The 55,408-nt window shown below is 66.7% G+C and carries 54 protein-coding genes and 2 pseudogenes; 26 read left to right on the top strand and 30 right to left on the bottom strand.

The window, feature by feature from the left end:
* Window positions 1-528 precede the first annotated feature (528 nt).
* The 4 genes from CAURIS_RS11510 to CAURIS_RS11495 form a co-directional block, all read right to left on the bottom strand.
* A complete protein-coding gene (locus tag CAURIS_RS11510; RefSeq protein ID WP_019193577.1) occupies window positions 529-726 on the bottom strand; it encodes an integrase core domain-containing protein in 198 nt (65 codons plus the stop codon).
* A gap of 158 nt (window positions 727-884) precedes the next feature.
* Window positions 885-1,652, bottom strand: coding sequence for an ATP-binding protein (locus tag CAURIS_RS11505; protein WP_290342197.1), 768 nt, complete (start codon window positions 1,650-1,652; stop codon window positions 885-887).
* Window positions 1,653-1,657: 5 nt separating this feature from the next.
* Complete coding sequence (istA, locus tag CAURIS_RS11500; protein WP_290342196.1) at window positions 1,658-3,292, bottom strand: IS21 family transposase; 1,635 nt, start codon at window positions 3,290-3,292, stop codon at window positions 1,658-1,660.
* 98 nt (window positions 3,293-3,390) lie between these two features.
* Entirely contained in the window at window positions 3,391-3,951 is a 561-nt protein-coding gene (locus CAURIS_RS11495) for an IS3 family transposase (protein ID WP_290343395.1), read from the bottom strand.
* 147 nt (window positions 3,952-4,098) lie between these two features.
* Between CAURIS_RS11495 and CAURIS_RS11490 the strand changes: the two genes are divergently transcribed.
* A complete protein-coding gene (locus CAURIS_RS11490) occupies window positions 4,099-5,448 on the top strand; it encodes an IS256 family transposase (protein ID WP_290342195.1) in 1,350 nt (449 codons plus the stop codon).
* An 86-nt stretch (window positions 5,449-5,534) separates the two neighbouring features.
* Here CAURIS_RS11490 and CAURIS_RS11485 read toward each other — a convergent pair whose 3' ends face one another.
* Complete coding sequence (locus tag CAURIS_RS11485; RefSeq protein ID WP_081582861.1) at window positions 5,535-5,846, bottom strand: transposase; 312 nt, start codon at window positions 5,844-5,846, stop codon at window positions 5,535-5,537.
* Here CAURIS_RS11485 and CAURIS_RS11480 point away from each other — a divergent pair.
* On the top strand, window positions 5,845-6,420 hold the full coding sequence (locus tag CAURIS_RS11480; protein WP_231286574.1) for an ATP-binding protein: 576 nt from the start codon (window positions 5,845-5,847) through the stop codon (window positions 6,418-6,420). The two genes, CAURIS_RS11485 and CAURIS_RS11480, sit on opposite strands and share 2 nt — an antisense overlap.
* Before the next feature lie 79 nt (window positions 6,421-6,499).
* Here CAURIS_RS11480 and CAURIS_RS11475 read toward each other — a convergent pair whose 3' ends face one another.
* The gene (locus CAURIS_RS11475; protein ID WP_231908945.1) at window positions 6,500-7,360 is read right to left on the bottom strand and encodes an IS256 family transposase; all 861 of its coding nucleotides are present in this window, start codon (window positions 7,358-7,360) and stop codon (window positions 6,500-6,502) included.
* A gap of 103 nt (window positions 7,361-7,463) precedes the next feature.
* A pseudogene (locus CAURIS_RS11470) lies at window positions 7,464-7,544 on the bottom strand (hypothetical protein); the annotation flags it as partial.
* A 220-nt stretch (window positions 7,545-7,764) separates the two neighbouring features.
* On the opposite strand from CAURIS_RS11470, the pseudogene CAURIS_RS11465 reads away from it, so the two are divergent.
* The 8 genes and pseudogenes from CAURIS_RS11465 to CAURIS_RS11435 form a co-directional block, all read left to right on the top strand.
* A pseudogene (locus CAURIS_RS11465) lies at window positions 7,765-8,100 on the top strand (transposase); the annotation flags it as partial.
* A 346-nt stretch (window positions 8,101-8,446) separates the two neighbouring features.
* On the top strand, window positions 8,447-9,535 hold the full coding sequence (locus CAURIS_RS11460; RefSeq protein ID WP_155860792.1) for a phosphotransferase family protein: 1,089 nt from the start codon (window positions 8,447-8,449) through the stop codon (window positions 9,533-9,535).
* 24 nt (window positions 9,536-9,559) lie between these two features.
* Window positions 9,560-10,372, top strand: a complete 813-nt coding sequence (locus CAURIS_RS11455; protein WP_155860791.1) for a T3SS effector HopA1 family protein — start codon at window positions 9,560-9,562, stop codon at window positions 10,370-10,372.
* Between the two features lie 40 nt (window positions 10,373-10,412).
* Window positions 10,413-10,952, top strand: coding sequence for a flavoprotein (locus tag CAURIS_RS11675; RefSeq protein ID WP_353959240.1), 540 nt, complete (start codon window positions 10,413-10,415; stop codon window positions 10,950-10,952).
* 79 nt (window positions 10,953-11,031) lie between these two features.
* A complete protein-coding gene (locus CAURIS_RS11450) occupies window positions 11,032-11,814 on the top strand; it encodes a hypothetical protein (protein WP_290342194.1) in 783 nt (260 codons plus the stop codon).
* 238 nt (window positions 11,815-12,052) lie between these two features.
* Window positions 12,053-12,709, top strand: a complete 657-nt coding sequence (gene rsmG / locus CAURIS_RS11445) for a 16S rRNA (guanine(527)-N(7))-methyltransferase RsmG (RefSeq protein WP_019193573.1) — start codon at window positions 12,053-12,055, stop codon at window positions 12,707-12,709.
* Between the two features lie 60 nt (window positions 12,710-12,769).
* Window positions 12,770-13,735 carry a ParA family protein gene (locus tag CAURIS_RS11440; protein ID WP_019193572.1) on the top strand — a complete coding sequence of 322 codons (966 nt, stop codon included), beginning with the start codon at window positions 12,770-12,772 and terminating at the stop codon, window positions 13,733-13,735.
* Window positions 13,736-13,737: 2 nt separating this feature from the next.
* Window positions 13,738-14,778, top strand: coding sequence for a ParB/RepB/Spo0J family partition protein (locus tag CAURIS_RS11435; protein WP_290342192.1), 1,041 nt, complete (start codon window positions 13,738-13,740; stop codon window positions 14,776-14,778).
* 106 nt (window positions 14,779-14,884) lie between these two features.
* On the opposite strand, the gene CAURIS_RS11430 is transcribed toward CAURIS_RS11435, so the two are convergent.
* Window positions 14,885-15,049 (bottom strand): hypothetical protein, encoded by a 165-nt coding sequence (locus CAURIS_RS11430; RefSeq protein ID WP_290342191.1) that lies wholly within the window; start codon window positions 15,047-15,049, stop codon window positions 14,885-14,887.
* A gap of 89 nt (window positions 15,050-15,138) precedes the next feature.
* Here CAURIS_RS11430 and CAURIS_RS11425 point away from each other — a divergent pair, with 89 nt between their 5' ends.
* Window positions 15,139-15,414, top strand: a complete 276-nt coding sequence (locus tag CAURIS_RS11425) for a hypothetical protein (RefSeq protein ID WP_290342189.1) — start codon at window positions 15,139-15,141, stop codon at window positions 15,412-15,414.
* A gap of 7 nt (window positions 15,415-15,421) precedes the next feature.
* On the opposite strand, the gene CAURIS_RS11420 is transcribed toward CAURIS_RS11425, so the two are convergent.
* From CAURIS_RS11420 to CAURIS_RS11390, 7 genes are all read right to left on the bottom strand, one after another.
* On the bottom strand, window positions 15,422-16,612 hold the full coding sequence (locus CAURIS_RS11420) for an N-acetylmuramoyl-L-alanine amidase (RefSeq protein ID WP_290342188.1): 1,191 nt from the start codon (window positions 16,610-16,612) through the stop codon (window positions 15,422-15,424).
* Between the two features lie 78 nt (window positions 16,613-16,690).
* Window positions 16,691-17,014, bottom strand: coding sequence for a thioredoxin (trxA, locus tag CAURIS_RS11415; protein WP_290342187.1), 324 nt, complete (start codon window positions 17,012-17,014; stop codon window positions 16,691-16,693).
* Window positions 17,015-17,101: 87 nt separating this feature from the next.
* The gene (gene trxB / locus CAURIS_RS11410; RefSeq protein WP_435384049.1) at window positions 17,102-18,025 is read right to left on the bottom strand and encodes a thioredoxin-disulfide reductase; all 924 of its coding nucleotides are present in this window, start codon (window positions 18,023-18,025) and stop codon (window positions 17,102-17,104) included.
* Between the two features lie 231 nt (window positions 18,026-18,256).
* Window positions 18,257-18,868, bottom strand: a complete 612-nt coding sequence (locus CAURIS_RS11405) for a sigma-70 family RNA polymerase sigma factor (RefSeq protein ID WP_290342185.1) — start codon at window positions 18,866-18,868, stop codon at window positions 18,257-18,259.
* A gap of 94 nt (window positions 18,869-18,962) precedes the next feature.
* Window positions 18,963-22,361, bottom strand: coding sequence for a murein biosynthesis integral membrane protein MurJ (locus CAURIS_RS11400; protein ID WP_290342184.1), 3,399 nt, complete (start codon window positions 22,359-22,361; stop codon window positions 18,963-18,965).
* Between the two features lie 13 nt (window positions 22,362-22,374).
* Window positions 22,375-24,912, bottom strand: coding sequence for a hypothetical protein (locus CAURIS_RS11395; protein WP_290342182.1), 2,538 nt, complete (start codon window positions 24,910-24,912; stop codon window positions 22,375-22,377).
* Window positions 24,909-25,700, bottom strand: a complete 792-nt coding sequence (locus CAURIS_RS11390; RefSeq protein ID WP_290342181.1) for an NUDIX hydrolase — start codon at window positions 25,698-25,700, stop codon at window positions 24,909-24,911. Before CAURIS_RS11390 ends, CAURIS_RS11395 begins: the two co-directional genes overlap by 4 nt.
* Before the next feature lie 121 nt (window positions 25,701-25,821).
* Here CAURIS_RS11390 and CAURIS_RS11385 point away from each other — a divergent pair, with 121 nt between their 5' ends.
* From CAURIS_RS11385 to CAURIS_RS11370, 4 genes are read left to right on the top strand one after another with little or no spacing between them, the layout of a single operon-like run.
* Complete coding sequence (locus CAURIS_RS11385) at window positions 25,822-27,288, top strand: CCA tRNA nucleotidyltransferase (RefSeq protein ID WP_290343394.1); 1,467 nt, start codon at window positions 25,822-25,824, stop codon at window positions 27,286-27,288.
* A complete protein-coding gene (locus CAURIS_RS11380) occupies window positions 27,281-27,889 on the top strand; it encodes a YqgE/AlgH family protein (protein ID WP_290342180.1) in 609 nt (202 codons plus the stop codon). The genes CAURIS_RS11385 and CAURIS_RS11380 overlap by 8 nt, the downstream gene beginning before the upstream one ends.
* 10 nt (window positions 27,890-27,899) lie before the next feature.
* Window positions 27,900-28,613: an AzlC family ABC transporter permease gene (locus tag CAURIS_RS11375; protein ID WP_290342179.1), complete on the top strand. Its 714-nt coding sequence runs from the start codon at window positions 27,900-27,902 to the stop codon at window positions 28,611-28,613.
* Window positions 28,614-28,952 carry a branched-chain amino acid transporter permease gene (locus CAURIS_RS11370; RefSeq protein ID WP_290342178.1) on the top strand — a complete coding sequence of 113 codons (339 nt, stop codon included), beginning with the start codon at window positions 28,614-28,616 and terminating at the stop codon, window positions 28,950-28,952.
* Window positions 28,953-28,955: 3 nt separating this feature from the next.
* On the opposite strand, the gene CAURIS_RS11365 is transcribed toward CAURIS_RS11370, so the two are convergent.
* The 10 genes from CAURIS_RS11365 to CAURIS_RS11320 form a co-directional block, all read right to left on the bottom strand.
* A complete protein-coding gene (locus CAURIS_RS11365) occupies window positions 28,956-29,273 on the bottom strand; it encodes a hypothetical protein (protein ID WP_290342177.1) in 318 nt (105 codons plus the stop codon).
* Window positions 29,274-29,292: 19 nt separating this feature from the next.
* Complete coding sequence (locus CAURIS_RS11360; protein ID WP_290342176.1) at window positions 29,293-30,255, bottom strand: bile acid:sodium symporter family protein; 963 nt, start codon at window positions 30,253-30,255, stop codon at window positions 29,293-29,295.
* A gap of 30 nt (window positions 30,256-30,285) precedes the next feature.
* Window positions 30,286-30,660, bottom strand: coding sequence for a Rieske (2Fe-2S) protein (locus CAURIS_RS11355; RefSeq protein WP_290342175.1), 375 nt, complete (start codon window positions 30,658-30,660; stop codon window positions 30,286-30,288).
* 19 nt (window positions 30,661-30,679) lie between these two features.
* Window positions 30,680-31,495 (bottom strand): tryptophan synthase subunit alpha, encoded by an 816-nt coding sequence (gene trpA / locus CAURIS_RS11350; protein ID WP_290342174.1) that lies wholly within the window; start codon window positions 31,493-31,495, stop codon window positions 30,680-30,682.
* A gap of 2 nt (window positions 31,496-31,497) precedes the next feature.
* Window positions 31,498-32,748, bottom strand: a complete 1,251-nt coding sequence (gene trpB, locus CAURIS_RS11345) for a tryptophan synthase subunit beta (protein ID WP_290342173.1) — start codon at window positions 32,746-32,748, stop codon at window positions 31,498-31,500.
* Between the two features lie 12 nt (window positions 32,749-32,760).
* Window positions 32,761-34,167 carry a bifunctional indole-3-glycerol-phosphate synthase TrpC/phosphoribosylanthranilate isomerase TrpF gene (trpCF, locus tag CAURIS_RS11340; protein ID WP_290343393.1) on the bottom strand — a complete coding sequence of 469 codons (1,407 nt, stop codon included), beginning with the start codon at window positions 34,165-34,167 and terminating at the stop codon, window positions 32,761-32,763.
* Complete coding sequence (gene trpD, locus CAURIS_RS11335) at window positions 34,154-35,182, bottom strand: anthranilate phosphoribosyltransferase (protein ID WP_290342172.1); 1,029 nt, start codon at window positions 35,180-35,182, stop codon at window positions 34,154-34,156. The genes trpCF and trpD overlap by 14 nt, the downstream gene beginning before the upstream one ends.
* Window positions 35,182-35,805: a glutamine amidotransferase-related protein gene (locus CAURIS_RS11330; protein ID WP_290342171.1), complete on the bottom strand. Its 624-nt coding sequence runs from the start codon at window positions 35,803-35,805 to the stop codon at window positions 35,182-35,184. Before CAURIS_RS11330 ends, trpD begins: the two co-directional genes overlap by 1 nt.
* Entirely contained in the window at window positions 35,802-37,346 is a 1,545-nt protein-coding gene (locus tag CAURIS_RS11325) for an anthranilate synthase component 1 (protein ID WP_290342170.1), read from the bottom strand. Before CAURIS_RS11325 ends, CAURIS_RS11330 begins: the two co-directional genes overlap by 4 nt.
* 258 nt (window positions 37,347-37,604) lie before the next feature.
* The gene (locus tag CAURIS_RS11320; RefSeq protein WP_290342169.1) at window positions 37,605-38,027 is read right to left on the bottom strand and encodes an SdpI family protein; all 423 of its coding nucleotides are present in this window, start codon (window positions 38,025-38,027) and stop codon (window positions 37,605-37,607) included.
* A gap of 114 nt (window positions 38,028-38,141) precedes the next feature.
* Here CAURIS_RS11320 and CAURIS_RS11315 point away from each other — a divergent pair, with 114 nt between their 5' ends.
* Window positions 38,142-39,377 (top strand): dicarboxylate/amino acid:cation symporter, encoded by a 1,236-nt coding sequence (locus tag CAURIS_RS11315; protein ID WP_290342168.1) that lies wholly within the window; start codon window positions 38,142-38,144, stop codon window positions 39,375-39,377.
* 63 nt (window positions 39,378-39,440) lie between these two features.
* Here the strand turns inward: CAURIS_RS11315 and CAURIS_RS11310 are convergent, their stop codons facing one another.
* On the bottom strand, window positions 39,441-40,529 hold the full coding sequence (locus tag CAURIS_RS11310) for an ABC transporter ATP-binding protein (protein WP_290342167.1): 1,089 nt from the start codon (window positions 40,527-40,529) through the stop codon (window positions 39,441-39,443).
* 61 nt (window positions 40,530-40,590) lie between these two features.
* On the opposite strand from CAURIS_RS11310, the gene CAURIS_RS11305 reads away from it, so the two are divergent.
* The 8 genes from CAURIS_RS11305 to CAURIS_RS11270 all read left to right on the top strand — a co-directional run bounded on the left by CAURIS_RS11305 (window position 40,591) and on the right by CAURIS_RS11270 (window position 51,168).
* Entirely contained in the window at window positions 40,591-41,304 is a 714-nt protein-coding gene (locus CAURIS_RS11305) for a hypothetical protein (RefSeq protein ID WP_290342166.1), read from the top strand.
* Window positions 41,305-41,323: 19 nt separating this feature from the next.
* Window positions 41,324-42,754, top strand: coding sequence for a DUF5129 domain-containing protein (locus CAURIS_RS11300; RefSeq protein ID WP_290342165.1), 1,431 nt, complete (start codon window positions 41,324-41,326; stop codon window positions 42,752-42,754).
* Window positions 42,755-42,846: 92 nt separating this feature from the next.
* Window positions 42,847-44,061 carry a CaiB/BaiF CoA transferase family protein gene (locus tag CAURIS_RS11295; protein WP_290342163.1) on the top strand — a complete coding sequence of 405 codons (1,215 nt, stop codon included), beginning with the start codon at window positions 42,847-42,849 and terminating at the stop codon, window positions 44,059-44,061.
* A 79-nt stretch (window positions 44,062-44,140) separates the two neighbouring features.
* A complete protein-coding gene (locus tag CAURIS_RS11290; protein ID WP_290342162.1) occupies window positions 44,141-45,316 on the top strand; it encodes a TAXI family TRAP transporter solute-binding subunit in 1,176 nt (391 codons plus the stop codon).
* Window positions 45,317-45,327: 11 nt separating this feature from the next.
* A complete protein-coding gene (locus tag CAURIS_RS11285; protein WP_290342161.1) occupies window positions 45,328-47,304 on the top strand; it encodes a TRAP transporter fused permease subunit in 1,977 nt (658 codons plus the stop codon).
* Window positions 47,305-47,343: 39 nt separating this feature from the next.
* Complete coding sequence (locus CAURIS_RS11280) at window positions 47,344-48,807, top strand: 3-oxoacid CoA-transferase (RefSeq protein WP_290342160.1); 1,464 nt, start codon at window positions 47,344-47,346, stop codon at window positions 48,805-48,807.
* A gap of 28 nt (window positions 48,808-48,835) precedes the next feature.
* Window positions 48,836-50,047 carry an acyl-CoA dehydrogenase family protein gene (locus CAURIS_RS11275; RefSeq protein WP_290342159.1) on the top strand — a complete coding sequence of 404 codons (1,212 nt, stop codon included), beginning with the start codon at window positions 48,836-48,838 and terminating at the stop codon, window positions 50,045-50,047.
* Window positions 50,048-50,061: 14 nt separating this feature from the next.
* Entirely contained in the window at window positions 50,062-51,168 is a 1,107-nt protein-coding gene (locus tag CAURIS_RS11270) for an MFS transporter (protein WP_290342158.1), read from the top strand.
* 26 nt (window positions 51,169-51,194) lie between these two features.
* On the opposite strand, the gene CAURIS_RS11265 is transcribed toward CAURIS_RS11270, so the two are convergent.
* Together CAURIS_RS11265 and arsB are read right to left on the bottom strand one after the other, a co-directional pair.
* The gene (locus tag CAURIS_RS11265; protein ID WP_290342157.1) at window positions 51,195-51,599 is read right to left on the bottom strand and encodes an arsenate-mycothiol transferase ArsC; all 405 of its coding nucleotides are present in this window, start codon (window positions 51,597-51,599) and stop codon (window positions 51,195-51,197) included.
* A gap of 19 nt (window positions 51,600-51,618) precedes the next feature.
* Entirely contained in the window at window positions 51,619-52,665 is a 1,047-nt protein-coding gene (gene arsB / locus CAURIS_RS11260; RefSeq protein WP_290342156.1) for an ACR3 family arsenite efflux transporter, read from the bottom strand.
* Between the two features lie 37 nt (window positions 52,666-52,702).
* On the opposite strand from arsB, the gene CAURIS_RS11255 reads away from it, so the two are divergent.
* On the top strand, window positions 52,703-53,029 hold the full coding sequence (locus CAURIS_RS11255) for an ArsR/SmtB family transcription factor (protein WP_290342155.1): 327 nt from the start codon (window positions 52,703-52,705) through the stop codon (window positions 53,027-53,029).
* Window positions 53,022-54,005 (top strand): NAD(P)-binding domain-containing protein, encoded by a 984-nt coding sequence (locus CAURIS_RS11250; RefSeq protein ID WP_290342154.1) that lies wholly within the window; start codon window positions 53,022-53,024, stop codon window positions 54,003-54,005. Before CAURIS_RS11255 ends, CAURIS_RS11250 begins: the two co-directional genes overlap by 8 nt.
* Window positions 54,006-54,021: 16 nt before the next feature.
* Here the strand turns inward: CAURIS_RS11250 and CAURIS_RS11245 are convergent, their stop codons facing one another.
* Together CAURIS_RS11245 and CAURIS_RS11240 are read right to left on the bottom strand one after the other, a co-directional pair.
* Entirely contained in the window at window positions 54,022-54,957 is a 936-nt protein-coding gene (locus CAURIS_RS11245) for a hypothetical protein (RefSeq protein WP_290342153.1), read from the bottom strand.
* Window positions 54,958-55,073: 116 nt separating this feature from the next.
* Window positions 55,074-55,400: a hypothetical protein gene (locus tag CAURIS_RS11240; protein ID WP_290342152.1), complete on the bottom strand. Its 327-nt coding sequence runs from the start codon at window positions 55,398-55,400 to the stop codon at window positions 55,074-55,076.
* Window positions 55,401-55,408: the final 8 nt, after the last annotated feature.

Raw genomic sequence — 55,408 nt, 5'->3', positions numbered from 1 at the left:
CTGCTAGATCGTATTATAGGACAATTTTTCTGAGGTTAATGGAGGATAAATACTCTGAATGGCACCTACAGCTGCCTTCGAAGTACGCTCTCAAGCTAGGTCAGCGTGTTGTTGAATTGGTAGAGTGTGTCCTCGCTGAATCGGACGCCTCAGGTGCTGCGATTGCCTGAGTCGGTGGCGAGATAGAGGTCAGCTAAGTAACACACCGCGTTATGTGTACGAAGCCCAAGGCAGTCGGGAGTGTAAACCCCAGCTGAGTCGATGCACGCTGCGGTACGAAACCGTAGGGTGCTGGCCGGGCACAGGAAAGCGAAACGGGGCATTGAAATATTCGGAGAGGAAGTCGTCTTTCTAGCAGCGGAACCTGAGGATCATCGAAGCAGCTCTTTGCTTTACCGGCCGCGGCAGCCGTGACAAGTTCCGAGCCAGGCCGATTGCTTGCGAGCAAGGTATAACCACTCCGAGAGCCGTCACCCAGCGTCATTTATGTCAAGCCCCGAGTTTTGTAGAGGGTCCTATTGTTGTCGATTAGGCCGCTTGGGTGTTCGCGGCGGTGTATTCCTGATGGGCCTGGCGGGGCGGGCGGTATCCCAGCGCCGAGTGCAAGCGGCGGTTGTTGTACCAGCCGACCCATGTCGAGGTCGCGACGAGAACATCTCGCAGTGCCGGCCAGGTCCTTCGGTCGATGAGTTCAGCTTTGAATACGGAGTTCAGCGCTTCTGCCATTGCGTTGTCGTAGGAGTCTCCCCGCGAGCCAACCGAGGCGATAACCTGCGACTGAGCCAAGGTTGTTCAGAAGACCGAAATGGTAGCGGTGTGGTGAGTATCTGGTAGCGCCTGAGTGGGTACCCGGTAGCGGTATCTCACTCAGGCGTTGCCGGTTGTTATGCGTTGGTGGTCAGGCGCATGTTTGGTCCTTCGAGTGTGATGATTTCGGCGCCGGAGAYGAGTCGGTTGAGGATTGACTCGGAGATCACGGCGTCGGGGATGGACTTGTACCACTCGTGTGGGGTGAACTGTGAGGTCACAATGGTTGAGACTTTGCGTTCCCGCCCGGCGAGGATATTGAGTAGTTGGTGCGCGGTCGCGGCGTCAACAGGTGTGGTGAGAAAGTCATCCAGGACCAGGACGTCGACGTCGTGGAGTTGCTGGATGAACTTCAGCCGTGTGGGGTTATCGGGTTGGAGGACTGCCAGTTCGGCGGCGAGCATGTCGGTGCGGTAGAACCGTGCGGAGTAGTCGTTGCGGCATGCGGCGGTGATGAGTGCTTGGGCGAGGTAGGTTTTACCAACTGAGGATTTGCCCAGGATGACGATGTTTTGGCCCAGGTGGCACCATTGTCCGTGAGCGAGTCTGCTGACTTGCTCGGGGTTGATGTTGCGGTCAGGCGTGCACACCACGTTTTCAAGGCAAGCATCATGGTTTGGCGATCGGGATGCTTTAAGCAGTTTGCTGATGCGTCGTTCACGCCTGGCTGCGACTTCTTTATCGAGTGCGTARAGCACCTTTTGGGAAAACGTCCACGTGTCGAAGGCGGGATCGTTGGCGATATCGATGACGCTTCTGCCGAAGGCAGTCATCCGCAGTGCGGTGAAGTCGGCCAGGACGGATTCGTCAAGGAAGCGATCTGTTGGCGGGGTTGGTGAGGACATGGGTTTTAGTTTCCTTTCTTAGCGAGGTTGTCCATGCTGAACTGGTCTGCACCGCCAAGGAACGCGCCGGTGGTGTCCCGGTCAGCGGCTACAGGTCGGGCGGGTTGGTTGGTTGTGGTGCTGCGCGGGGGCTGGTCAAACCCGCGTGGTCGGGTTGCGTGTTCCTTGCGGACAGCGGCCATCATGTTTTTGACTGCGGTATATGACACTGCCCGTCGGCTGCCGTCGTTGGCTATCAGGCGTTGGCATGCTTCTTCCAGGATTGGTTTGTTGGCATGTTTGCCCATTGACAGCACGTTTCGGCAGGACTGGTATGCCTGGGCCGGGATGGCTTTCGCCGTGATGAGTTCTTCGATGACCTTGCGTGTTGCCGGGCCAACTTTGCTGGCTTCGCGATAAAAGTAGTCGCTTGTCCACAGTCCACGGGTGGAGTCCATTCCAGATGGAATGTGCTCGTAGTCAGTGACATAGGCCCCACGCTTATGTGAAACCCGGTGGGTTGCCACGGTTGCCCCTTGGTCAAAGACGGTCAACATCTGGCCGGTGATGCGCACATCGACAGTGCGGCCAACAAGCTGGTGCGGAACGGAGTAACGCACTGTTGCAACCGTGACATGGAAATCCGGGGCCACTTTTGCCCGTTTCCACTCGGTGTGTTGCCACGGGGTTGCCGGCAGATCCGCAAGCAGATGCTGTTCGTGCTCTTCAAAGAGATCCCTCCGGCTTGACTGCTGGCTGCGAAACGGCACGGACGTGTTGATTGCGTCGACGAAGCCCACAATCTTTTCGTTGAGCTCGTCAAGGTCAACACACTGGTGGCCATTAAGCGCGTGGATGACTTTGTGTGTGACGATCTTTACCGCAGCTTCCACATTTGCTTTATCCTTCGGACGACGCGCGCGTGTGGGAAGTGCTGCTGTGTTGTAGTGCTCCAAGAACTGCTGGTAGGTGTCGTTGACCTTCCGATTCCTATCGGCAGTGCTGATCGCATTCGACGCCGTCGACGCGTTATCTGGGACAACAACCTGGCAGACCCCACCGAAGTAGTCAAACGCTTGACGGTGAGCATCAAGCCAGGACTGTTGCCGCTGGTCAGCACACGCACATGCAAAGAGCATCCCTGAATATGGCAGCGAGGCGACGAAAACACTGACTTTCGCACCCGGTGTGCCCGCCGGGTCGTACAGGCGCATCTTGGTCCCAGCCCAGTCCACCTGCATCGTATGCCCTGGTGCATGGGTGATCCGGGCGGTAAGCCCGGCCGCGTCGACATGGGAGGCAACCAGTTGGCGGAACCGGTCATAGCTGTAGTGACGCTGGCCCAGCTGGGCCGGCGTTGTGGTGTAGCGAGCCCACAATACTTGCAGTGTTAGCTTCACCCGTCCTGTGCGTGCTTTGACGACCGCGTCAAAGTCAATCGGGACGAACTCGCCTTGCCCGCTACTGCGTCTATCTACGAATATCTCGTCCAACTCGTCATCCGTCAACGCCGCGACCTGTTCAACAGTGGTCAGACCAAGGCTTCGCAGTGCTTGGTTCGCTCGTGAAATCGCGCGGTGCGAGCATCCGAGCTGGTGTTCAATCTGGCGGTAAGAACGCTGCCGAATCAGCAGCGTCATCACCGCACGGTAATCCGTCATAAGCGGACTCCTTCCAGTACGAGCCGCACCCGAGTGGTGCGGCTACCGGAAGTATCACCTTGAGCGCTGTGAGCTGCTACCGGATACTCACTGAAGCGCTACCGGAAAGTCACGACGCTGCTACCAAATAGCCGGTCGCAACAAAGGTCTCTCCGTAGACAACCGACCTGTACTGCACGCCCCTGTCTAAAGTGATGGATCAGACCGGAGACATCTTCACCGGCGCGCAAGCGCGCTGACAAGGCCATGTCGAGTGCGTCTTTAGCCAGTGACGTGCGCATGTGGTTGGTGATCTGCCAGCCAACAATCTCCCGGGTATACGCGTCGAGGACGAACGAGGCGTACACCCACCCGACACGCGTGGGGATGTATGTGATATCCGCGACCCACAGGCGGTTCGGCGCATCGACACAAAAGTCGCGCTCGACCAAGTCGACTGGGCAGTTATCGGGGGCAGCGCTGCGGGTGGAGGGCTTTTTCTTCCTGCGCCGGATACCACGGATGCCTTCGAGTGCCATGAGGCGCTCGACGGTGCACCGGGCGACGTGACCGACATCGCCTCGGCGGTTGATCTCGGCCCATAGTTTGCGCGCTCCATAGCAGGAGTAGTTGTCGTCGTAGATGGCACGCAACGCTTTGCGTAGTTGTCGGTCGCGGATAGATCGGGATGATTCAGGCCGGGATTTGTGGGCGTAGTAGGTGTTCAGGGCGATTTTCGCGTTGGTTGCTGAAAGGGCGCGAATAATCGGCGAGGGTGTCAGGTGTTTTGTGTGTGAGGCTCTGATCCAGAAGGAGTTTCACTGATAATGACTACTGTGTCACCGAAGAAAGGCCATGACCCGAGCAGGGTCAATGAGATCAGCGCGAAGCTGATGGAAAACCCGGAAATCGCCGCACTGATCGGCGAGCTGTCGACCTCCGTCGACGATGCCAGCGACCTGGTCAAAGGTCTTTTGCAGGCGTCGATCAACGCGGGTCTGCAGGCGGAGATGGACGCCCATTTGGGGTACGGGCACTCAGATCGCGCGGCGAAAGCCCAGGTAAGTCCCTCAAACGGTGGCAATCACCGTAACGGGTCGTACACCAAAACTGTGGGCACCGGCTACGGCCCGGTGGATATCACAGTGCCTCGGGATAGGGCGGGCACGTTTCACCCGGTCATGGTGCCGAAAGGGGCACGCCGGCTGACAGAGCTCGATGACATGATCGTCTCGCTCTACGCCGGCGGAATGACGGTACGCGATATCCAGCACCACCTGGCATCGACCCTGGGGGTGGACATCAGCCCGGATACCATCAGTACCATCACCGATGCGGTCCTCGATGAGGTGATGGTGTGGCAAAACCGTCAGCTCGACGAGTTCTACCCGGTCATTTTCCTCGACGCGCTGCGGGTGAAAATCCGCGACGGCCACCGTGTGGTCAATAAAGCCTGCTACATGGCTGTCGGCATCGACATCGACGGGACCAAACACATCCTGGGACTATGGATCGCCGACAACGAGGGTGCCGCATTCTGGGCATCCGTGTGCGCGGACCTGGCGAACCGTGGAGTCAATGACGTGTTCATCGTCTGCTGCGACGGGCTGAAAGGCCTGCCTGAGGCCGTGGAAGCGACCTGGCCGAACTCGATGGTACAAACCTGCATCGTGCACCTGATCCGGGCTGCCAACAGGTGGGTGTCCTATAAGGACCGCAAATCTGTATCCAGCGCACTGCGCAAGGTCTACACCGCACCGAATCAGGACGCCGCTTGCGCCGCCCTCGATGCCTTCGAAGCCTCGGAACTGGGGCGGAAGTACCCCCAGTCGGTGAAGGTCTGGCGTGACGCGTGGGAGAGGTTTATACCGTTTCTGCAGTTCCCGCCTGCAGCTCGCCGGGTGCTCTATACCACCAATGCCATCGAGTCGCTTAACGCTGAGCTGCGGAAAGCGACCCGCAACCGTGGCCAATTCCCCACGGATGCTGCGGCGTTGAAGACGCTGTGGTTGATGGTCTGCAACATCGAGGACAAGCGCGCCGCCCAACGGGCGAAGAAAGCGAAGCGGGCAATCGACTGCAACGGCTATATTGAAGGGGCGAAAACCTCAGGGTGGAAACAAGCCATCAACCAACTATCCGTGGCCTACCCAGACCGGTTCGCCAACTACTTGTAAACCAAGCCCCCGCACACAAACAAACGGACACTCTCTAATCGGCTCGACCCCGAATTCCTCCCGGTTGTCGTCGATGAACCGGACGACTACCTGTGTGGGCGCTCGCACTCCGCCGCGAAAAAAGCCGACGCTCTTTTCACAATCTCGTTAGCGCGCTTCGCTTCAATCAGTTCAGCTCGCAGTCTGCGGTTTTTTGCTGCAAGATCCACCGATTCAGCCGGGGTTGCCGCGCCGGATTGTTTATGAGCGCGGACCCAGCCGCGCAGAGTTTCCTTGCTCATTCCGAGCTCGACAGCGATGCGGGATATCGCACCACGAGACGTGTCAGGGTCAGCTTGCGCGTGCAGCACCAGTTCGATGGCACGCTGCCTCAACTCAGGCGTGTACTTCGAGGGCATGTGTAGGGCTCCTTTTCCAAATTCCTACCCTCCATTAAACCCGGGGCGAACCACTTGTATCGAAGACATCACTTACACGCCCGGCCGCACCATCAACAAAGAGCAAATCACCCGACTCGCTCACTGCCGATGGTGCCAAAGCGCACAAAACATTGTCATCCTGGGCAAATCCTCCGTCGGCAAGACCTACCTCGCCCAAGCACTGCTCGCCGCGGCGTGCCGAAACGACTACTCCGCACGCTTCTTCCGCACCGACACGCTCTCCAACCACCTCGCCGTGCTCAAACACGACGACCCAGCCCGCATCACATTCCTCGAAGACCTCCACCACACAGACGTGTTAGTCCTCGACGACTTCCTGACCACCCCAATCGATGCCGCTACCGCACACCAACTGCAAAACATCCTCGCAGAGCGCGAACCCCGTGGATCCACCATCGTGACATCCCAGTTCACACCCGACGAGTGGTACAAATCCATCCCGGATGCCGTCATCGCCGAATCCATCCTCAACCGACTCGTCGCCGGCGCCGAAATCATCACACTCGACGGCACCAACATGCGACTGGCCTAATAACCCCACCGAAACCCCAAAACGCCCGGGTGTTACTCGATACTCACCCGGGCGTTACCCGATACTCACCACACCGTTACTAAACACGTGGTCCTAACACGAGTACCGCCCCGACCAGACGCACGACGGCGTCGCGGTTGGGGAAGATCCCCACGACGTCGGTGCGACGTCTGATCTCCCGGTTGAGCCTTTCGGTGGGGTTGTGTGACCACACCTTCGTCCACACCGCTTTCGGGGCGTTCGTAAACGCCAACAGGTCGTCTAAGGATTCCTCCAGGTGAATGCGCCACATGGGGGAATGTCTGCTGGCAAAACTCGACAACGTCTCGGGCTTGGTCCCACACGGTGTGGGCGTCGGGTTGTTGGAAGATCGTGTGAAACATCGCCGATAGGGTGGGCCACTTATGTTTTCGGCACCATCGATGATGAGGTTCTTCGCGAAATGGGTGCGGCACCGCTGCCAGGACGCGTTGGGCAGGCAGTCCCCCACAGCGGTGTGGATGCCTAGGTGGGCGTCGCTGGTGACCAGGTACACCTGATCCAGGCCCCGGGCTTTCAGGTCGCGGAAGAACCCGGTCCACGACGCGACCGATTCGGCGGTGGCGACCTGCATACCACACAACTCCCGGTACCCGTCGGCGTTAACCCCGGTGGCCAGCAGCACGCTGGTTTTCACGACGCGCCCACCTTCACGCACCTTCATCGTCAGCGCGTCGCAGGAAACATAGAGGTAGGGGCCGGTGCCCAACGGGCGGGTGCGGAAGTCTTCGACCATCACGTCGAGTTCTTTGGCCATGTCAGACACCTGCGATGTCGATAGGTTGGTGATCCCGAGGGTGGCGACCAGGTCGTTCATTTGGTGGGTGGAGACCCCCTTGAGGTAGCAGGTGGCTACGACGGTGGCCAGGGCGCGTTCTGCTCTTAAGCGGCGCGGGGGCAACCAGTCGGGGAAGAATGATCCGTGGCGAAGTTTCGGGACTTTTCACGCAGGTGGTGCCCACACGAAGGTCCAGGTCGCGGTGGCGGTAGCCGTTTCGATGGTTGGTGCGGGTGTCGCTGACTGTGGCGTAGTCAGCCCCGCAGATGCTGTCTGCCTGGGTGGATAAGGATCTGGTTGATGACATCCTGCAGCATCTGACGCATCAGATCCGGGGATGTGTGGGCGAGCAGCTCATCAAGGTAGGCGGTCGGGTCGACATGATTGGGCCCAGCGCCCACTCGCGTTGGTTCCTTTCGAGGAGATGTTGGAGTTGATTCGAAAGGTACTGCGGTGGCCGCCTCACACATTCATGAGGCCCCTCACCGACAGTCACAGATACACCACGCTAACGGACGCAACCGCTCTGGCGTGATGCGTGGGAGAGGTTTATACCGTTTCTGCAGTTCCCGCCTGCTGCTCGCCGGGTGCTCTATACCACCAATGCCATCGAGTCGCTTAACGCTGAGCTGCGGAAAGCGACCCGCAACCGCGGCCAATTCCCCACGGATGCTGCGGCGTTGAAGACGCTGTGGTTGATGGTCTGCAACATCGAGGACAAACGCGCCTCCCAACGCGCGAAAAAAGCGAAGCGGGCAATCGACTGCAACGGCTATATTGAAGGGGCGAAAACCTCAGGGTGGAAACAAGCCATCAACCAACTATCCGTGGCCTACCCAGACCGGTTCGCCAACTATTTGTAAACCAAGCCTCCGCACACAAACAAACGGACACTCTCGTAGGGGTCGCCCAGGCGCCGGCACCGGGGCGAACTCTTTGGATTATCGCCCGCCGACAATTTGGAAAAAAATTCCCAGAAGGATTTACAAGGTGCCGAGCATCCTGTAGCATCAATCAAGACAACCTCAATACCCACTGGGAAAGGCAAGCCATGGCTGATATCAACCGATACACATCGACCAAATCAATCGCGGAAGACGCTCGCCAAGCGGATGATGGACGCACCACCCCGACGACTGTATCTTCCTGGATCTGCACCGAAGCAGCTTCGTACACCGTAACGATTACGGCTTCCTTGGGCTGCTGACGATGGCGGTGTCTCCCCTAGAAGACAATAGATCTGAAGCTCGAAACTGGACAACGGCGACACGGCGAGATCTAAAAGTTACTCTGGGGGAGTTTTCTAATTTCGAGGTTGGTGATTTCACCGGCCGTGGGGAATATTTTGTCGTCGAACTGAAGGAAAGCGGCAAAAAGTTTATCAAGACTATTTTACGTAAAGATTTCCTTGATGACAGTTCACGGCGCGCCGAAGGAGAGCTTCTGGCAAGCATGGCGGAAATTCCTAGTACTAGTCGGATAGCCCCTCTGACGCCAACTCAGGTGTTGCAATCTACCCAGTTTTCAGGCGACTTCTACGCCGTATCGACGTTCAAGGAGCACACGCGAAATCTTTACGCAGATAGGAAGCTCCTAGACCCGGGTCTCCTAATGGATCTAGGTGAGTTCACTTATCGGCTAGGTTCGACGGCGGTGCCGAGGAACTTTGAAACCCGGCGAGCTAGTGACTCCATACTGTCGCTGCTGCATCTTTCAGAGTCTCGGGCCTCGGCGGAATGGTCCCAAAGTTCCAGGGGCGCTCACCAAGCTATCTCAATCGTCCAGAGTGAGTCTCCAAAGATCAAGGCATTAATCGAAGAACTCAATTCTTTTCCGGATCCACCGGTGTTCTCTCACGGCGACCTAAAGCTTGCTCAATTCATCGAACCGTTAGGTGAGGATAAGATCCTATTGTGTGACTGGGAGGAGTGTGGCGTTTCTTCCCATCTAGCCGATTTGTGTTTTCTTTGTTCGGACGTTTTCTATAGCCAAGTCAGAAGCCAAACCGACGACGATATGGCTGGGGAAAGCGATCCTGCGCTCATTCAAGAATCGTACGATTCCGCAGTTGCTAACGCCTCGACACAGGTCTCTCGTGTTTTGACAGGCTACTTAAATGCGCGGCGTAAGCCGTTTTCGGATGGCGAGCGGCGCGCGATTGAGATCCGCATTGGGTTGTCCGGTTTGTATCGGCTTTTTACCGTGGGCGTCAAAGGGTCTGATCTTCGACCGCGCGAGTTGGCACTAGCATCCATAGGTATGCAGATAGCCCTAGGGGATATCCCTGAGCTTTTTTGAAATCAATAAGGAGGTTCTTGCCGGATGGGTTTTCAGCGCGAGATCGGGGAAATCTTAGAGCATTTCAAGCTCTTAGACCCGAGGACGATCGAACTACCTCCAGTTTACGGCGACTTAGGAACGGTGTCAGTTGACATTCAAGCACCAGATGCTCACTCACTCCTGAGCGAATTAATTTATAATAAATTTCACGCGCGAACGCGCGAAGTCGTAGCGGATACCACCAAAGTAGACATCGTGCGTTTCCTGCGTAGTCATTCGATGTTTCAAAAAGCGCAGTCGGGCGCCGGATATGAGAAGCCCTTTCCAAGGCTTTCATTTGATCGCTCTCCGGGTTTTGCTCACGTCTTTGGAAGGCAAGGGTGGAGCGACCAGATAACGGGAGTTGGTCGCGTGTATATTACCGCTCCGGGTGCGGTCGCTAGAACCAACCTGTTCATAAAAGTCCTTGAATCGTTCGAGAGTTTTGCCTATCCGCTTCAAGCAAAGATGAGCTGGAACCCCTCAGCGTTACGTTCGGACGACATCGTACTTTACTTCGATGCGAGTCATGGTTTTAGTGAGGGCTGTGATTTAGCGTCCTTCGTTTTGAACGAGGTCGTCGACCCGCATTTTCGGGGTGCGAAATCGGTGTTTACAAAGACTTTGACAAGCTGCGCAAGTATTGCGACAGAGGTTCGCACACCAAGGAATGAAGGTATGAGCTTCGGAATAGAACGGTCAGCGATTTGCGCAGACCTAGTATTGGCAATTTTACGGGGAAAGGGTGACGAGATACAGTCTATTGCGGAAGGTTGGGGGATCGACTTATCAGCGCTTTTCCCGGGGGTGAATTGAGTTGAAAGTATCTTGGCTCATAACTGGATCTTTACCTGCAATGGCTATTCCGGGTATCTTGTTCAGCCTAAGGTCTCACTATCCTGCTATCAGTGTCTCACCATTCGTAACTGAGAGTGCCTCAAGGATGGTTACCAGAACAGTGCTTGATCACTTCGCGGGTGCGGCTTCTCATTTAGATATATGGGAGGAAGTAGGCTCGCCAGCTTCGAACTCGGTTCCTTCTAAGCACATTGATCTGGAGGCTAGTTTTGACGCATTTGTTGTCGCTCCTGCTTCTCTGGATTTCATGGTGAGATTTGTCCACTACGATTGTTCAAGCCCGTTTAGACTTGCGCTCCAGTGCACGCGTAAGCCAGTCGTTTTGGCCCCTTGCTTGCCACCTGGCGGCATCGATTCCGTCGCATACCTCGATGTTGTTGACAAACTCGCAAGGTGGGATAATGTCTCGTTACTTCCGCCGGTTCCCACACTGAGTGTTGCTCTTTCGGATCGATCGTCCGCTGGTTTTGGAGATCCGACTCGATTGATGGATTTCGTCCTGCAATCGTTGGAGGTGACCGATGGAGGTGATCTTTGAAAACTCTCTACGGAGAGTATGGAGGCAGTCGTCGACCACCGAGCCAACGGTTTGGACGGAGGTACGTGAATATTCTGAAATGACACCGGCCCTTTTGTCGCGCTCGGAGAGGAGGCTGCGTGATGACAGTCCCATTTATTGGGGTGAAGCCGAAGGCCATACCTTTCGTATCGGGTCGGTAGAAGCGGAACCATTTTGGGAATATTTTAGACGGCAGGCATCGTGCTTCTCCGACGTTAGTAACGAATTGCGTCTCATTCGACATGTCGACCTTGCTCTTGAGGCTTCTTCCGCCTTTTCTGAGGAGGCAGAAATAAGATATTCGGCACTAAGGAGCGAGTGTTTAGGTCATTTACCACGCGATTTTTGGGAGCTCCGATTGCTCCTCGGAGATCCGCTTGTTGTTTCCACGTTTTCCGATTCTGGTCTCAATGTTTCTAGTGTGCAAGAAATTCTGTCACTCGTATTGGAATACCTGTCGGGGTGCAGCAAAATGGTGCACGGTTGTTTTCGGCTCAGAAATATAATTTTCACCCCGCGGGAACGGCTTGCCGTTATTGCGGGCGACGATGTTGTTTATGGATCTAACGTAGTACCTATCGCGGCGATTTTGTCCGACCTGTTTGAACTGGTTTCGTCGGGTGCGTTTTTCCTGGAACGCCCCCTCATTTCGCTGTATCGTAGGCTCGAAAATAGTGTGGAGGATCAGAAAGTTCTTGAAATGTTGGTCTTCCTTTATGCGGTCGCTCACAGTGCACAATATATTCATACATATAAAGTGAGGGGGAGGGTTAGTACCGTTCGTGCCAGTGCCATTTTGGCTGATAGGGGTCTGTTAGCTGCTGTACGATCGGCCAGTTAAATGCGGTTACTCGGCGGGATTGCTATTTGACTGTCTGCACTCTGACACCTCAGGCTTCCCAAGTCAACTGTGGCTTTTCTTACTGCTGAGCTGTCGGCTTCGGTTTTGCGGTTTCGTGGCTTTGGGTCCGCAGGTGATGACTCCTCCCCCATCTGAGGCCGCGGACTGGCGGGCAATCGGCTGCACGTCGGTGCTGGCTACTAGAGTCGGGAAAGCATACGCCACCCGCCGAAGGAGAATGGAGAACACAGCCGTGTCACGCGCCCTGCCTGCCCCCGAACCCGCGCCCGCGGCCGCCGAGGCCTTCTTCGGCGAGCGCTTCGCCCTGGCGCAGGCCTACCACCGCTCGCTCACGGAGGTCGCCTCGGAGCGCGGCTTCATCGGCCCGAAGGAGGTCGAGCGGCTCTGGTCGCGCCACCTGCTCAACTGCGCGGTCGTCTCGGATGCGCTGCCGGAGGGTGTGAGGGTAGCGGACGTCGGCTCGGGCGCGGGCCTGCCGGGCATCCCGCTGGCGATCGCTCGCCCCGACCTGCCCGTCACCCTCATCGAGCCGCTGCTGAAGCGCTCCACTTACCTCTCGGACGTCACGCAGCAGCTGGGCCTGGACAACGTCACCGTGGTGCGCGGGCGGGCGGAGGAGTACACGGGCTCGCTTTTCGACGTCGTCACGTCCCGCGCCGTCGCCCCCCTGGGCAAGCTGGCCGGCTGGTGTCTCCCCCTCGTCACTGTCGGCGGGGTGATGCTGGCGATGAAGGGCGCGAGCGTCGGCGAGGAGCTCGAACGCGACGCCCGGGACATCGTCCGGGCTGGCGGTGGCGACGCGGAGATCCTGACCGCCGGCGAGGGCGTCCTGGAGCAGCCGACGACGCTGATCCGCATCCCGCGGCGGCGCTGACCCGTGGGGACATCACGCGATCGCGATAAGGTGAGAGGCGACGAGGAGAAAGAGGGCGCGGTGGACGACAAGAGCCAATGGGACGACACCCCAATCGCAGCGGCGGCGCAGCGCGCCGCGCGCTTGAGCATGGGCATGGAGAAGCTGCCGCGTCCCGAGACGACGCGCGTGTTCACCATCGCCAACCAGAAGGGCGGGGTGGGCAAGACGACGACCGCGGTGAACCTCGCCTCCGCGTTGTCCCGGCAGGGAATGAAGGTCCTCGTCATCGACCTCGACCCGCAGGGTAACGCGTCGACGGCGCTCGGTGCCGAGCACCGGGCGGGCACGACCTCGAGCTACGAGCTGCTCATCGGCGAGGCAGAGGCCGCCGACGCGATGCAGCCCAGCCCGGGCAACGACAACCTCTTCTGCATCCCGGCCACCATCGATCTGGCGGGCGCGGAGATTGAGCTGGTCAGCCTCGTGCGCCGCGAGTACCGCCTGCACGACGCGCTGCGCCGCGGCTTCATCGCGGAGCAGGGATTCGACTACGTGTTCATCGACTGCCCGCCGTCTCTCGGCCTGCTCACCATCAACGCGATGACCGCGGTGGACGAGGTGCTCATCCCCATCCAGTGCGAGTACTACGCTCTCGAGGGCGTGGGCCAGCTGCTGGGCAACATCGGCATGATCCGCGAACACCTCAACCACAACCTGCACATCTCGGCGATCCTGTTGACCATGTTCGACGCGCGCACGAAGCTCGCGGAGGACGTCGCCGCGGAGGTGCGCAGCCAGTTCGGCGAGGTGGTGCTGCGCAACGTCATCCCGCGCTCGGTGAAGGTGTCGGAGGCGCCGGGGTACGGCCAGTCCGTCGTGGACTACGACCCCGGCTCGCGCGGGGCGCTGGCCTACGTGGACGCCGCGCGCGAGATCGCCCACCGCGGCGACTATCAACCCCACGAGACGACCGGACCCATCGGGGTGAGCCCGGAGGTCGCGCGCCAGCTCGACGGGCAGGAACACCAGGAAGGCAGAGAGTAACTATGGCACAGGAACGCAAGGGCGGGCTCGGCCGCGGGCTCGCGGCGCTCATCCCGTCGAGCCCGGAGTCAACCGACACGACCGGCAAGACCGGCAGGCTTGGCGACGGCGCCGCTGACGTCATCCTCGGCCGCTCCCAGCCCTCCCGTGGGACGTCCCCGGCCGGCCCGGTCCCGGGCGCCCCGACCGTCCACGCGTCGCCCGATTCCGCGAAGCAGCCGGCGCCCGTCGGGGCGCGGTACCAGGAGATCGCGCTCGGCGAGATCCAGCCGAACCCGAAGCAGCCGCGCCAGTCCTTCGACGAGGAGGAGCTCGCCGAGCTGGTCCACTCGATCCGCGAGTTCGGGCTGCTGCAGCCCATCGTCGTGCGCGAGACGCGCGGGGGCTACGAGCTCATCATGGGCGAGCGCCGTTGGCGCGCCGCCTCGAAGGCGGGCCTGAAGCTGATTCCGGCGATCGTGCGCGAGACCAGCGACTCGGAGATGTTGCGTGACGCGCTGCTGGAGAACATCCACCGCGTCCAGCTCAACCCGCTCGAGGAGGCGGCGGCCTACCAGCAGCTGCTCGAGGAGTTCGGCGTGACCCAGGAGCAGCTGGCCGACAGGCTGGGGCGTTCCCGCCCGGTGATTACCAATGCGATCCGCCTGCTCAACCTGCCGGTGAGCGTCCAGCGCCGCGTCGCCGCCGGGGTGCTGTCGGCCGGCCACGCCCGGGCGCTGCTCGGCGTGAAGCTTGGCGACGACACGGCGACCGCGGACGCCCAGGCGCAGCTCGCCGACCGCGTCGTCGCGGAGGGCCTGAGCGTGCGCGCGACGGAGGAGGCCGTGACACTGCTGAACAAGAACGGCCCCGCCCCCGCCCGCCCGAAACGCGAACCGGCCCCGCAGCCCGAGTACCTGATCCGCGCCGCCGAGCGGCTCTCGGACGTCTGGGACACCCGCGTGCAGGTGACCATGGGCAAGCGCAAGGGGAAGATCGTCGTCGAGTTCGGCGACAAGGACGACTTCGAGCGCATCATGTCCCTGATGCGGGGAACGGACTAGGTCGGCCCGCGGTGGAGCTCGTGCCGCTCGGGCCGGACAGCCTGGCTAGGATTCACCGCTTCGCCGCGCGCTCGACGTTCTGGGAGGTCGACCCTCTCGGCGAGGCCTATTGCTCCCCGACCTCGGAGGTAGACAAGGCCGTGTGGCTCGCCGCCCGCGCCGAGGCGCAGGGCACCGTCGGCGTCAGCGTCGCCGAGCGCTCGACCACCACGGGGGCCTGCGCCACCATCCTTTTCTGCCCCGCATCCGAGGCGCCGGGGGCGGTGCGCATGCCCACGGCGCCCGCGACGCGCGGCGTGGCTGCTCACGAGCCTGCACATCGACCCGCCTGCCCGGCACCAAGGCTGGGAACTGCTCCTCGTGGAGGCGGCGACCGCCGCGGCCGCGTGCGCGGGGGCAGAGACGCTGGAAGCCTTCGGCGTGCGGGGCGAGGGGTCGGCGGGGGCATCGGCCGACGCGCTGCGCCGCGACGCGGCGCGCATCGGGCTCATCGACGCCGAAACGCTCGCCGCGGCCGGGTTCCGCGTGCTCCGCGAGCACGGGGCCATTCCGCTGATGCGGCTCGACCTTCCGCCCGAGCGCGAACTGAGCAGCCTCGCCGCAGCCGAAGCAGAGGGCCTGCTGGCCCGCGCGTAAAGCCCGGCTAGCTGCTGGCTTGCTTCTCCTCCTGCAGAAGCTCCTTGAACGTGTACGTGCCGGTCGGCATGTCGTCTTCCTCGAGCAGGTAGAGGCGCTTGATGGCCACGACAATGGCCTCGGCGATGGCGTCGCGCTGGCGCGGGTTGGTCAGGATGGCCACGTCGCCCGGGTTGGTCAGGTAGCCCAGCACCACCTCGACGGTGGGCATCTTGGTCATCCGCAGGATCTCCCACGTGCGCCCGTGGTTGTAGCAGTTCTGCAGGTCGGTGCGGGCGACGATCTCGCGCTGGATGAACCCGGAGAGCGTCTCCCCCGTCATGGAGGATGCGCCCGCCTCGGAGCCGAAGTAGAAGGTGGCTACGCCGTTGGCCTTGCTGTTCGGGTACCGGTCCAGCGACAGAGAGATGACGACGTCCGCGTTGACGCCGTTGGCCAAGTCGGCTCGAGCCTTCGCGCTCGGGTTATCGCCCCGGGGCCGGGACAAGATGGCCTCGACCCCCGCCGCGATCATGCGGCCTTCGACGCGCTGCGCGAGGTCCCAGAGGATCTCCTCCTCCGTGATGTCGCCGTAGGGCCCCGCCACCGTGGCGCCCGGGGAGCTTTTGCCCAGGCCCGGGTCGATGACGACGCGCTTGCCAGCCAGGCGCGGGCCGGCCTCGCGCACGTTTTCGCGCTCGCGGATAGCCTGGGCCGACCCGCCCGTGATGCGGCGCCCCAGCAGGCTCAGGGCGTGCAGCGTGTCGGGCCCGCAGACGCCATCGCCGCTGAGCCCGTAGTTCAGCTGATAGGTGGCCACGGCCTCGTGGGTGCTCGGGCCGAAGTGGCCGTCGACGCGGTGGGCGTAGAAGCCGAGCTCCTGCAGCTGGTCCTGCAGTTGGCGGACATCGTCGCCCACGAGCACCTGGTTCGGCTGGTAGGACAGCACGCGCGCCCCGAGCGTGTAGGACGCCTCGCGGAGTTCGCGCAGCGTGACGGTGTCGATCTGCCCGGTCGGGACGATTCCGCGGGACTGCTGGAAAGCTTTGAGGGCTTCGGCGAGTGTGTCGTCGAAAAGCGCGTCCTGCGGCGAGAACTGGCGCTCGTTCCAGTCGCCGACCTGGCCTTCGAAGTGGTCCATCATGCCCAGCCGCGCGAGGGTCGAGCGGACCTCGGCAACGCGAGCGCTCTTGTCACCGACGCGGAGGATCTCTGTCACTGGGCACCTTTCTGGGCTGGGGGCGGAGCCGGTTTCCGACTCCAATGAACAATTCTTTATCCTACCCGGGCGGAAGCGTCAGAGCAGGTTCTCCACCCGCGCGAGGATCTGCTCCTTCGGCTGCACGCCGGCGAACTGGTCCACCATCTTCCCCTTGTGGAAGATGAGCACGGTCGGGATGGACATGACCTGGAACATTGCGCTCAGCCCGCGCTCGGCGTCGACGTCGACCTTGGCAACCTTGACCGCGCCGTCGAGCTCCTCGGCGACCTCGTCGAGGATCGGGGACAGCTTCTTGCAGGGGCCGCACCACTGCGCCCAGAAGTCGACGATGACCGGGGTGTCGGACTCGACGACCTCGGCTTTGAACGTGGCCTGGGTGACGTTGACGGGGGTGCTCATGATTTCTCCTCTGCTCTCGGGACTCTGCTCCCGGGACTCTGCGCGCGGAATGTTGCCCTTGGAATGTTGCCCTAGAATAGCGGCGCCCTACGCGCCGAGCGCTTCGAGGTAGTGGGAGGCGTCGATCGCGGCGCGGCACCCCGAACCGGCGGCCGTGATCGCCTGGCGGTAGGTGGTGTCCACGAGGTCGCCACAGGCGAAAACGCCCGGGATGGTGGTGCGGGTGGACGGCTCCTCGACCACGACGTAACCCTGCGGGTCGGTGGCCACCTGCCCGCCGAGGAAGCCCGAGCGCGGGTCATGGCCGATCGCGACGAACATGGCGGTGGCGTCGAGCACGGACTCCGTGTTCTCGCGCACGTTGCGCACCTTCAGGCCGGTGACCTTGCCGCCTTCCTCCAGCACCTCCTCGACGATGGTGTGGGTGAGGAACTCGATCTTCTCGTTCGCGCGGGCGCGCTCGAGCATCACCTTCGAGGCGCGGAACTTCTCCGAGCGGTGGATGAGGGTGACCTTGGAGCCGAACTTGGTCAAGAAGATCGCCTCCTCCATCGCGGAGTCCCCGCCGCCGACCACGGCGATGTGATGGTCCTTGAAGAAGAATCCGTCGCAGGTTGCGCACGTGGACACGCCGCGGCCGGTCAGCTCGGTTTCCCCGGGGATGCCGAGGTGGCGGGGGGCGGCGCCGGTAGCGAGGATGACGGCCCGCGCGGAGTACTCCGTGCCCGCCACGGTGACCTTCTTCAGCTCGCCGCTGAAGTCGACGCCGTCGACCAGCTCGGGGCGCAGCTCGGCGCCGAACCTCTCCGCCTGGGCGCGCATCTGCGCCATCAGGTCCGGGCCCATGATGCCGTTTTCGAAGCCGGGGTAGTTTTCCACCTCCGTGGTGTTCATCAGCTCGCCGCCGAACTCGTAGCCCTCGAAAACCAGCGGGTTGAGCTCCGCGCGAGCGGCGTAGAGCGCCGCGGTGTAACCGGAGGGGCCGGAGCCGACGATGATGAGGTCGCGCACCTGCTCAGCCGCACGCGGCGCGTCAGCCTGGCGCGCTGTGTCCTGGTCCTGGTCCTGGTCCTGGTCCTGTTTCAGAGTCACAAAATTGAAACCGGGGTTGGTCATTGCGGTAGTACATCTCCCAGGTCGGCGGTAGAACAAATCGGCTGGCGGCGGGTGTGGCGCCGCCCGGCCAGTCTACTCTAGAAAAACGCCCGCCCCGGTTTTGCGCGAGGGCGCTGATTCCGGGGCCTACTTCGGGTCCCGCGGCAGGGCGAGTTCTTCCCCCGCGAGCTCAGCGGCCTGCGCCAGCGCCGCGCGCGCCCGGGCGCGGCGCGACTTCACCGTCCCCGGCTGCACCCCCATCCTGGCGGCGGCGGTGTCGATGCTCAAGCCCATGACGTCGATAAGCAGGAGGGCCTCGCGCTGCGTCGCGGGAAGGGCGGCAAGCGCCTGGCGCACCAGGATGGTGCGGTCGAGGTGCCTCATTGGGTCGTGCGCGAGGGCGGGGTTTGCCTCGGCGTTGAACTCCCCCTCGTCGTCCAGGCTGATGTCGCGGCTGCGCTTGCCCGTGGCGCGGACGTGGTCGAAGCCGGTGTTCATCACCAGGCGGTGCAGCCACGTCGACAGCGTGGACTCGGCCCGGTAGGTATGCATGCTTCGCGACGCCTTGAACAACGCCTCCTGGAGGATATCCTCGACGTCGTTGTCGTTGCGCGAGTAACGCCGCGCGATGTATGTCAAGCGCGCCTTGTGCCGCTGGACGATGGCGGCGAAGGCGCGCGGATCGCCGCCCATGTACGCCTCCACCAGCTGCTGGTCAGACTGGTGTGCGGGAACGGGCCCCGCGATCTTTGCCGACATGTGATCCCCCCGGAAGAACAAAAACTGTGTGACCCCATCAGCATGCACGCGCGGCGCGCCCCCGTGCAGGCCGCACGTGCACACTTCAGTGCGCTTATTCGGGGAACGTGTGCCCGATGAGGGTCACCTCGCGCACCGTGACGTTCTGGGGCAGCCACAGCACGACCCCGTCGAGGCGGGCACCTTCCTCTATGTCCACGCCCTGCTGCCCGCCGCGCAGCGCGCTTCGGCCCAGCTCAGGAAGCCCGTCGAAATCGCTCTGGTCCGCGGCGCCCTCCGGCAGGGCGAACAGGGCGAAGTAGTCGCCGCCGGCGACGGTGTCCACGATCACCTGCTCGAGCGTGAAGGGCCCCTCGTAGCGCAGCTCCAGCCCCGTGCCCGTGTCGGTGGTCCACGTCGTGGCACGGTCGCCGTCGACGACCTCGTCGACCTCCTCCCCCGAGGGGTCGTTCCACACAGTCGCGGCGAGCGGGGCGACGATGACCGCGGGGCCGCCGGCGGCGGCGTCTTCTACCTGGTCCTCGACCTGGTCTTCTGCCTGTTCGACCGACTCGGTGCTCACCGGCGAGCCGGGGTTGGAACCGCCGATCACCCCGATGAGGTAGGCCGTCAGCGCCGCGACGACGACGACGGCGCCGATGACGAGCGCGAGGATGAGCAGCAGCGAAGCGGGCCGGTAGGCCTCGCGCCCGAAGCCCCCGGAGAGAGCCTCCGGGTCGGGCTCCGGCTCGCCCTGCTCCGCCTCGACGGCCTCGCTCAGATCGTGCACGCCGGGCTCCGGGGCGGGCCGCTCCCCGTCCTCCTCGGCCTCGCCCGCCGTACCGGAGCCGATCGCCTCCAGGGTCGCGGCGATCGAGCGGAAGTCTTCCGGGGCGGCGGAGGGGGCTTCGGCGAGTTCGCGCGTTGCGGCGCTGACCTCGTCAAGCTCGGTGGAGCTGACGTCGCTGGTGAGCAGGGCCAGCGCGGAGGCGAGAGCGCCGGCGTCCTCCTCGGCGGAGGCGTCGGGCAACACGGCGGGGAAGGCGAGGCGCACGACGCCGTCGGTGGACACGCGAAGGCGGTTGCGGTTGTCCAGGCCGAAGGGCACCTTGTCCTCGTGGGCGGCCCCGATGGCGTCGGCAAGCGGGGCGAGGGCGTGCGCGACGGCCTCGGGGTGGAGGGTCTGGCCGGATTCCGCGACGTCCTTCAACGTCGCCCCGGGGATCCAGTCGGCGACGACGAGCGCGCCCGAACGGTAGGACAGGATCTGGATGTTCTCGGCGAGCGCCGGGTGCTCAAGCTCCGCGAGCTTGCGGGTGCGGCGGGCCACGCCGGCGGCGTCGATCGCCGCCTGGCGGGGCGTGGCCGGGGCGAGCGGGGCGGTGCCCGTGGTGTCCACGAAGGTCAGCGCGACCATGCGGTCGGTGGCCACCTCGCGGGCCTGCCAGAAGCGCGCCCCCGTCGTGGCGCCGTGGTCGCGGATGAGGCGGAAGCGCCCGTCGGAGACGGAGGCGCCGGGCACCAGGCGGGGTCCGCGGACTACGCCGGCGGACATCGGCGGCGGCACCGGGGAGGCGTTGAAGGTATCGCCGGCGAGGAACTGGTTGGACAGGTCGCGCGGGTCGACCTCGCCGACCTCGATGGCCTTGTCCTCGTCGTAGCGGATGAGTCGGCTCAGGCCCGGGATGCGGGCCAGGGCGCGGCCGAGGTTTTGCACCTCGGGCAGGCGCGAGCGCGACAGCACCAGGCCCGTGATGATGAGGAAGGTCAGGCCCAGCACGGCGATTTCGACGAGGAAGCCGATGGAGGGAGCGCCGATGAGGTTGCCGAAGCCGACGGCGAGGTCGAGCCCGGCGACGTCGCGCACGAGGAAGCGCAGCACGAACGTCGCGGCGATGCCGACGGCGGAGGAGCCTGCCGCCCACCCCGTCGTGCGCAGCACCGCCGGCGCCTCCAGGGTGCCCAGCTTGCGCTTGAGCAGGAAGGCGCCGATGACGGCGCCGGCGATGAAGCCGAAGCCATTGGCCGTACCGAGCAGCACCACCACGTTCTGCGGCGACTGCGCCACGAAGGGGGCCAGGTAGCTCAGGACGACCTTGGTGGCGGTGATGCCGGCGATGATGAACGTGGGGGTCCAGGCCTCTTCGCGGGCGTAGAACACGCGCAGGTGGAGCATGACCAGCGCGTAGGGGATGAGAGTGAACGCGGAGAAGCTCACCGTCAGGCCGAGGGTGCGGGCCTGATCCGCGTCGAAGTTGCCGTAGGCGAACAGGGCGTGGCCGATGTCGGGGCCGAGCGCCGTCATGAACACGATCATTGGGATGAGCGCGATGAACGTCAGCTGCGTGCCCAGGGTCAGGTCGCGCACCACGGCCTGGTGGTCGCCGTCGGCGGCGTTGCGCGACAGGCGCGGCATGATCGCCGTGAGCAGTGTGACCCCGATGACGCCGTAGGGCACCTGCAAGAGCATCCAGTGCTGCTGGTAGATGAAGGGGGCGTTGCCGTCGGCGACGGAGGCGATGCGGGTGGTCACCACGTAGCCGAGCTGGCTGATGGCCACGTAGGTGATGATCGCCAGGGCCATCGTGCCGAAGGCCTTGAGGCGGTCATCGATCCCCCACAGCGGGCGCAGGTCCACGCCGAGGCGGCGCAGGGCGGGCAGCATGATCAGGCACTGCACCACGACGCCGAGCGTGGTGCCCAGGCCGAGGAGCAGCACGTGCGGGTTGTTCACCGCCGCGGGCGCCGCCGGGTTGAGCTGGCCGGGCACGAGCATGTACAGCAGGAGCACCGCGATGGAGACGACGTTGTTGGCCACCGGCGCCCACGCGCCGGGGCGGAAGTGGGACTTCGTGTTCAGGATGGCCATGAACAGCGAGAACATGCCGTAGAAGAAGATCTGCGGCAGCAGCAGGTAGGCAAACGAGGTGGCCTGGACGACGTTGACGCGGCCGTCGTCGTCAAGCATGATGCGCGTGAGCACGGGCGCGGCGGCGACGGCGATGAGCGTGGCCACCGTCATCAGCGTCAGCGTCAGCGTGAAGAGGCGGCGGATGAAGGCGACGCCGTGGTCGGCGTCCTCCTTCTCCGCGCGCACCAGCACCGGCACCACGAGGGCGGTGAGCACGGAGCCCAGCACGATCTCGGTGATGAGGTTGGGAAGGTTGTTCGCGGTGTTGAACGCCGAGGCCACCGGCCCGCCGAGGGCAGCGCCGATGAGGACGGTGCGGATGAAGCCGGTGATACGCGAGATGAGCGTCGCCACGGCCATCGAGCCGGTGGAGCGCACCACATCGGCGTTAGTCGTCTCCTGCCCCGCCGCCGTGTCGGCGTCGGGAGGGGTCACGAGCGTTTCGCCGGAGGGGCTGACGGTCAGCGCGGAGCGGTCCTCCCCCGCGGCCTCCTCCGGGGTCGGCTTCTTCTCGCGCGGGGCGGGCACGGGTGCCGGAGGCGCGGGGGTGACGATGCGGCTCCGGAGGCCGGCCCGGGGCTCGTGCGGTTCCTGGGGGGTCACGGTGGGGCTTCTCCTAAGGTGTCTCCGGGCCACGCGGTGGCGCCGGCGGTTCGCGGGTGTTGTGCCTGATGTCTGGCTCAGTGTGGCGGCCGTTGCCGGGAGGCGGCAGCGAGGTCGGCCCGCGCGCGCGGCGCCTGCGGCCCACGGTGAACAGCAGGAGCATGGCCAACGCCACTGCCAGCGCGCCGAGGATGACCCGGCCGCGGGTCTCGATGCCGACGGTGCGCACCGAAATGTCGACGGGCTGGGAGATGGGCACGCTGTTCGGCGAAGCGAGGAAGAGCTGCAGGTTGGTGGGCGCGTCATCGGGCAGGTCGGCCGTCATCTGCACCGTGTACGAGCCGCGGGCGGGAATGCGCAGTGTCTGCGGCACGTGCAGCCGCGCCCCTTCGGGGCCCGTGTAGAGGATCTGGGTGTCCACCGGCAGCGGCAGCCCGTTTTGGGCCACGATGACCAGCGGGGAGGACGAGGACGCGCGGGTGTAGACGTTGCCGGGCGGGATGAGGGTCACGGAGGAGCGCAGCGTGTTCAGCATGTCCCGGCTGCCCGCCAGGCGCTCCCGCGTCGCCCTTTCTGCCGCCGGGTAGAACTCGCGCGAGCGCCGCCCCGTGGCGCCGAGCGCGACGAGCAGGTCGCGGCGCAGCGGGAGCGTCGCCTCGTAGCGGGTCAGGGTGATCGCGGGGTCGTCGACGAGGAGGGCCGACAGGTCGTTGATAAAGCTGGCCTGCTGGCCGGCCGCGAGGATCTCGGAGTCCGCGTAGACGGTCGGGTCGGGGTGCGGGCTGCCGGACGACGTGGCCGCCGGAACCTGGGCTGGCGCGGCCAGGTAATCGCTTAGGGTCATGGGCCAGGCGGTGGTGGCCACCAGGTTACGCACCGCCTCCATGATCGTCGCGGCCGAAGCCGGGTCCCAGGAGGCCGGGGGGTTGACCAGGACGGGCTCCGGCGCGCCCTCCCCCGCCGCGAAGCGGGAGGCGCGCACGGCCAGGCGCACGCCGGAAGCGGCGTTGATGGCCCGGGCGGCCGGCGAGTCGTCCTCGAGGGTGGAGCGCAGCCACGGGCGTGAGTAGCCGGTGGTCTCCGGGTGCGGCCCGACCTCCGCCAGCGTGGAGGCGAGAGCGTCCTGGTACTCCACGGCCAGCACGCCCGGGGCGAGCCACGCGAAGCGGTCCTCCTCGGCGCCGCCGACGGTGCCGGAGGCGACGAGCGCCCGCACCGGTTGTTGCGGTTCGGGCGCCGCTACCCCGCCCGCGCCGGGCAGGTCCTGGCGGTCGAGGGTGGTGCGCTGCTCGCCCTCGACGCGCCGGCTCGCCCCGGTCCCCGCCTGCGCCTGGCCCGCGTCCCACGCCCCGCTCATGCCGCCGGTGGGGACGGTCGAACGCATGTGATCGGCCCAGCCCACACCGGGCGCGGCCTCCGCGTCGACGTAGCCGGCCGCGGGGAGCACGACGTTGAGCAGACCGGTGGCGTCGAGGACGCGGCCTAAGGTGAAGGGCCCGCGCTCGACGGCTTCGCGCATGAGCCACACGTCGCCGGTGCGCGCCACGGCGTTGAGGTCAGCATTCGCCCAGGGTAAAGCGAGGATGCAGCGCTCGGCGGCGATGGCGGCAAGCCGCTCCAGCCAGGCTTGAGCGTCCGCGCTGCCGCGGCCCGCCTCCCCGTCCGGGGTCGCGGTGTCGCTGCCCCAGCTGTCGCGCAGGCGCTGGGGTTCCTGCGCGATGTCGGGGCGCGTCGGGGCGACGGTGTAGCCGCGCGACATCCGCTCGGCGGTGTCCACGAGCGCCGGGTCGATGGCGAGGCAGGTCGCGGAGGCGACGGCGGGGTCGGAGGTGGCGTGGTCGTAGACGTCGAGTAGCGAGCTCAGCCGCCCGCCCTCGGCGAGTTCGCCGGCGAGGCTCTCCGAGGCGAGGACCAGCGGCGGGGTCTCCGGGGCCTGGCCCGTTTCGCCGGGCACGATGTCGATGGGGGCGGACAGCGGGAACAGCGCGGTGAGCCCGGGCGCGGGCCCGGCGTCTTCGCCGTGCACGTCGAGGTGGAAGCGCTCCGTGTCCAGCACCTCCGCCTCATCGGCCAGGGCGAACATGAGCGGGTAGGTGGCCAGGCCCGGCAGCGGCAGCTCGTCCTCGAGGATTTCCAGGTCCAGCTCCGTGCTCTCGCCCGGGGCCAGTTGCTTATCGACGTCCCTCGGGCGCCCCACCACCGAGTACTCGCCGATATCGGCGATCGCCGCGGCCCGCTGATCCTCGGGCGAGCCGGTGGCGGGCCCGCGCCGGGGGGTCACGCTCAGGCCGGTCAGCGTGTCGTTGGAGGTGTTGGTGACCCGCAGCGTGACGTTCACTGGGTCGTGGGCGGCGATGGATTCGGGCCCGGCGACGAGTTCGACGGTGGCGCGCTCGCCCTCCCCCGGCCGGATGTTGGGGTTGACCCACAGCTCCGCCACCGCGGGGTTGTCCGGGTTGGTGGGGATGGCGATGCCCCCGGCGGCGGGGACGAGGGCAAAGGTGAGGGCGCCTGCCAGGGCGGCGGCGCACACCCGGGGCGCGCGCCTCATCGGGGGGTCGCCCTTCCGGCTTTGGCTTCCTTTCTGGCCAGCGCGGGCATGCGGTCGTGCGCGATGCGGGCGAGCTTGCGCTCGTCGGCGTACGCGAGGTGCTCGATGAGCCCGCTCATCGGCACCCAGGCCACCTCGGTGACCTCCGGGTCTTCGTCGTTGAGCACCCCGTCGACGTAGCGCAGCAGGTTGTGGTGCACCGTCTTGTGGATGCGCACCCCCTCGGAGACGAACCAGTAGTCGATCACGCCGAGGGTTTCGAAGGCCTCCCCGGAGATCCCGGTTTCCTCCCATACCTCCCGCTCGGCGGTGGTCCACTGGTGCTCCCCCGCCTCGACGTGGCCCTTCGGCATGGACCACAGCAGGCGCCCGCGCTTGTCCAGCCGGCCGATCAGCGCGACGTAGATGCGCGAGAGGTCGACCTTCCCGCCGGGCCCGACCGCTTCGGCCATGCCGGAGACAACGAGCCCGCCTGCCGACGTCTCGTCGCGCGTTTCCATCGCGGAGTCCGCGCGCTGGGGCCGACGCTGCACGGAGCGCGGGGAGCGCCCGCGGGGCGAGTCGCTCCTTTTCCTCTTCCCTTTCCTGGCGTTTTTCCCGGCCTGTGACCTTCCGGACTGTGCCTTCCCAGACTGTGCCTTCCCAGACTGTGCCTTTCCGGACTGTGCCTTTCCGGATTGGGCTTTTCCGGCAGGACGAGACCCGCGGCGGCGCCGTCCGCGCCTGCGGGGACCCTCGCCCTTCGGGCTGCCGGAGTCGCCCGAGCTGGGCCTCGTTGTCTCACTCATTCGCTACATCGTATCCCCCCACGTGCTTTTGTGGTATTTAACAGGGCTGTCGGGAGGGGCGTTTTGGCCGGGTAAGGTGGTGGGGGTGACAACGCCAGACAACCGAGATAACTACGCACCCGTGTTTGACCTGCCCGATCCGGCTGACCCGTTTGCGCGCGAGGCGTTGCTGGCGCGGGCGCAGCGGGCCGTCGAGAAGCTCGCAGGCGTGCTCGAGCCCCTGGCGGCGCGGTTCGCGGAGAAGGGCGAGTCTCTCTACCTCGTCGGGGGGCCGGTGCGCGACGCGATGCTGGGCCGCCTCGGCAACGACCTCGACTTCACCACCTCCGCCCGGCCCGGGGTGATCCGCGAGGTGCTCGAGGCGTGGGGCGAGAAGGTGTGGGACACCGGCATCGAGTTTGGCACGGTCTCGGCGGTGCTGCGGGGCCAGCAGGTGGAGATCACGACGTTTCGCTCCGACCTGTACGACGGCGTGACCCGCAACCCGGAGGTCACCTTCGGCGACTCGCTCGAAGGCGACCTGGTGCGCCGCGACTTCGCCTGCAACGCGATGGCCATCGAGCTTTCGCTTGACGACGGCACACTGGCGCCGCGCTTCCACGACCCAGTCGGCGGCATCGACGACGTCCTGCACCGCCGCCTGGATACGCCGCAGGCGCCCGAGGTGTCCTTCCGCGACGACCCGCTGCGCATGCTGCGCGCCGCCCGTTTCGTCTCCCAGCTCGATTTCGCGGTGGCCGACCGCGTGCGCGAGGCGATGGAGGCGATGGCGCCCGAGATCGGGCGGATTACCGCCGAGCGCGTCCAGGCGGAACTGGACAAGCTCATGCTGGGCGCGCGCCCCTGGGCGGGCATGGACCTGCTGGTGGAGACGGGCCTCGCCGAGGTCGTGCTGCCCGAGGTACCGGCCCTGCGCCTGGAGATGGATGAGCACATGCAGCACAAGGACGTCTACCGCCACTCGCTGACGGTGCTGCGCCAGGCCACCGAGCTCGAGGAGGAGGGCCCCGACCTGAAGCTGCGGTGGGCGGCGCTCTTGCACGACATCGGCAAGCCCGACACCCGCGCGGTGAAGGAAGGAGGCGGGGTGAGCTTCCACCACCACGAGGTCGTGGGCGCCAAGATGGCGCGCAAGCGGATGCGCAAGCTGAAGTACCCCAAGCACGTCGTGGAGGACGTGGGCCAGCTGGTGTATCTGCACATGCGCTTCCACGGCTTCGGCGAGGGCCAGTGGACGGACTCGGCGGTGCGCCGCTACGTCACCGACGCCGGCGAGCTGCTGCCGCGGCTGAACAAGCTGGTGCGCGCGGACTGCACCACGCGAAACCCGAAGAAGGCGCGCCGCCTCCAGCGCTCCTACGACCACCTCGAGGAGCGCATCGCGGAGCTCGCCGCCAAGGAGGATCTCGCGCGGGTGCGCCCCGACCTCGACGGCAACGAGATCATGGAGATCCTCGGGCTGGAGCCGGGGCCTGCGGTGGGCCGGGCCTGGTCGCACATGAAGGAGCTGCGCCTCGAGCGCGGCGAGCTGGACCACGAGGAGGCCGTGGCCGAGCTGAAGAAGTGGTGGGAGGCCGAAAATGCCTGAGTTCTTCTACGCCGATCGACTGTTCAACGCGCTGGAGCGCAGCGAGCCCGAGGCCGGCTCGCTTCTCGTCGCGGCGCCCGGGATGGGCTCCGATGAGTTCGCGCGCACCGTCGTGCTCGTCCTTGGGCACTCCGCCGCCGGGACGCTGGGGGTGGTGCTCAACCGGCGCACCGACGTGGCGGTGCAGAACGTGCTGCCCGAGTGGGAGGCGCTCGTGGCCGCGCCGCGCGCGCTCTACCTCGGCGGGCCGGTGCGCCCCCAGGCCGGCGTGGCGGTGGGCGTGACCAAAAACGGCGTGGCCATCGAGGAGTACTCGCAGTTCACCCGGCTGGCCAACCGCCTGGTTCACCTGGACCTGCACGCCCACCCGCTCGAGGTGGGCGACGCGCTTGAGGGGGTGCGTATCTTCGTGGGCACCGCGCAGTGGGAGCCGGGGCAGCTCGACGGGGAGATCGAGCGCGGCGATTGGTTCGTCGCCCCCGCGCTGCCCTCGGACGTGGTGGCGCCCGCCGCGGCGGATCTGTGGGGCGACGTGATGCGTCGCCAAGCAATGCCCCTGCCTCTTTTTTCCACGTTTCCCGCCGACATCCAGGACAGCTAGGGAGCCCGCCATGAACACTTCCGCCGGGGCTTCCCGCGGCGGCGAGATCCGCGCCGGCGTTAGGGACGCCTGGCCCGTCGCCTTCGGCCTGATCCCGCTGGGTCTCGCGCTCGGCCTGCTGATCACGCAGTCGGGTTTCGCGTGGTGGTGGGCCCCGATCTTCTCCATCGTCATTTACGCCGGTTCGATGGAGTTTCTCGCGCTCAACATGATCTTGAGCGGCGTCGGCCCCCTGTCAGCGCTGGTGACGGGTTTTATGGTGAACTTCCGCCACATTTTTTACGGCCTGACCTATCCGCGCCACCTGATTTCCTCGCCGCTGGGCAAGGCGTACTCCACCTACGCGCTGATCGACGAAGCCTACGCCATCGCCTCCGTGCGCCCCGTCCGCTCCGGGACGTGGCTTTTGACCACCCAGATCATGTGCCAGGCGATCTGGGTGGCCTCGAGTACCCTCGGCGCGGTCTCGGGGCGCGCCCTGCCGGAGGACCTGGAGGGCCTGGGCTTCGCCCTCACCGCCCTGTTCGTCGTTCTGGCCTACGAGGCGTTTGTGTCCTCACGGGACATCTCCGCGGTGCTGATCGCCGGGGGGATCGGGGCGCTGTGCGCCCTGCTCACCCCCGCCAACGTGCTCATGGTGGCGCTGAGCGCGTACTTCGTGCTCCTGCTCGTGCGCTTCTGGGTGCCGCGCGTGGACAACGCCTTGCGCTGGGAGGTGCGGTAAATGGGTCTGCCTGATGGGGTCTCTTTGGCCGCGGTCGCGGCTGTGCTCATCCCCGTCGGCCTGGTCACGCTCGCCCTGCGTGCGCTCCCCTTCCCCTTCCTGCGCCTGTTCAAGGGCAGCCCGCTGACCGAGTTCCTCGGCGCGTACATGCCCGTCGGGGTGATGACGGTGCTCGTCGTCTACACGCTTCTCGACGCCCAAGTCCTGCCCGGGGGCATCGCCGCCGCCCTCATCGCGGTGGCCTTCACGTTGGCGGTGCACGCCTGGCGGCGCTCGGCCGCCCTATCCGTGTTCACCGGGACGCTGTTCTATATGGCGCTGGTGAACCTCGTGTTTTAGCCGCTACAGCGAGGGGAACTTCGCCCGCGCGTCGGCCCAGAGTCCCTCGAACTCTTCGGCGCTGAGCTCGGTCGCGGTGATCCCGTCGAAGGCGGCGTAGGAGTCCGGGTGAGGCACGACCTCGGCCGGCTCGTTCGCCTGGCCGTGAACGCGCCCCTTAGCGTAGGCCCCGGTGATGGTCTCGGCGGGGTCGAGCTCAATCATCCGCACCATGGTGCACTGCGCGGGCGAGATCTCCTCCAGCTCGGCGACGTTGAGCAGCTGGGCCCCGAGGTCGGGCACCTCGTAGAGGATGCGGACGTAGTGTTTCACGTGAAACATCTCCTTATCGCTGGCGTGCTTACTCCTGACGAGCGTAGCGCGCCGCCTTCGCCGAGCAGACGATGAGCTGGACCAGGTGGTAGATCATGAGCGGCACGATGAGGATGCCGAGCGACGCCCCGCCGAAGATGACGCTGGCCATCGGCAGGCCGGCGGCCAGCGACTTCTGCGTCCCGCACATCTGGATGGCCACGCGGTCCCGGTAGGAGAAGCTCAGGGCGTTCGCGGTGACCTTGGTGAGGCCGAGCATGACGTAGACGAGCAGGAAGGCGAGGACAACGAGGAGGACGATCTCCCAGACCTGCACCTCGCCCCAGACCCCCGAGACGACGCCCTGCGAGAAGGCGGCGTAGACAACCATCCAGATCGACCCGCGGTCGACGATCTTCGTGGCCCTCGCTCCGGCGATCTCTCCGGCCCGCGGGACGAGGTTGTGCGCGACTTGGCCGAGCACGAAGGGCAGTAGCAGCTGCAACCCGATGTTGAGGAAGACGGTGGCGTCGACATGAATGCCCTCCCCCGCGCCCATGAGCAGCATGACAAGCAGCGGAGTGACAAGGACGCCCACCATGCTCGACAGGCTCGCGGCGACGACCGCGCCGGAGACGTTGCCGCGCGCGATGCCCGTCAGCGCCACGGAGGACTGCACCGTGGAGGGCACGAGCATGGCGTAGAGGATGCCCTGGTAGAGCTGGTCGGAAATGAACGCCGTCGTCGGGCGCAGCGCCAGGCCAATAAGCGGGTAGACGAGGAAGGTGAAGCCGAGGATGACCAGGTGCAGCTTCCAGTGGGTCAGCCCGCGCAGGGCTTCGCGCGTGGACAGGCGCGCGCCGTAGAGGAAGAACAGCAGGGCGATGGCCACCTTGGTGGCGATGTCGAACACCTCGGCAAAGGTGCCGCGGGCGGGCAGCAGCACCGCCAGCACGATGGCGACGAGGATCCCCTGGACGAGGAGGTCTTTGAGGAAGGAAGGTACGGGCATGGGATTAGTGTACGAACCCCGCGCCCGCGGCTACGCCTCCGTGTCTGTGGCCACGAGGCGCTCGCCCTCCTCGCGCAGGCTGATCTCGCGCATCCCCCGCATCGCGGGCCCGCCGAGGACCTCGCCGTCGGCGATGCTGAAGATCGAGCCGTGGGCCGTGCAGCGCACCGTGTCGCCCTGCACCTGGGTAATCTTCTGGAACTGGTGGGGGCAGCTGGCGGAGTAGGCGATGAACTCGCCCTCGTTCGGCTGCGCGATGATCACGCGGTCGAGGATGACTGCGCTGCCGACGGGGACCTCCGTCTTGGCCACCTCCTCCGAGGGGTCTCTCCCGCAGGCCGCGAGGAAGGCGCCTGCGAAGGTGGAAGCGGTACCGATGAGGAAAAGACGACGTGAGCAGGTCATGGCCATTGATACTAGTGCGCTAGCGGGTGGCGTTCTTCATCTCGGAGACAAATGTGCGCAACGCCTCTTTCAGCGCCTCCATGTCCGCGCCCTCGGATGTGTGGCGCTCGATGATGGAGGCGATCGCCGAGCCCGTGATCGCGCCGGCCGCGCCCGCCTGGATCGCCGCCCGCACGTGCTCCGGCCGGGAAATGCCGAAGCCGAGCAGCACCGGCGCGCCGCCGTAGCGCGCCACGTTGTCGACCACCTCGCGCAGCCCCTCGACGGAAGAGGCGCGCTCGGTGCCGGTCACGCCGTCGCGGGAGATGGCGTAGATGTAGCCGCGCGAGCGCGCCGCCACCCCCTCGAGCGTGGCTGCGGAGGCTTTGGCCGGGGCGATGTAGATGGGGTCGATGCCGTGTTTTCCGGCCGCGGCGCTGAAGGGCCCGCCCTCGCGCACGGGGACGTCGGGAAGCAGAATGCTGTCCGCCCCGGCCTCTGCGAACTCGCGGTAGAAGGAGTCGAGGCCGCGCACGTAGGCCACGTTGGCGTAGATGAGCATGCCGATGGGCAGGTCGGGGAACTCCGCGCGGATGGCGCGCACCTGCTCAAGGGCCGCGTCGACGGTGCAGCCGCTCTCGAGGGCGCGGATGTGCGCCTTCTGGATGCTGGGGCCGTCCGCGACGGGGTCCGAGAAGGGCACGCCGAGCTCGAGGGCGTCGGCGCCCGCCTCCACGACGGCGCGGACGACTTCGAGGGCGTCGTCCGGGTTCGGGTCGCCGAGCATGAGGAAGGGCACGAAGGCGCCCTCCCCCTTGTCTTTGAGCGCGGCGAATGTTTCCTTGTAGCGCGACATGTCTAGTCCTTCCTCTCGCGTGCGGTGGCGGTGTCGATGATCCAGTCGGGGTGCTCGTCGAGTGTGGCGCGCACGTGCTCGACGTCCTTGTCGCCGCGCCCCGAAAGGGAGACCAGGATGGTTTCCGGCTCGGTGGCCCGCTCGGCGCGCGCGAGAGCGTAGGCCAGGGCGTGCGAGGACTCGAGCGCGGGGATGATGCCCTCGTAGGTGGAGAGCAGCTGGAAGGCCCGCAGCGCGTCCTCGTCGGTCACCGGCACGTACTGCGCGCGCCCGGTCGAGGCGAGGTGGGCGTGCTCGGGGCCCACCGCCGGGTAATCCAGCCCGGCGGAGATGGAATAGGACTCCTCCACCTGCCCATCGGCGTCGCGCATGAGGTAGGAACGCGTGCCGTGGAGGATGCCGACGGTGCCCGCGGCGATGGCGGCCCCGTGCCTGCCCACGCCCACGCCCTCTCCCCCGGGCTCGGTGCCGATGAGCTCGACGCCTTCATCGTCAATGAAGTCCGCGAACATCCCGATCGCGTTGGAGCCGCCACCGACGCAGGCCACGACGGCGTCGGGCAGAGTGCCGGTGCGCTCGAGGAGCTGTGCGCGCGCCTCGGTGGAGATCACCCGGTGGAACTCCTTGACTATCACCGGGAAGGGGTGCGGCCCGGCCGCCGTGCCCAGGAGGTAGTGGGACTCGTGGAAGGTGGCCGTCCAGTCGCGCAGCGCCTCGTTGACGGCGTCCTTCAGAGTGCCCGAGCCTGAGTCGACCCCCACGACCTCGGCGCCCATGAGGCGCATGCGGAAGACGTTGGGCTCCTGCCGCGCCATGTCTTTGATGCCCATGTAGATCACGCACTCCAGCCCGAGCAGCGCGCAGGCCAGCGCGGTCGCGGTGCCGTGTTGGCCGGCGCCTGTCTCGGCGATGATCCGCTTCTTGCCCATCTGCTTCGCCAGCAACGCCTGCCCGATCACCTGGTTCGTCTTGTGGGCACCGCCGTGGACGAGGTCCTCGCGCTTGAGGAAGATCCGGGCGGGGCTGTCGCCGCGCGGCAGGTTGCGGCACTCGGTGAGCGGCGTCGGCCGGCCGAGGTAGTCACGCAGCAGCCCGCGGTACTCCGCCATGAAGGCGGGGTCCTCCCACGCCTCGACGAATGCCCGCTCCAGCTGGTCGAGGGCGGGAAGGAGCGACTCGGGGACGTACTGCCCGCCGAATTCGCCGTAGTACGCGGGCAAGATGGTCCGCCCGCCGTGCGCGTTATCAGTCATGGTTGTGCCTCTTTAGTAGTGGAAGTTTCGTATCGTCTGAAAGGCCGCGCGGATCGCGGCGGCGTCCTTGCGCCCGGGCTGGCCGGGGTACTCCACGCCGGAATTGAGGTCCAGCCCCGCGCACCCGACGCGCAGCGCCGTCTCGGCGTTTGCGGGCCCGATCCCGCCGGCGAGGAGCGCGGAGTCCTTGACCTCCTCGGGCACCTCGGCCCAGTCAAAGGCCTCGCCGGAGCCGCCGTCGTGCGCGTCGAGCACAAGCTTATCGACGTCGCCAAGCAGCGCCGTGGCCACTTGCGCCCCCTCGGGTTCCGTCATGGAGACGGCGCGCCACACCTCGGTCCCCTCCCCTACCTCGGCGCGCACGCGGCGCACGAGGTCGACCTCCGCCTCGATCGAACCCTGGTAGGGGGCGTGGACCTGTGCGGCGACCACGCCGTCCTGCACCAGCTCGTCCCACCCGGTGGTGCGGCGGGAGACCGCGACGTAGCGCAGGTTCGGCTCGTGCGCGACAATGTCCGCCGATGTTTCACGTGAAACATTGCGCGGCGAGGACTCCTCGAACACGAGCCCGCCGTACACGGCGCCGGCGGCGCGGGCGGCCTGGGCGGCACTCCAGGTTGTCAACCCGCAGACCTTGTTGGCGCCGTACACGAGAGAGCGCGCCGCGAGATCCACGTCGGGCTGGCCCGTGAGCTGCGAGCCGACGAGGAAGCCATCGGAGTGCCCACCGAGGCGGCGCACGGTCTCGGCGTCGCGGATCCCGGACTCCGAGACCACCAGCGTCCCCTCGGCGACGAGCGGCGCGAGGCGCGCGGAGCGCTCAAGGTCGATGGAGAGGTCGTGGAGGTTTCGGTGGTTGATGCCCACGATCCGCGCGCCCAGGCGCTCGGCGCGGCGGGCTTCCTCCTCGTCGATCACTTCCGTCAGCACGTCCATGCCCAGGCGCTTCGCCTCGCCCGCGAGCTCGCCGTAGGTCGCGTCATCGAGGACGCTGAGCATGAGCAGGATGGCGTCAGCCCCGAAGTAGCGCGCGGCGTGGACCTGCACCGGGTCGACGATGAAGTCCTTGCACAGCACGGGCAGGTGCGTCGTGGCGGCGACGGTGGCCAGGTGGTCGTAGTCCCCGCCGAAGCGCTCGGGCTCGCAGAGCACCGAGATGCCTGCGGCGTAGCGCGAGTAGGTCGCGGCGATCTCCCCCGGCTCGTAGTGCGCGCGGATGACGCCGAGGGAGGGCGAGGCCGCCTTGCACTCCATGATGTACTGCGCCCCAGGGCGGGCGAGATTGCCGTACAGGGAGCGCTCGGAGCGCGGCAGCGTCGCCGGGTCGACGTGGGCAATGCGCCGTTTAATTTCGTCAAGGTGACGGTAACGCGCCTGGACGATACCCTCCAGGACCGTGGGCATGTTAGGCACTGTAATCGGCCTCCTCGTGCGTCTCGAGCCACTTTTGCACCGCGCCGCCGGAGATGAGCTCGAGCGCGTGGGCCGCCCCGGCGGCCAGTGTGTCGGCCGCGCCGTAGAGGTAGAACATTGCGCCCGCGGAGGCGGCGATCGCGTCGCGGTGCGCGTCCGGGCCCTCCCCCCCGAAGGTCGCGCGCATTGCGGCGGCGTTGGCGGGGCCGTCGCCGCCGGCGAGCTGCCCCAGGGTGTAGCGTGGCAGGCCGAGGTCCTCGGGCGTGACGGTGTACTGCTCGATCGCGCCGTGCCGGGTGAGTTCCCACACGAGCGTGTCCCCGTGCAGCGCGATTTCGTCGGTGCCGGCGCCGTGGACCACGAGGGCGCGGCCGCGCCCGAGCTCCTTCATGGTCTCGGCAATTAATTGGCCCAACCGAGGGTTGGCAATGCCCATAATTTGAAACTCCGGGCGTCCGGGCGAAAGCAGAGGCCCGAGGGTGTTGAAGATGGTGGGCACGCCGAGTGCCTTGCGCACTGGCTGCACGTGGGCGATCGCCGGGTTGTAGGCCGGGGCGAAGAGGAAGGTGAAGTTGGATGACTCGAACTGGCGCACCGCGCGCTTAGGGTCGAGATCGAGGGGGATGTTGAGGGCCTCGAGCACGTCCGCGGATCCCGACTTCGAGGACACGGAGCGGTTGCCGCACTTGACCATCCTCACCCCGCCGGCGGCCGCGACGAGCGAGGCCGCCGTGGTGATGTTGATGGTGTTTGCGCCGTCGCCGCCGGTGCCGGCGGAGTCCATGATCCCCTCCCCCGTCACCGGGAACGGGCGCCCGGCCCGCAAAAAGGCCCGCGCCGCCCCGGCGATGTCGGCGAAGGTCTCGCCGCGGGTGCGCACCGTGGCCAACAGCGCGGCGATGTGTACGTCGTCGTAGTCGCCCACGGTGAGCGGGGTGAAGGCCTCGATGGCCTCGTCGAGGGTGGGCGCGGGGTTGTCCAGGAAGCGCCGGAGCACCTCCAGTGCCGTGTCGCTCGCCATTATGTCGTGCCTTTCTTCATGAGTTCTGCCACGCAGCGGTCCACAACCACGGGGCCGCCGGGGGTGAGGATGGATTCGGGGTGGAATTGCAGCCCGATGGACATGCCGTCGTCGGTTTCGGCGGCCATGACCACCGGGCCAATCGATGTGTCGGTGTAGGCCAGCGCGCGCATTCCGGGCGGCACCTCGGTGGCGCCGAGGGAGTGGTAGCGCGCCACGGGCACGCTGCGCCCGGCCCGGCCGGGCACGTCGTCAACCGTCAGGCCGCGGAAGAGGGGGCTGGCCAGGCCGGCGTCGTTAAGCTCCATGCCTATCGACGCCCCGTGCACCGCCCCGCACGGCCGCACCCGCCCCCCGTGGTGCTCGACGAGCGCCTGGTAGCCGAGGCACACGCCGAGGATGGGCACCCGGCCCTGCGCCAGTGCGATGAGCTCCATCATGTTGCCCGCCTGCGCCGGGTACCCGGGCCCCGGCGAGAGGATAATTAGCGCGGGCTCGGCGCGCATGATGTCGGCGGCGGCCACGGTATTGCGGTAGACGGTGGTGTTGTAGGCGGCCAGGGAGTCGACGAGGTTGTAGACGAAGGAGTCCTGGTTGTCCACGAGGACGATGCGCTCGCTCATCGGGTCACCTCCAGCTGCGCGCCGGCCGCGGCGGCGATGGCGCTTAACACGGCGTAGGCCTTGTGCAGCGTCTCGTCGGCCTCGGCCTGGGGATTGGAGTCGCGCACCACGCCCGCCCCGGCCTGGACGGCGGCGCGGCCCTCGGCGACGAAGGCGGAGCGGATGACGATGCAGTTGTCCATGTCGCCCGTGCCCCGCAGGTAGCCGACGGCCCCGCCATAGGAGCCGCGCCGCACCCCCTCGAGCTCGCGGATGAGCTCGGTGGCGCGCAGCTTCGGCGCGCCCGTGAGCGTGCCCATGTTCATGCAGGCGCGGTAGGCGTCGAGCGCGTCGAGGTCGCGGTGCAGGGTGGCGGTGACGCGGGAGACCAGGTGCATCACGCGCGAGTAGCGGTCGACCTGGAGCAGCTCCGCCACGCGACGGGTGCCCGGTTCGGCCACGCGCGCCATGTCGTTGCGGGCGAGGTCCACGAGCATGGTGTGCTCGGCGACCTCTTTGGCGTCGGTACGCAGCTGCAGCTCCATGCGCGTGTCCAGTTCGTGGTTGACGGTGCTGTCGGGGTTCAGCCCGCGCGGGCGCGTGCCCGCGATGGGGTACAGCTGCACCTCGCGCGTTGCGGCGTCGAACTTCAGGTTCGATTCGGGCGAGGCGCCGAAGAGCTCGAACGGCCGGCCGCCGCGGCCCACCCCGCGCAGGTAGAACATGTACGGCGAGGGGTTCGACTCGCGCAGCCGCTGGTACGCGGCGAACGCGTCCGGGCAGTCGGCCGTGAAGGTGCGCGCGGGGACAACCTGGTAAATATCGCCGTTGTCGATGTTGCCTTTGAGCGTATCCACGCCCTCCCGGAACCGCTCATCCGTCACATCCGCGTTGACCGTGAGCGTGCCTCCCCCGCCGGGGGTCTGCGCCGGCTGGGGCGAGGCGGCATCGATGGCCGAGGCGATTTCGCGCAAGTCCGGGGTGGTGCCGTCGAAAGCGATACCGGCGAGGTAGGCCGTGCCGGAGCGGTGATCGATGCGCAGCAGCGTCTCCGCCAGCACGAACTGGAAATCGGGGTAGGTGTTGGCGGACTCGGCCACCTCGGGGAGGGTCTCGAAGGTGGCCAGGTAGTCGAAGGCCATGCCGCCGGCGAGGAACGGGAAATCGCCCTCCAGGTATCCGGCGCGCGTGGTCAGCGCCCGCAGCACGTCCGCGCTGGACGGCGCGGTGAGGCGCTCGCGCTCGTCCGCGGCGGCCGGCGGCGGGAAGGAGTAGGCGTTCTCCCCCACCGCGTAGCCGGACAGCCGGGCACCGAGGTCGGCGGCGAGGACCTCGCCGGAGGGCGTGAGCGGCTCGACGGTCACGCGTTCGCCGTCGCAGGTCACTCGTAGCGAGGCGGAGAGCACCGCCACGGACTGCAGGCCGGACTTCGTGGTGATGTCGGCCGACTCCAAAAGCACCGCGCCCTCGGCGCTAGTGCCGCCCAGGTGGGCGAAGAGGCCAGAGGCGTCGGCGTGATAGCGCACGTCGGCCCGCGCGGTGGCGGGTGTGGGGTTCCTCATGAGTACGTCCTTGTGTCGTATGATCTGCACCGGGGTACTGGGAACAAAAAGGACCCGCGGTGCTTGGTTGTCCAAGCCGGCGGGCCGAGGGAGTGACTAGCTGGGTGGCACGCCGCCTACGCGCGCCACCACCACTGCGCGCTGGCAGCGGTCGCGGGAGTTGTTGTTGAAGTCACATCGACGAGCGTATCGCGCCGGGGGCCACGGCGCAAGCGCTTTTGCAATGTTTCACGTGAAACATTACGGCGGGGTGCGCCGTCAGCGCTCCTCGTCCGCGCGCCCCGCCGCCCGGCGCAGGGCGTCCAGGTCCACCTGCGGGGCGGGTTCGGCGAGCTCCGGGGCGTCGGTAAGCGTGGCCGCGCGGGCGCCCACGTTGCCCCCAATGGAAAAGGCGATGACCGCGATGATGGCGAGGACGATGGGGGCGATCCAGAGCCAGCCGTTGGCGATGAAGGCGAAGGCGGCGCCGAAGGCGAGGGCGACCCCGCCGAAGATCCAGATGGGCCCGGCGACCTTGTGCGCGCGGTCCCACGTCGCCCTGTCCTTGCGCACCTCGGCCACGCGGAGGCCGAACCACGGGTTGCCGGGCAGCTTCCCCGCGGCGGCGAGAGCCCCCGGGACGATGAGGAAGAGGGCCGCGAGGACCATGACAAAGCCGACAAGGAGGTTCAGTGCGCTCATGGGGGCAAGTTTAGTGGGCGGTAATTGGGCCGCGGCGGAGAGCTGACGTATAGGTTAAAGGTCACCTGTCCCCTACCTGTGGCCCGCGGCGCGGGCCGCGTGAAAAGGCACCACATGAAACAGAAAGTTTTGCGGTCGCTGCTGTTCTGGGTGGTCGTGGCCATCATCCTCGGCATCCTCTGCAGCCTCTTCTTCCCGGTCTGGCTGGCCCGCGTCTTTGTCACGTTCAACGGCCTGTTCTCCAACTTCCTCGGCTTCTTCGTCCCCGTCCTCATCTTCGCCCTCATCACCCCCGCGATCGCGGGGCTCGGCCGCGGCGCCGGCAAGTGGCTGGGAGTCACGGCCGGCATCGCCTACGGCTCGACGATTATCTCGGGGCTCATCGCCTGGGGTGTCGCCACGGCGCTCTACCCCACTCTGCTCAGCGGCCACGAGCTAGTCACGGACGTGGACAACCCGGACGAGGGCGGGCTCAGCGCCTACTTCACCGTCGAGATGCCGGCTCCCTTCGAGGTCATGGCGGGCCTGCTGCTCGCCTTCGTCGTCGGCCTCGGCATGACCGCCGTGCGCTCCAACACGATGTACAGCTTCTTCTCCGAGCTGGAATCCGTGGTGATGAAGGTGGTCACCGTGTTCGTGATCCCCCTGCTGCCCGTCTTCATCTTCGGCACCTTCCTCAACCTGGGCATGAACGACAACCTCGGCTCCACGATGTCGGCCTTCGGCATCGTGCTCGTGCTCTCTATCGTGATGACGATCGTCATCGTGCTGCTGCAGTACCTCATCGCCGGCGCCGTCGCGGGGCGCAACCCCTTCATCGCCCTGAAGAACATGCTGCCCGCCTACTTCACCGCCCTGGGCACCTCCTCCTCGGCGGCGACGATCCCCGTCACCTACGCCGCCACCCTGAAGAACAAGGTGGAGGAGAATGTCGCCGGCTTCGTGGTGCCCCTGTGCGCCACGATCCACCTCTCCGGCTCGATGATGAAGATCACCCTGTACGCGCTCGCGATCGTGTACATGGAGGCGCTGCCGATCAGTGGCGGTCAGGTCCTGGGCTTCATCCTCCTGTTGGGCATCATGATGGTCGCCGCGCCCGGCGTGCCCGGCGGCGCGATCATGGCGGCCGTCGGCCTTCTGCAGGCGAACCTCGGCTTCGACGAGTCGATGGTCTCGCTCATGATCGCCGCCTACATCGTGGTCGACTCCTTCGGCACCGCCGCCAACGTCACGGGTGACGGCGCCATCGCGATGGTGGTCAACCGCTTCGCGGCCGGCTCCATCGAGGGCCACGAGCTCAAGAACAAGAAGCTCGAGGGCACGCCTGCCGACGGCTCCACCGCCGTGTAGGCCACTCGCACACGGGCGCCCCCTCCCCTGCTGACAACCAGCGCGGGAGGGGGCGCTCGTTTTCTACAGCCGCTCCCCCGTCTGCGCGTCGAAGGCGTGCAGGGCACCCTCGGCGACCTGCACGCTCAGCCGGTCACCCCGGCCGAAGCCGGAGCGCGGCCCGGTGCGCACGACGATGTGCCCCGTCGCCCCCTGCGCGCTGCCCTCGGAGACCCACCCCCCTCCGACGAGGGTGCAGTAGAGGTAGGAGTCGGAGCCGAGCTCCTCGACGAACTCCACCTCGAGCGGGATGCCCGCCTCGCTTTCCGGAGCGACGCGCAGGGCCTCGGGGCGGAAGCCGAGGATGACGTCGCCCGCGGGAAGCGAAACCGGCAGCGAGGCCTGGCCGAGCCGGGCGTGGCCGTCGGAGACGTGAAAGCGCGCCAGGTTCATGGCGGGCGAGCCGATGAAGCCGGCGACGAAGACGTTGCGTGGGGCGTCGTAAAGCTCGCGCGGGGTACCCACCTGCTGGAGCACGCCGAAGTTGAGCACGGCGATGCGGTCGCCCATGGTCAGCGCCTCGGTCTGGTCGTGGGTGACGTAGAGGGTGGTCACGCCCATGCGGCGCTGCAGGGCGGCGATCTGCGTGCGGGTTTGCACGCGCAGCTTGGCGTCGAGGTTGCTTAAGGGCTCGTCCATGAGGAAGACCTGCGGCTCGCGCACGATGGCGCGCCCCATGGCCACGCGCTGGCGCTGGCCGCCGGACAGGGCCTTCGGCTTGCGCTCGAGGTACTCGCTGAGGTCGAGCGTCGCCGCCGCCTCCTCGACGCGCCGGTTGATCTCCTCCTTGCTCATCCCGGCGAGCTTGAGGGCAAACCCCATGTTCTCGCGCACGGACATGTGCGGGTAGAGAGCGTAGTTCTGGAACACCATGGCGATGTCGCGCTCGCGGGGCTCGAGCCCGGTGACGTCGCGGCCGTCGATAAGAATGCGCCCCTCGGTCGTCTCCTCCAGGCCGGCGAGCATGCGCAGCGCGGTGGATTTTCCGGAGCCCGAGGGCCCGACGAGGACGAGGAACTCGCCGTCGGAAAGTTCGAGCGAAAGCTTGTCGACGCTCGGCCCGCTCGCGCCGGGATACACCCGAGTGGCCTGGTCAAAGGTTACTGTTGCCATGATTTTTCACCGATCCGTCGTGGGGTCAACGCTGTAAGTATAGGAGCCCTATCCTTGACCCATGAGCGCGGAGATCGTCACCACCCTGTTCCTGGCCCACCCCGACGACGCCGGGGCGGCCTACGAGCTCTACGCCCGCCGCGTCAGCGCATCCCCCGCGACGATCCTCGCCCTCTCCCCCGACCCGCACCCGATCGACGAACCCTACTCCCTGTGGGACCTGCGCACCGAGGCGGCCTACGGCAACCTGGCCGCGCCCGAGGAGATGCAGCTCTACGAGGCGAACGCGCTGGTGGACTTCGCCGGCACGGAACGTGACGAGGTGATCGATAGCTTCTTCCTCGATGACCCGTTCGCCGCTGCCCGCTTCCCCTCGCAGATCGGGGGCCTGAGCGGGGTGGCCGTCCGCGACGAGGTTGCCCCCGGCGAGGCCTTAAGCTTCATCACCGTGGTCTACCTCAGCGCCGAGGGGGCCCAGGAGCAGGCGCAGGCGTTGTTTAGTCAGCTGCTCGGCCGCTGCCGCGCGGTCGCCTACGAGGAGGAGCTGGCCCCCGTCGAGGCGCTGGACAACCCGGACGTCGTCGGCCCGCTGTGGATCCGCGACGCCACCCTGAACATCATTGGCCGCGGCGATGGCGTCTTCTCCCCCGCCAAGGAGGCGTGGGCCGGGTGGCTGCTCACCCCCGACACCCTGCGGCAGGTCGAGGACCGCCTCACCGAGCAGTTCGGCCCGCAGCAGGTGATCATCGCGCGAGCGATTGCGGAACCCTTCTAACTGTCTAGAATCCTCAACTATGGCCCTCGGAAAGCAGATCGGAATCGTCGCCGCCCTCACCGCCGCCGCAGCCGTGGGGGCCGGCGCGCTCGCCTCCACCACCGTCGACGTGCCCGACCGCGAGGAGGTCGCCGTGGACACGGTCGGCTCCCCGCAGGTCGTCGTCGACGACCCCGACGACGTGCTCACCGCCGAGGACGAGGCCCGGCTGAGCAGCGACGCGGAGCGTCTCGACGTCCCCTCCACCGTCACCACCCTCTACTACCTGCTGCTGGCGACCACGCACGACAACGTCAACGATTCCGTCGAGGAGTTCTTCCGCGCCAACCACCCAGAGGCGATCGGCGAGGACTACTTTGCTGACGGGGTTCTCATCCTCGGGGCGGGCTTGGACCAGCGTGCCGTGTTCGCCCACGCCGGCGAAGACGTCGCTGACCAGATCTACCTGCGCAAAGACCAGCGCCTCGAGCCGGTCAACGACGCGATGAAGCCCGGCATGCGCGACAACAACATCCCCGCCGCGATGTTCGCGGGCGCCCGCGAGGCCACCGACGCCGAGGGCATCGCCAACTACGTTATCGACGCGGCCGAGTCCGATCGCGGCGCCCGCACCGCGCTGAGCGGTTTCGGCGCCGGGGCGGCCGTCGGCGTGGGCGGAGGCATCGTGGTGGCGGTGAACAATAGGCGTCGGAAAGCAATTGCCCAGGGTCGCGAGGACTACGACCTGGTCACCCGCGAATACGCCGAGCTGGCGCAGCGCCTCGACGCGGTGGACATTCGCGCCAACTCCCTGACCTCCGAGTTCGCCAACGAGGAGCTGCGCAGGGACTGGGCCGTGGTGCAGGACCGCTTCCTCCGCCTGCACGACACCGTCTCGGGAGCGGGCGGCCTCAGCGAGATCAACACCGACGACGACAAGGAGGTCTGGGCGCACCGCAATGAGCTCGCTGAGGCCGCCCGGACCGTGCGCGAGACCGGCACCGCCGAGAAGAACATCAACCGCCTTTTCGAGGTCGAAAACGGCAACGCCGCCGCCCGCCGCGCCGACCTGACCAGCCTGCGCGAAGACGTCATGCGGGCCGTCACCGAGGTCAAGGACAAAGAACTGAAGGCGCGGCTGCGCGACCTGGAAGAGCGCATCAACTGGCTCGACCAGAACCCGGAGGCGCCCGATTACATGGACCGCTTCGTCCGCGTCCTCGGCGACTATCAGCTCGTCCTCGACCTCGTGCGCACCCGCCAGTTCAGCGACGTCAAGGAGCGCCACGAGCTCGAACGCCCGCGCGTCTACCAGGAGAACTACTACTACCCCAGCTACGTGCCCTACGTGGTCCTCGCCGACTGGCACTCCACCAACGTCGCCGCCGCCCAGAGCGCTTCCTCGTCCTCCGGGACGAACACCTCTTTCAGCTCCGGGTTTTCTGGCGCGGGCGGGTCGAGCAGCTACTAGGAGCTCCCGGGGCCGAACGAAAGGGCCGCCCCGAAAACGCGCCCCGGCTACACTGGCACCACCCGTGCCAGCACAAACGAAAAGGAGCCCGAATGGCTTTGCAGCAACCTGACGGCGGCCCGCTCGAGGGGATTGTCGTCGCGGACTTCTCCCGCGTCCTCGCCGGACCCTACGCCACGATGATTCTGGCGGATCTCGGCGCGACAGTGATCAAGGTGGAAAGCCCCGCGGGCGACGATACGCGCCGCTGGGTCCCGCCGAAGCGCGGGGAGGTGGGCACGTACTACCTCTCGGTCAACCGTAACAAGAACTCGATCGCGCTGGACCTGAAGGACCCGGAGGACCTGCAGACGGCCTACGACATCATTGACCGGGCGGACGTGCTCATTGACAATTTCCGCGTTGGCAGCCTGGACAAGTTCGGGCTGGACCCGGAGTCGGTGGCGAAGCGCTGGCCGGACATCATCCACGCGAAGATCACCGGCTTTGGCACGCGCGAGGGGGCGCAGTTGCCCGGCTACGACATGCTCATCCAGGCCGCCAGCGGCTTCATGTCGGTCACGGGCGAGCCGGAGGGGCAGCCGCAGAAGGCGGGCTACGCCGTCTTCGACGTGTTCACCGGCCTGCACACGGCGGTGGGAATCGTCTCGGCGCTGCTGCGCCGCGAGAAGAAGGGCGGCGGCGAGCTCATCAACACGAACCTGCTGTCCGCGGCGCTGTCCTCGATGGTCAACGTCTCCTCCGCCGCCGTCGCCTCCGAGGCGCCGATGCAGCGCACGGGCAACGACCACACCTCGATCTTCCCCTACGGCCCCTTCCCCGCCCAGGACCGGGACGTGGTCATTTGCGTGGGCAACGACAAGCAGTTCGCAACGCTTGTCGACGCCCTCGGGGCGCCCCACCTCGCGGAGGAGGAGCGCTTTGGGAGCGTCGAGAAGCGCAATGCGAACCGCGAGGACCTGCGGCCGCTGCTCAACGAGCTGCTGGCGCGGAAGACCGCCGACGAGTGGATCGAGGTGTTCCGCGCGCGCGGGCTGCCTGCCGCCCCGATCCTCACGGTGCGCGAGGCTGTGGGGTTCGCGGAGGAGCTTGGGCTGGAGCCGGTCGTGCGGCTGCCCAACCGCGAGGGAACCGACGAGGTCCCGTACGTGGCCAACCCACTGGAGCTGCGGTCCGGCGGGGTGCGCTACACCAAATCCGCGCCAGGCCTGGACGAGGACCGCGCCGACATTCTCGAGTGGATCGCGGGGACGCCGGCCCGGGATTGTTGCGCGCCGTCCGATCCTGCTAGCCGGAAAGAGTATTAATCGCCCAAACTGTGACCCAGGGCATATTTTTCCGGTAAAACTAATCCCCAATGTGAACCACCAGCACGAACGGGGCAGTATGAACACCTTTGGCCGGCGAGCGTTTCTCAAGGGCTCCGCGCTCATCGGCGTGGGGGGCCTCCTTGCCTCCTGCGGCGCGCCCGCCCAGGGCTCGACCGGCCAGATGGTGTGGGTGACGTTCTCGGCGGGCACCGGCACCTACAACGACATCGCCGCGATTGCGAACCTGATCACAAACGGGTCCGGCACGCGGGTGCGGCTGATGACCGGGGACACGGGCATCGCGCGGGTCGCCCCCCTGATCTCGCGGGTGGCGGACTACGCCCGCGCCGGGGACGAGACCTACTACGCCTTCGAGGGCGACGACGAGTACGCCTCGGAGACGTGGGGGCCGCAGCCGGTGCGCGGGGTGTGGAACCCGCCGGGAAACTACGGGGTGTTCACCCTGCAAAAGTCGGGCATTGAAACGGTCTCCGACCTGCGCGGCAAGCGCTACCCACGGCTGATCGCCTCGACCTCGATCAACCGCAAGCTCGAGGCCATCTTGAACTTCGGGGGCCTGACGCGTGACGACGTCGAACTGGTGGACATCGCCTACTCCGAGCAGCTCGCCGCGGTGCGGGCGGGCCACCTCGACGCCGCCTACCACAACGTCGTCGGCGCGACGATCGAGGAGCTCAATACCACCGACCCGATCCACTGGCTCAACCTCGGCGGCGGCGCGCCCGAGCAGTACGCGACGTGGGAGGAACTCGCGCCGATGGTCATCCCGGGCACCACGCTCGACGCCGTCGGGCACAAGGGCGAGCCGATCACGAACATGCAGTACTCCATCCCGCTGAGCACGCTGGCGGACCGCCCTGCAGAGGAGGTCTACTCGGTGCTGAAGGTCATGCACGACAACTTCGACACGCTGAGCGGGATGACCCCGGACATCAAGAACTTCGCCACCGACCGCGTCCACGTGGTCCCCATGGTCATCCCGTTTCACGACGGCGCGATCCGCTTCCTGCGCGAGCAAGGCCGGTGGAACGACAGCCTCCAGCAGCGCCACGAGGCCCTGCTGGAGCGCGAGGCGCTGATGAAGGAGGCGTGGCCGGTGTTCTGGCGCGACAACTATAAGGACTTCCCGGAGCGCCAGGGTCCGAACTCGCTCGCGGCTGCGTGGCGGGCCTGGAAGAAGGACAACCTGCCGGCGCTGCCGCAGGCGAGCGACCCGACCGCGGCGGCCTGAGGGGTAACGCGATGACGACCACGTACGCCCCTGCAGAGCTGCCGAACGCGCTGCCCGCCGCGCCCGCGCCCGAGAAGAACCCGCGGCTGACCACCCCATGGCGCGTCGTCGTCGCCGTGCTCACGGTCGCCGGGATCGTGGTCACCATGAACCAGGTCTACTTCTGGAACCTTCTGGGCCTGTCTATCCCCACCAACTCCTTCCTGTACCTGGTGCTGGCCGCCTTCGCGCCGATCGTCCTGATCGTCACCCCCCTGCGCCCCGGGGCAGAGGCCGCGCGCCGGGGCGTGCCGGTCTACGACATCCTCCTTATCGCCGTCTTCATGGCCAGCTCGATCTGGCTGGCGCTCAATGGCCCCGACATCTCGTATTTCGGCTGGTCCATGGTGCCCCCGCCGACGGCGCAGGTGATCAGCGTCCTCTACTGGGCGCTGGTCCTGGAAATCCTGCGCCGGGCGGCGGGGTGGATCGTGGCGCTGCTGGCGCTCGTGGTGTCGCTCTACCCGCTTATCGCCGGGGCGATTCCGGTGGGTTTTCTGCAGGGTATCCAGTACGACTTTCTCACGTTGGCGTCGATGCACGCCATGGGCGGCGAGTCCATCCTGGGCCTGCCGCTGCAGACGGCGGCGAACATCCTGGTGGGCTTCCTCCTTTTCGGCGTGGTGCTCCAGCACACGGGCGGGGCGAGCTTCTTCAACGACCTCGCTACCTCGCTGTTCGGCCACTTCCGCGGCGGCTCGGCGAAAGTCTCGGTGACCAGCTCCGCAGCGATGGGCATGATGTCGGGCTCGGCCGTGTCCAACGTGCTCACCACCGGGCCGATGACCATCCCGACGATGATCAAGGCGGGCTTCAGCCCGAAAACGGCCGGCGCTGTGGAGGCCACGGCCTCCTCGGGTGGCTCCATCACCCCGCCGATCATGGGCACCGCGGCCTTCCTCATGGTCTCCTTCGTGGGCGTGCCCTACACCGAGATCCTGGTCGCGGCCTCGATCCCCGCGTTCCTCTACTTCCTGGGCATCTACCTGCAGGTGGATGGCTACGCGGCGGCGCGCGGGCTGAAGGGCATCGACAAGCGGCAGTTGCCGCGCACGATCCCCACCGTCATCGACGGCTGGCCCTACATCCTCGCCCTGGCGGGGCTGACCCTCGCGCTGCTGTGGGCCCCGAGCGAGGCGCAGGTCCCCTTCTGGGTCGTCGGGCTGCTCATCCTCATCGCCTTCGTGAAGCCCGGCGTGAGGTTCGGCGCCGCGGAGTTTTTCGCCCTGCTCCTCGAGGCCGGCAAGACGATCGGGCAGATCATCGGCATCATCGCCGGCGTCGGCCTGATCCTCGGCGGGTTATCCGCCACCGGCGTCTCCCTGTCGCTCTCGCGCGACCTGGTGGCCATCGCCGGCGAGAACGTCCTGTTCATCCTGGTCGTCGGCGCGCTGGCCTGCTTCGTCCTCGGCATGGGGCTGACCATCTCTGCCGCCTACGTCTTCCTGGCCATCGTGATGGTGCCGGCGCTGACGGCGCTCGACGTCAACCCCATCGCCGCGCACCTCTTCGTCATCTACTGGGCCTCGGTCTCCTACATCACCCCGCCGGTGGGCCTGGCGGCGATCGCCGCCTCCGGTATCTCGGGCGCCAGCGCGATGGGCACGAGCATCGAGGCGATGAAGTTCGGCGCGGTGAAGTACATCGTGCCCTTTGCCTTCGTGCTCAACCCCGGGCTGGTGGCCCAGGCGCCGGGCCAGCAGATCGCGCTCGCCTTTGTCACCTCCATCGTCAGCGTGTTCGCCCTCGGCTCCTGCTTCACGGGCTACCTGCAGTTCGTGGAGGCCCGGCTGAACCTCCTTGCCCGGGCGCTGCTGCTGGTGGGAGGCCTTCTCGTGTTCCTGCCGCAGGTCGGGGTCTCCGCCGCGGGGCTCGCCGTGATTGCCCTGGGCGTCGCCTCGGGCGTCGTCAGTAAAAGGCGAAGTATAAGGCCCAGCCCGGGCCAATGACCTCCCTGACCTTCCCTCCGAAAAAAGAAAGACACTGCCATGACCAGAATCGTCCCCTCCATCGAGGAAGCCATCGCCGACATCCACGACGGAGCATCGCTCGCAGTCGGCGGCTTCGGCGCGGTGGGGAACCCATTTTTTCTTATCGACGCCCTCATCGAGCGCGGCACCCGCAACCTGACGGTGTACTCCAACAACCCCGGCACCCTGATCGGCGAGGAGCCGGTGGGGCTGGCCAAGCTCTTCAAGTCGGGCCAGGTGGCCACGTTCTGCGGCTCCTACATCGGCAGCAACGTCTACGTGCAGCGCGACTACCTGGAAGGGCGCCTTAACGTCGAGCTGGTGCCGCAGGGCACCCTGGCGGAGAAGCTGCGCGCCGGCGGGGCCGGGATCCCGGCCTTTTTCACCCCGGCCGGCTACGGTTCGGCGGTGTCCGAAGGCGGCCTGCCGGTGCGCTACGGCTCCGAGGGCGACGTCGCCGAGGCCTCGCAGCCGAAGGAGACGCGCGTGTTTAGCTTCGGCGGCGACGAGCGCGGCTACGTGCTCGAGGAATCCATCAAGGCCGATTTCGCGCTGGTGCGCGCGTGGCAAGCGGACGAGGACGGCAACCTGGTTTTCCGCAGCTCGGCGCGCAATTTCAACCCGGACTGCGCGATGAACGCCCGGGTGACCATCGTGGAGGTGGAAAAGCTGGTGCCCCGCGGGAGCCTGGACCCCGCGGGCGTGCACGTGCCCGGCATCTTCGTGGACCGGATCGTGCCGCTGACCTACGAGCAGGCGAGCTACCGGCCCGTCGAGGTGCCCACCCTGCGGCAGGACGAGCCGGCGGACGTTGAGCCCGGTGCGGAGCCGGCGGTGGGCTGGACCCGGGAGCAGATCGCGCAGCGCGGCGCGCGTGAGCTGCATTCCGGCGAGTACGTCAACCTCGGCATCGGCCTGCCCACGCTGGTGCCCAACTACATCGACGATTCGAAGGGGATCATCCTGCAAAGCGAGAACGGCATCCTCAAAACCGGGCCGTTCCCCCTGCTCTACGAGCTGGACCCGGACACCATCAACGCCGGCAAGCAGACGGTGACGGTGCGCCCCGGCGCCTCCTTCTTCAGCTCCTCGACGAGCTTCGCCATGATCCGCGGCGGCCACGTCGACTCGGTGCTGCTGGGGGCCTTCCAGGTCAGCGAGCACGGCGACATCGCCAACTGGGGGATCCCGGGCAAGAAGATCAAGGGCATCGGCGGGGCGATGGACCTCGTCGAGGGCGCCCGGCGGGTTATCGTGCTCATGGAGCACACCGCCCCCGACGGCAGCCCGCGCATCCTGCGCAGCTGCACCTTCCCGCTGACGGGCAAGGCGGTGGTGAAGACCATCATCACCAACCTCGGCGTCTTCCAAGTCGACGAGACGAACGGCCTGACGCTCACCGAGCTCGCGCCGGGCGTGGACGTTGACGCGGTGGCCGCGGCGACGGAAGCGTCCTTCGAGGTCGACCTGGCCGAGCACTGACACACAACCACGACAAGGAGAGACGACTATGACCGACGCAACCGACCTGATCAACTTCGATTCCCTGCTCACCCCGGAGGAGGTGCAGTGGCGCGACTCTGTGCGCGCGTTCGTGGAGGAGGAGATCAAGCCCCACGTGGGCCAGTGGTACGAGGACGCCTACGTGCCGCTCGAGCTGATCCCGCGCTTCGCGGAGAAGGGCATGATCGGCGCGCACCTGTCCGGCTATGGCTGCCCGGGCCGCACCGCCGTGGAGTACGGCCTGTCCATGCTGGAGGTCGAGGCGGCCGATTCGGGCCTGCGCACGATCTTCTCGGTGCTGGGCTCGCTGGCGATGACGTCGATTCACAAGCACGGCACCGAGGAGCAGAAAAGCGAGTACCTGCCCAAGATGGCCCGCGGGGAGCTCATCGGCGCCTTCGGCCTGACCGAGCCGACGGCGGGTTCGGATCCCGCCTCCATGATCACCCGCGCGACGTGGAAGGAGGGCGAGGGCTGGCTACTCAACGGGGAGAAGCGCTGGATCGGCCTGTCGCACTTGGCCGACATCACGGTGGTGTGGGCAAAGGTCTCCACCGCGGACCTCACCGCCGCCGGCCACGAGGCGCCGGAAGGCCGCGAGGAAACCGTCGCCGGCTTCCTCGTGCCCAAGGGCACCCCGGGCTTCGACCCCCAGCCGATCACGAAGAAGCTGTCCATGCGGGTGTCCACGCAGTCGCATATCACGCTTGACGACGCCCTGGTGCCCGCCTCCAACATCCTCTCCGCCCGCTTCGGCCTGAAGGCGCCCCTGATGTGCCTGAACGAGGCCCGCTACGGCATCGGCTGGGGCGTGCTCGGCGCGGCCCGCGACTCCCTAGAGCAGGCGCTGGCCTACGCGCTGGAGCGCACCCAGTTCGGCCGCCCCCTGGCCAGCTTCCAGCTGACGCAGAAGAAGCTCGTGGACCTGGCGGTGGGCCTGAACCAGGGCTACCTGCTGGCGCTGCACGTCGGCCGCCAGAAGGACGCCGGCACCCTCGACATCAGCCAGATCTCGGTGGCAAAGCTCCAGAACACGCGCGTCGCCATCGACATTTGCCGCGAGGCCCGCACGATCCTCGGCGGCAACGGCGTCACCCACGACTACTCGCCGATCCGCCACGCGGCGAACCTGGAGTCGGTGCGCACCTACGAGGGCACGGACGAGATGCACACCCTGATCCTGGGGCAGAAGATGACCGGGATCAACGCGTTCTCCTGATCGGGGGTTGAGGCGTGGGCAGGGTGCGCTACCTCTGCATCATGATCGGCGGCTTCCTCGGCCCCTTCGCCGGGCAGTCGCTGTCGGTGGTGCTGCCGGAGTTCGCGGCGGATTTTGGCATCTCCCTGCGCTTGGCGTCGCTGACGATGACGGCGTACATGCTGCCGTTCGCGTTCATGATGCTGGTGTCCACCTACTTGGTGCGCACCCTCTCCCCCACCCGCGTGGTGCGTGTCGCCTACGCCACCATCGCCTGCGCGTCGGTGGTGCTCGTGCTGTCGCCCGTGTGGTGGGCGTTTGTGGCGGCGTACATCGTCGCCGGGATCGCGAACGCGTTCACGGCGCCGCTGCTGCAGCTGATCCTGCGGCACATCACCGCGCCGGACGAACTGGGCAAGGCGATGGGCACCTACGCTGCGATGCAGGCCTTTGGGCTGTTCTCCGCCCCGCTGTTCGCGGGGGCGGCGGTGACGGTGGCGTCGTGGCGTTGGATGTACGTCGCTCTTTTCGCTTTCGCGGTGTTCATTGTTTGCGTCGGCCTGCCCGCGGTGCCGCCCTCCGGGGCGGTGTCGGAGGCGGTGCGGCTGCCGCCCGGCCCGGTGCTGCGCGCCATCTACACTCTGCTCGCCATCGGCGCCGGCGTGGTGGGCATGGGCTTTCTCATCTCCCTGCACGTCGAGGCGGTGTTCGACGTCCCGCCCCTTACCCGCGGCCTCATCGTCATGGCCGGCGGGCTCACCGCGTTCCTCTTCGCCCGCCCCGTCGGCGGGCTCGCCGACACGCGGGGGCCGCGCCCGCTCATCGTCGGCTCCCTGCTCGTCGGTGCGTGCGCCATGGTGGGCGTCGGGGTCGCGCCATCGATGGTGGCCATCACGCTGCTGTGGGGCGTGGCGGTGCTCGCCGCGCAGGGGGTGCAGGTGGGTGTGAATATGCTCATTTTGGCGTCGCCACGCGGGGCCCAGATCCTGTCGACGATCCAGGCCTTCCGCTTCTTCGGCAACGCCCTGACGCCGATCCTGATCCTGCCTCTGTACGGCGTGGCTCCGCTGCTCGGCTTCGGGGCGGCGGTGGCGTTCCTCCTCGTCGCGGCGGGGCTGAACGCGGAAGCGCTGCGAAAATGACGCGGCGCGGACGTTGCCGTTCTAGGTCAGAGCTCGCGCAGGAGGGCGCGCACGCGGGCGTCGATGTCGTCGCGGATGAGGCGCATGCGTTCCATCCCCTCGATGCCGCGCTCGGAGGGTTCGTCGGTGCGCCAGCGCTCGAGCGTGCCCCGCGCGCCGGGCGGGAGGGTGACCTCGGCGTCGGCGCCGAGCACGACCACGCGGTCGACGGAGGCGAGCAGGTCGGGGTCGATGCCCTTCGGGCGGCCCCCGGACATGTCGGCGCCCGCCTCGGCGATCGCCGCGACGGATTCCGGGTTGAGGCCCGACCCGGGGGCGGTGCCCGCCGAGTAGACGGCGACGGCGTCGCCCGCGTGGTGGGCGGCCAGTGCCGCCGCCATCTGGGATTTTCCGCCGTTGCCGACGCAGATGAACAGAACTGAGGGGGCCATGAGTGTTCCTTTCGGGTGCTTAGTTGTGGACCGCGTGCGCGCGGGGTGAGGCGTCCCAGCGGGGCCGCAGCCACAGCATGACGTAGACGAGGCCGACGAGCACGGGGATTTCGATGATCGGGCCGACCGTCCCGGCGAGCGCTTCGCCGGAGGTGGCGCCGAAGGTGCCGATGGACACCGCGATCGCGAGCTCGAAGTTGTTGCCCGCGGCGGTGAACGAGACGGCCGCCGTGCGCTCGTAGGTGAAGTTGGCCACCCTGCACACGAGCAGAGAGAGGAAGAACATGCCGATGAAGTAGCACAGCAGCGGCAGCGCCGTCCGTGCGACTGCGCCGGGCTGGGTGGTGATCTGCTCGCCCTGCAGCGCGAACAGCAGCACGACGGTGTAGAGCAGGCCGATGAGAGCGAGGGGGGAGATCGCGGGCAGGAACGTGGATTCGTACCAGTCGCGCCCGCGCACGCGCTCCCCCACCACGCGCGAGAGTGCCCCCAGGGCGAGGGGGATGCCCAAGAACACGAGCACCGAGGTGACGATGGCGGTGAAGGAGAAGGCCGCGGTGGCCGTCGGCAAGCCGAGCCATGCGGGCAGCACCTGGAGGTAGAACCAGCCGAGCACGCCGAACATGAGGACCTGAAAGACGGCGTTGAGGGTGACCAGGACGGCGGTGGCCTCACGGTCGGCGCAGGCCATGTCGGTCCAGACGAGGACCATGGCGATGCAGCGCGCGAGGCCGACGATGATGAGGCCGGTGCGCAGCTCGGGCTGGTCTGGTAGGAAGAGCCAGGCGAGGGCGAACATGAAGGCGGGCCCGACGACCCAGTTGAGCACGAGGGAGACGCCCATGAGGCGGGCGTCGGTGGCGACCTCGCGGGTGGAGTCGTAGCGGACCTTCGCCAGCGGCGGGTACATCATCACGAGCAGGCCGATCGCGATGGGCACGGAGACGCCCCCGACGGTGAGGGAGTCGAGGAAGGGCGCGAGCCCGGGCACGGCGCGGCCGAGCAGCAGGCCGGCGGCCATGGCCAGCAGGATCCAGAGGGGAATGAAGCGGTCCAGGAGCGGCATGACCCTAAATATAGACCACGGTCGATATAATCGACGCATGCTTGTCGACGCCCCACCGTGCTGCCCCCTCACCACCGAGCCGCTCTCCCCCGCGGACGCCGACCGCCATGCCGCCGCGTTCAAGGTGCTGGGCGAGCCGGTGCGCCTGCGTATCATCTCCCTGCTCGCCGCCGAGGGCTGCCCGTCCACCACGGTCGGCGAGCTGGCGGAGGCGTTGGAGCTGAGCCAGCCGACGGTGTCGCACCACCTCAAGCGCCTCACGGAGGCCGGTTTTCTTGCCCGGCACCCGGAGGGCCGCCGCGTGGTGCACACGGTGCGCCCGGAGCTGTTTGCGGACTTGAAGACGGTGCTGTCCGTTGGCTGAGCACCACTCCGCGATCGTCGTCGGCGGCGGCCAGTCCGCCCTGGCCACCGCCTACTACCTGCGCAAGTACGGGGTGGACTTCCTCATCCTCGACGACCAAGACGGTCCCGGCGCCGCGTGGCGCCACGTGTGGCCCTCGATGACGCTGTTTTCCGCCAGCGAGTTCTCCAACCTGCCCGGCTGGCCCATGCCCCACTACCCCGGTTTCCCGCCCGCGCAGCACGTCGTGGAGTACCTGGCGGAGTACGAAAGGCGCTACGACCTGCCGGTGAAGCGCCCCGTGCACGTCGACCGGGTGGGCCACGACGGCGCGGTGTTTCGCCTGGACACCACCGCGGGCGCTTACACGGCGGACGCGCTCGTCGCCGCGACGGGCACGTGGTCGGCGCCCTTCGTGCCCTTCTACCCCGGCACCTTCGCCGGCGAGCAGTGGCACTCGGCGCACTACCCTGGCCCGGAGCCCTTCCGCGGCGCGCGCGTCGCAGTGGTGGGGGGCGGGAACTCGGGCGCGCAGATCGCCGCGGAGCTCACCGAGGTCGCCGACGTGACGTGGTACACGCGGAAGGAGCCGCGGTGGATGCCCGACGACGTCGACGGCCGCGTCCTGTTCCGCCGCAACCGCCAGCGCGTGCTGGCGATCCAGCGCGGCGAGCCCGACCCCGGCGCGGACTCGAACCTGGGCGACATCGTTGCCCTTCCGCAGGTCCGGGAGGCCCGCGACTCCGGCCGCCTCACCGCGACGCCAATGTTCGACTCGCTCCACGAGGTCGACGCCGATCACCTCATCTGGTGCACGGGCTTCCGCCCGGCGCTTGAGCCGGTGCGCTCGCTTCTCGACGCCCCCATTCCCCTCTTCCTCGTCGGCTACGGCGACTTGGTCGGCCCGGGTGCGGCGACGATCACCGGCGTGGCGCCCTTTGCCAAGCGCGCGGCCCAGGGCGTGGCCAATGTTTCACGTGAAACATCGCCGGAGTGAGGGCGCGGAGGGCCGACTACTGGGCCGGCACGCCCACGAGCGGGTCGCGGATCTCGATCCCGCGCTGCTTGTTGTAACACACCGTGGCCGCGCCGAGCTCCTCTGATCGCGCCGCCGTCGGGGACGAGCAACTCCACCCGTCGAACGACACCGAGATAGTGTTTCCCATACCTTCTTCGAACTTCCTCGCGTCGTAGCGGTCGAGGACGTCCATGGCTTCCGCGCACGTGATTTCGCCCGTGACGACGTCCGCCAGGCGGTGCCCCTCCATCGCGCCGCACATTATTGGGCCCTGAACGAGGACGTCCGTGCCGGTCTCGTACCCCATCCCCGGCTGCGCCAGGGCCTTCTCTGTCAGTTCCCGGGAGCTGAGCACTGGGCCCTCGGTCACGATGCGATGATCCGCCCCCGCGATCTCGAAGGCGGCGGACTCAGAGGTGCACACCAGCGACTCGTTGTCCGGCTTCGCGCACTGAACGCTGCCGAAATTCACCCATTGCCCCGGCTTGAGTTCGGCCGTGGCGGGTGGGATGCCTTCCGCGTTGGTGTACGCCACGCCGTCGGCCGAGATCTGAACGGCCCCGGGCCGGCGGCCGTCCACGTCGGGTACCGAGTTGTCGGGGGTGCCGAAGCACGTCACGACGCCGTAAAAAACGCATTGGCTCGCTGCGCCGCCGTTGACGAAGGAGAACATCTTAGAGCCGTCTGCGTCGAACAGTGTCGGGCTCACCTGCTGTAACTGCGTGACATCGACGGAGCGCACCGATGCGGCCGGCGCGGCGGAGGTGGAGTGAGGGGTGGGCGTGTGCGTCTCGACGGTCGGTTCAACCGTCGTTGTCTGCGTCACCGTCTGCGGCTGCGGAGGTTCCGTCGACGCCGCGCATGCGGAAAGGGTCAGCGCTGCGGCCGCCACGGCAGCGGGCAGAACGATCGTCCGGGCTGGGGTGTACATGATTGTGAGTATGCCAGGTGATATGGGGCTGAGGTGCGGGGTTGGGGATTGGTATCCGCGCGGGGCGGGGGCGCTGAGGATTGAAATAAAGGTTGCGGCGCCCACAAAACGGAAGATTACGTGGTCAATGCGCGAAACAACACAGGCACACGAGATGCACAGGAACCAAAGTAGGCCGTCGGCGAGATCTCCAGCTCGCCGAGGGTACCACGCTGCGCGGCCGCCCCCTCCACTTCGGCGCGCGCGGCGTTCGCGTGACCAGGAACACCACCCTCGAAGGCGTCGCTATCTAGATTCCCGACACCGAAACCGCCATCCTGATGGACACCGCCGTCGATGACTTCGGTACCCCGACTCTTCAGGACGTGGCCACCCGCGGCCAGGTCTCCCTGATCGCCGAGGACAAGGTGCGCGCCGGGCACGTGCAGGCCGAGAATGTACACATTCGAGG

Source organism: Corynebacterium auris, from assembly GCF_030408575.1.
Taxonomy (GTDB): domain Bacteria; phylum Actinomycetota; class Actinomycetes; order Mycobacteriales; family Mycobacteriaceae; genus Corynebacterium; species Corynebacterium auris.
Note: the sequence above shows the minus strand (reverse complement) of the source record. Positions and strands in the feature narration are given on the sequence as shown.

Coding starts and splice junctions, on each gene's coding strand:
- CAURIS_RS11510 (WP_019193577.1), bottom strand. CDS start 726: ATGGCAGAAGCGCTGAACTCCGTATTCAAAGCTGAACTCATCGACCGA.
- istA (WP_290342196.1), bottom strand. CDS start 3,292: ATGACGGATTACCGTGCGGTGATGACGCTGCTGATTCGGCAGCGTTCT.
- CAURIS_RS11490 (WP_290342195.1), top strand. CDS start 4,099: ATGACTACTGTGTCACCGAAGAAAGGCCATGACCCGAGCAGGGTCAAT.
- CAURIS_RS11480 (WP_231286574.1), top strand. CDS start 5,845: ATGTGTAGGGCTCCTTTTCCAAATTCCTACCCTCCATTAAACCCGGGG.
- CAURIS_RS11485 (WP_081582861.1), bottom strand. CDS start 5,846: ATGCCCTCGAAGTACACGCCTGAGTTGAGGCAGCGTGCCATCGAACTG.
- CAURIS_RS11460 (WP_155860792.1), top strand. CDS start 8,447: ATGGCGGTGTCTCCCCTAGAAGACAATAGATCTGAAGCTCGAAACTGG.
- CAURIS_RS11455 (WP_155860791.1), top strand. CDS start 9,560: ATGGGTTTTCAGCGCGAGATCGGGGAAATCTTAGAGCATTTCAAGCTC.
- CAURIS_RS11675 (WP_353959240.1), top strand. CDS start 10,413: ATGGCTATTCCGGGTATCTTGTTCAGCCTAAGGTCTCACTATCCTGCT.
- CAURIS_RS11450 (WP_290342194.1), top strand. CDS start 11,032: ATGACACCGGCCCTTTTGTCGCGCTCGGAGAGGAGGCTGCGTGATGAC.
- rsmG (WP_019193573.1), top strand. CDS start 12,053: ATGGAGAACACAGCCGTGTCACGCGCCCTGCCTGCCCCCGAACCCGCG.
- CAURIS_RS11435 (WP_290342192.1), top strand. CDS start 13,738: ATGGCACAGGAACGCAAGGGCGGGCTCGGCCGCGGGCTCGCGGCGCTC.
- CAURIS_RS11430 (WP_290342191.1), bottom strand. CDS start 15,049: ATGCGCACCGCCCCCGGCGCCTCGGATGCGGGGCAGAAAAGGATGGTG.
- trxA (WP_290342187.1), bottom strand. CDS start 17,014: ATGAGCACCCCCGTCAACGTCACCCAGGCCACGTTCAAAGCCGAGGTC.
- CAURIS_RS11405 (WP_290342185.1), bottom strand. CDS start 18,868: ATGTCGGCAAAGATCGCGGGGCCCGTTCCCGCACACCAGTCTGACCAG.
- CAURIS_RS11395 (WP_290342182.1), bottom strand. CDS start 24,912: ATGAGGCGCGCGCCCCGGGTGTGCGCCGCCGCCCTGGCAGGCGCCCTC.
- CAURIS_RS11390 (WP_290342181.1), bottom strand. CDS start 25,700: ATGAGTGAGACAACGAGGCCCAGCTCGGGCGACTCCGGCAGCCCGAAG.
- CAURIS_RS11380 (WP_290342180.1), top strand. CDS start 27,281: ATGCCTGAGTTCTTCTACGCCGATCGACTGTTCAACGCGCTGGAGCGC.
- CAURIS_RS11375 (WP_290342179.1), top strand. CDS start 27,900: ATGAACACTTCCGCCGGGGCTTCCCGCGGCGGCGAGATCCGCGCCGGC.
- CAURIS_RS11370 (WP_290342178.1), top strand. CDS start 28,614: ATGGGTCTGCCTGATGGGGTCTCTTTGGCCGCGGTCGCGGCTGTGCTC.
- CAURIS_RS11365 (WP_290342177.1), bottom strand. CDS start 29,273: ATGTTTCACGTGAAACACTACGTCCGCATCCTCTACGAGGTGCCCGAC.
- CAURIS_RS11360 (WP_290342176.1), bottom strand. CDS start 30,255: ATGCCCGTACCTTCCTTCCTCAAAGACCTCCTCGTCCAGGGGATCCTC.
- CAURIS_RS11355 (WP_290342175.1), bottom strand. CDS start 30,660: ATGACCTGCTCACGTCGTCTTTTCCTCATCGGTACCGCTTCCACCTTC.
- trpA (WP_290342174.1), bottom strand. CDS start 31,495: ATGTCGCGCTACAAGGAAACATTCGCCGCGCTCAAAGACAAGGGGGAG.
- trpB (WP_290342173.1), bottom strand. CDS start 32,748: ATGACTGATAACGCGCACGGCGGGCGGACCATCTTGCCCGCGTACTAC.
- trpD (WP_290342172.1), bottom strand. CDS start 35,182: ATGGCGAGCGACACGGCACTGGAGGTGCTCCGGCGCTTCCTGGACAAC.
- CAURIS_RS11330 (WP_290342171.1), bottom strand. CDS start 35,805: ATGAGCGAGCGCATCGTCCTCGTGGACAACCAGGACTCCTTCGTCTAC.
- CAURIS_RS11325 (WP_290342170.1), bottom strand. CDS start 37,346: ATGAGGAACCCCACACCCGCCACCGCGCGGGCCGACGTGCGCTATCAC.
- CAURIS_RS11320 (WP_290342169.1), bottom strand. CDS start 38,027: ATGAGCGCACTGAACCTCCTTGTCGGCTTTGTCATGGTCCTCGCGGCC.
- CAURIS_RS11315 (WP_290342168.1), top strand. CDS start 38,142: ATGAAACAGAAAGTTTTGCGGTCGCTGCTGTTCTGGGTGGTCGTGGCC.
- CAURIS_RS11310 (WP_290342167.1), bottom strand. CDS start 40,529: ATGGCAACAGTAACCTTTGACCAGGCCACTCGGGTGTATCCCGGCGCG.
- CAURIS_RS11305 (WP_290342166.1), top strand. CDS start 40,591: ATGAGCGCGGAGATCGTCACCACCCTGTTCCTGGCCCACCCCGACGAC.
- CAURIS_RS11300 (WP_290342165.1), top strand. CDS start 41,324: ATGGCCCTCGGAAAGCAGATCGGAATCGTCGCCGCCCTCACCGCCGCC.
- CAURIS_RS11295 (WP_290342163.1), top strand. CDS start 42,847: ATGGCTTTGCAGCAACCTGACGGCGGCCCGCTCGAGGGGATTGTCGTC.
- CAURIS_RS11290 (WP_290342162.1), top strand. CDS start 44,141: ATGAACACCTTTGGCCGGCGAGCGTTTCTCAAGGGCTCCGCGCTCATC.
- CAURIS_RS11285 (WP_290342161.1), top strand. CDS start 45,328: ATGACGACCACGTACGCCCCTGCAGAGCTGCCGAACGCGCTGCCCGCC.
- CAURIS_RS11280 (WP_290342160.1), top strand. CDS start 47,344: ATGACCAGAATCGTCCCCTCCATCGAGGAAGCCATCGCCGACATCCAC.
- CAURIS_RS11275 (WP_290342159.1), top strand. CDS start 48,836: ATGACCGACGCAACCGACCTGATCAACTTCGATTCCCTGCTCACCCCG.
- CAURIS_RS11265 (WP_290342157.1), bottom strand. CDS start 51,599: ATGGCCCCCTCAGTTCTGTTCATCTGCGTCGGCAACGGCGGAAAATCC.
- arsB (WP_290342156.1), bottom strand. CDS start 52,665: ATGCCGCTCCTGGACCGCTTCATTCCCCTCTGGATCCTGCTGGCCATG.
- CAURIS_RS11255 (WP_290342155.1), top strand. CDS start 52,703: ATGCTTGTCGACGCCCCACCGTGCTGCCCCCTCACCACCGAGCCGCTC.
- CAURIS_RS11245 (WP_290342153.1), bottom strand. CDS start 54,957: ATGTACACCCCAGCCCGGACGATCGTTCTGCCCGCTGCCGTGGCGGCC.